This is a genomic window from Kribbella sp. NPDC023855, assembly GCF_040639475.1.
Taxonomy (GTDB): domain Bacteria; phylum Actinomycetota; class Actinomycetes; order Propionibacteriales; family Kribbellaceae; genus Kribbella.
In genome coordinates this window covers 56,967-114,637 of the sequence record NZ_JBFAAA010000008.1, presented here as the reverse complement: position 1 = coordinate 114,637, position 57,671 = coordinate 56,967, and the positions used below count along the sequence as shown (strand labels likewise).

Sequence of the window (57,671 nt, the reverse complement as noted above, 5' to 3'; positions counted from 1 at the left end):
GAACGCCGACTTCCGGCACCCGGAGCACGCGGCGTTCGCCGACACCTCCGCCGAGGACCCGCTGGAGGCCGCGGCCAAGGCCAAGGGCCTGAACTACGTGAAGCTCGACGGTTCCGTCGGCATCATCGGCAACGGTGCGGGCCTGGTCATGTCCACGCTCGACGTGGTCGCGTACGCCGGTGAGGAGTTCGGTGGGGTCAAGCCCGCCAACTTCCTCGACATCGGTGGTGGCGCCTCGGCCGAGGTGATGGCCAACGGGCTGGAGATCATCATCTCCGACGCGCAGGTGGAGAGCGTCTTCGTCAACGTGTTCGGCGGGATCACCGCCTGTGACGCGGTCGCGAACGGCATCGTGCAGGCGTTCGAGCTGCTGGCGAGCCGGAACGAGCACGTCGACAAGCCGCTGGTCGTCCGGCTGGACGGCAACAACGCCGAGGAGGGCCGCCGGATCCTCGACGAGGCGAACCTGCCCGGACTCGAGCGGGTCGACACGATGGACGGCGCCGCCAAGCGGGCCGCCGAGCTGGCTGCGAAGTAAGGGATCGCTGAAATGTCTATCTTCCTGACCAAGGACAGCAAGGTCGTCGTCCAGGGCATGACCGGCTCGGAAGGCACCAAGCACACCACCCGGATGCTTGCCTCCGGCACCAACATCGTCGGCGGCGTGAACCCGCGCAAGGCCGGCCAGTCGGTCGACTTCGACGGTAAGGCCGTCGCGGTCTTCGGTACTGTCGCGGACGCGATCAAGGAGACCGGGGCCGACGTCTCGGTCATCTTCGTGCCGCCGAAGTTCACCAAGGACGCGGTGCTCGAGGCGATCGAGGCCGGCATGCCGCTGGTCGTGGTGATCACCGAGGGCGTGCCGGTGCACGACACCGCCGCGTTCTTCGCCGCCGCGCAGGCCTCCGGCACGACCCGGATCATCGGCCCGAACTGCCCGGGCATCATCACGCCGGGCGAGTCCAACGCCGGCATCATCCCGGCGAACATCGCCGGCGCCGGCCGGATCGGCCTGGTGTCGAAGTCGGGCACGCTGACCTACCAGATGATGTACGAGCTGAGCGACTTCGGCTTCTCCACCGCGATCGGCATCGGCGGCGACCCGATCGTGGGCACCACCCACATCGACGCGCTGCGGGCGTTCCAGGACGACCCGGACACCGACGCGATCGTGATGATCGGCGAGATCGGCGGCGACGCCGAGGAGCGGGCGGCGGCGTTCATCAAGGACAACGTCACCAAGCCGGTGGTCGGCTACGTGGCCGGCTTCACTGCGCCCGAGGGCAAGACGATGGGCCACGCCGGCGCCATCGTCTCCGGCTCGTCGGGCACCGCGGCCGCGAAGAAGGAGGCCCTCGAGGCCGTCGGCGTGAAGGTCGGCAAGACGCCGACCGAGACCGCCAACCTGATGCGCGAGATCATGCAGGGCCTGACCAAGTAGTCAGCAGCAGCACAAGAACGGCCCCCGGTGCTCCGGGGGCCGTTCTGCGTGGTCCTGGTTACTTGTAGGTGGCGGCGCGCTCGGCGGCGCGGATCAGTACTTCGTTGAAGGCCGCGTTGGAGATGTCGAGATCCTCCAGCACCGGGAAGAGCGCGTACACCGCGCGCGTGCCGTTCACCGCGACCCCGATCCGGTAGGTGAACTTGTTGTCCTTGCCGGTGTCGTACGACGCCTCCCAGCTCTCGCCGCGGATGCTGCCGTACTCCACCTCGCCGGTCTGCTTCACGGTCGCGTTGGAGATGGTCTTCTTGCAGCCGTCGACGTTCTTGCGCAGCTGGCTCACCCAGCTCGCGGCCGCCGCCGAGCTCGGGAACGCGGCCACCATCGTGTCCAGCCCGAACTCGGCCGGCACCGTCGCCTCCGGTACGACGTACGTCTGCGCCTTGTTCGAGGTGGACTTGGCCTTCTTGAGGTCGATCTTGCCCTCGCAGCCGGTGCCCTTCGGGGTAGTGCTCGAGGTGCTGACCCAGGGCTTGTTGATGGTCGGCAGGACCGGCAGGTCGATCGGTGCCATGAAACCGGCCGGCTCGGTGGTCGGCAGCAGGGCCGGCTTCATCGTCGGCGTCCCGGTCGTGCACTTCGCTTCGGCGCAGAGCCGCTTCAGTCCGGTGCCGGCCGTGGCGACCAGGGCGTCCGGTTTGGGCGCTGCCTTGCCGACCGTGTCGTGCTCCACCACCATCGTGGTCTGGCCGGCCGTACTCACGCTGATCGTGCGGTACTTGGTGGTCTTGGCACCCGGCTGGGCGAAGACGGCGACCACACCCTTGCTGCCGAGGCCCTCGGTCCGGTAGCTGGAGATCAGCCGGACCTGCGGGGTGTTGCACGTGCTGAGCCAGCCGGTGATCGTCGTGTACGCCTTGCCGGCGGCCGCCGCGTCGTTGGAGACCTCGACGTACTGGACCGCGGTGTCCTTGGTCGACGGGTTGCTGAAGGTGCGGATCCAGGTCCGCATTCCGGCCGGGTCGGCGAACCGTTGCGCCTGGCAGACGAAGGACCGGTCGGGGGCGTTGCTGCCGTCGTCGGTGCTCGCGACGGCCCAGGCTCCGGCCGCCGGGGCGAGCTGCTTGGCCGAAGTGCCGTCGAGCAGCACCTTGGCGTCGCTCAGCAGACCCGAGTCGCTGCCGCTGAGCCGGTCGTCCGGGCTGCCGGACTTGGCGTCGCTGGGGGAGTCGTCGCCGCCGAACGCGTTCAGGGCCACGACGCCGCCGCCACCGACGAGCAGCAGGACGGCGGCTCCCGCGCCGATCAACTGGTTCCGCCGGCGTACTTGCTGACGGCGAGCCTCCCGGGCGGCGGCGCGGCCGCCGGCTCGTGAGGCGCGGTGGGAACCGGTCACTAGTTCTTGACCTCCAGACTGATTCCACCCGACGGTACCTGGTGGCCCGTCACCTACCGCACCGAGCACCTGCTCGCGACTGCAGGGAGTTGACCAACACCCCCAAGCAGGGCCGAAGTCTTCCATATCCGGCGTGTCACAACGAGCAGTCCCCCGGCAGCGAGTGACGATGGACGGAGATGACCGACATGCTGAGCCGTCCGGGCGCCCGTGACGGCGGATCTCACCAGGCGCCCGGGCCCGCCCAGCCCGACGCCATCGCACCGACCAAGCCAGTGATCGTCTCGGCGGTGATAGGAGCAGGTGCCTGTCTGCTGACCGGACTACTGGCCTGTGCTGCCGTCGCAGTGGTCGGCTGGCTGGCCGCATCCTTCGGTGGCGCGTCCGGTGCGGTCCGTGCCGGTGCCTCTGTGTGGCTGGTCGCTCACAAGGCCAGTGCCACCGTCTCTGACGCCAAGGTCTCCATCGCACCGCTCGGGCTGACCCTGTTCCTCGCCTGGTGCCTGTATCGCGGTGGCCGGTTCACTGCTCGCGTGAGTGGGGCAGACACGACCAAAGACCTCGCTACGGCCTCCGGAGTACTAGCCGTCGCCTACGGTCTCGGTGCGCTGGTCATCGCGCTCCTGACCTCTGACGGCGCCGTGAAGGTCTCCCCGGCGGCAGCGTTCTTCGGAGCGGCCACACTCGCGATCATCGCGGGCACTGCCGGAGTACTGGTCGAGTCCGGAGCTGCTGAGGACATTGCCGACGCGACTCCACAGGGCCTGCGAGACGTGATCCCTGCCGCTGCGGCCGCAGTACTCGCGATATTCGCTGTCGCGAGCCTCCTGTACGCCGTACTGCTGGCAGTCCACTTCTCCCGCGTCACCTCGATGCTGGAGCTGCTGGACGCCGGCGTGGTCGGCTCGGTGGTGCTATTCGCGATCTGTCTGATGCTGCTACCCAACATGATCCTGTACACGGTGGCGTTCATCGCCGGCCCAGGTTTCCAGCTGGGAGTCGGTACGACGATCGCCCCGACCGGGGTGGATGTCGGCAACCTGCCTGCACTGCCGCTGCTGGCCGCAGTACCGGCTGATGGCGCCACACCGACGTACCTGCTGGTGCTGACGGCTCTGGTGCCGCTGGGAGCTGGGGTACTGGCCGGCTTCGTGGTTGCCCGGCGTGGGCTCGCTGCGGAGGACTCCGATGCGCTCGGTTGGGATGCCTTCGCTCTCCGTGGCGGTATCGCGGCCCTGTTGGCTGGGACGGTCCTGATGGTGCTGATGGTGCTCTCGGGTGGCGCTGCTGGGCCGGGCCGGATGGCTGCGGTCGGCGTACCGGGTGCTGTGCCTGCGGCCGGCGTGCTCCTTGCCGCGATGGCGATCGGCGCCTCGATCACCGCGGCCGTCATCGCCGCACGGCGACCGGCTGAGAGCGGGACCGACCCCGAGCGATAGGGTTTGCCGCGTGACAGACCCGGTTGCGCCCACGCCCGAGCCCGCGCGCCTCGTCGTGCTCATCTCGGGTTCCGGCTCGAACCTGCAGGCCCTGCTCGACGCGTGCGCCGATCCGGCGTACGGCGCCCAGGTGGTGGCCGTCGGCGCTGACCGCGAAGGCATCGCCGGGCTGGACCGGGCCGTGGCGGCCGGAGTACCGACCTTCGTGCACAAGGTCAAGGACTATCCCGAGCGGGCCGACTGGGATCGCGCGCTGACCGCGTCCGTCGCGCAGTACCGGCCCGATCTGGTCATCTCGGCCGGATTCCTCAAGCTGGTCGGTGACGACTTCCTGGCCAGCTTCGGGGATCGCTACATCAACACCCACAACGCGCTGCTGCCAGCGTTCCCCGGCATCCACGGACCGCGTGACGCGCTCGAGTACGGCGTCAAGGTGGCCGGCGCAACCCTGTTCTTCGTCGACGGCGGGGTGGACACCGGGCCGATCATCGCCCAGGTCGTCGTACCGGTCGAGGACGACGACACCGAAGACACCCTGACGGAGCGGATCAAGGAGGTCGAGCGCCGCCAGCTGGTGGAGTGGGTCGGCCGGCTGGTCCGCGACGGCTGGACCATCACCGGACGAAAGGTCACCACGAAGTGAGCACCGACCGCAGGCCGATCCGCCGGGCGCTGATCAGCGTCTACGACAAGACCGGTCTGGAGGAGCTCGCCAAGGCGCTGTCCGAGGCCGGCGTCCAGATCGTGTCCACTGGTTCGACCGCGGGCCGAATCGCTGCCGCGGGCGTGCCGGTGACCAAGGTCGAGGAGCTGACCGGGTTCCCCGAGTGCCTCGACGGGCGGGTCAAGACGCTGCACCCGAAGGTGCACGCCGGGCTGCTCGCCGACGTCCGCAAGCCCGACCACGTCGAGCAGCTCGCCGAGATGCGGGTGGAGCCGTTCGACCTGCTGGTCAGCAACCTGTACCCGTTCAGCGAGACCGTCGCGTCCGGTGCGTCCGTCGACGAGTGTGTCGAGCAGATCGACATCGGTGGACCGTCGATGGTCCGCGGCGCGGCCAAGAACCACGCGAACGTTGCCGTCGTGACCTCTCCTGACCAGTACGCCGATGTCTACGCCGTGCTGGACGAGGGCGGTTTCTCACTGGAGCAGCGGCAGAAGCTCGCGGCAGCGGCCTTCGTGCACACCGCGGAGTACGACGTGGCCGTTGCGTCCTGGATGGGCAACGTGCTCACCGACAGCAGCGAGGGCACGGGCTTCCCGGCCTGGGTTGGTGCCGGCTGGGAGAAGAAGGCCGTACTGCGGTACGGCGAGAACCCGCATCAGCCGGCTGCGCTCTACAGCAACGGCCGCTCGGGATTGGCTTCTGCCGAGCAGTTGCACGGCAAGGAGATGTCGTACAACAACTACGTCGACGCGGACGCGGCCCGGCGTACGGCGTACGACTTCAGTGAGCCCGCGGTCGCGATCATCAAGCACGCGAACCCGTGTGGCATCGCGGTCGGCAAGGACATCGCGGAGGCGCACCGGCGAGCGCACGAGTGCGACCCGGTCTCGGCGTACGGCGGCGTGATCGCCACCAACCGGCCGGTCACGGTCGAGCTGGCCAAGCAGGTCGCGGAGATCTTCACCGAGGTGCTGGTCGCACCGGCGTACGAGGACGGCGCGGTCGAGATCCTGCAGGCCAAGAAGAACATCCGCGTGCTGGTCTGCCCGCCGGGTGAGGACGGCCCGCCGGTCGAGATCCGTGCGGTCAGCGGCGGTCTGTTGATGCAGCAGCGCGACGTGTTCCAGGCCGAAGGCGACGACCCGTCGAAGTGGACCCTCGCCGCGGGCGAAGCCGCCTCCGACGAGGTGCTGGCCGACCTCGCGTTCGCCTGGAAGGCGTGCCGCGCGGTCAAGTCCAACGCGATCCTGCTCGCCGCGGACGGCGCCTCGGTCGGCGTCGGCATGGGCCAGGTCAACCGCGTCGACTCCTGCCGCCTGGCAGTCTCCCGCGCGGGTGACCGGGCGGCCGGTTCAGTAGCCGCCTCCGACGCCTTCTTCCCCTTCCCGGACGGCCTCGAGGTCCTCCTCGAAGCCGGTGTCAAGGCGGTAGTCCAGCCCGGCGGCTCCATCCGCGACGACCTGGCCATCGAAGCCGCCACCAAGGCCGGCGTCACCATGTACTTCACCGGCACCCGCCACTTCTTCCACTAGTACTACGACAGCCCCCTGCCTCCGGTTTCGGAAGGCAGGGGGCTGTTGCGTTGGTTCAGCAGCCGGAGCGCCACTTGTGGGAGTCGTAGTCGTTGTCCGACATGTCCCAGTCGCGCCAGTCGCCCTGCGGCAGGCAGAACGCCATCGTCCGGTAGTTCACGTCGAAGTAGAGCACCACGTCGTCATAGGTGCCGGGGTGTCCGTTGTTGTAGATGGTCTCGGCGTCGTCGTGCATACCGTCGTCGCCCCACCAGCTGTCGTCGCCCTCCCACTTGGCCATCCGGCCCTCGGCGTTGTCGTCGGACCAGGCGCAGAAGAAGCCCCGGGGGCAGGCGCCGATGTCGGGGTCCGCGGTGGTCGCGGCGTTGGCGGACACGGTGGTGGTACTGCCGGCCAGGAAAACGATGGCCAGGAACGCGCTGACTCTCATGGCGGTTGATCGCAAGGCGGTCTTCTCTTTCGTCGTAGTGGTCACGAATGCCCCAGGACGGATTTGGCCTGGGGCAGTGCGGCCCGTTCCAGTCGCTCCAGCTGCTGGAACTCCCGCCGGTTCTCGGCGGTGGTCTTGGTGAGGTGTTCCGCGTGCAGGTCGCGGACGGTGGCGGCCAGCGAGGTGCTGGTCGCGCAGCCGGCCTCGGTCACCGCGCCGGCGATCTCCGCTGCCCGGATCGCCTGGCGTGACTGGCCTTTGCTGCGCTGCTTCACGACCTCCATCAGCCGGCCCGGGGTCTCCGCGGCATAGCCGCGGCCGCGCACGCAGGTGGCCCACTCGGCCATGGCGGCGACGTACCGCGGGTCGTGCTGAACCTTCGAGTAGACGATGTAGACCAGCCCGTCGGAGGTCCGGCGAGCGCGGAACCACAACGGCAGGTCGCCGTACAGGGCGCGGCGCGCGGTGGCCAGGCAGCCCTTGTCGCTGGTGGAGATCCGGCTGCCGTCGCCGAGCTCGAAGGAGATCTGCTTGCCGTCACCGATCAGCGTGCGTTCCCAGCGCCGGGCCTCAGCGGCGGAGAGGCTCTGGGCGTAGGCGCTGTTGGGATTCGTACTGCGGGGCGCGGGGTTGGGGTCGTCGTAGCCGTGCACCTTGGCCCAGGCGACGTCGTCGATGATGTAGGCGAACCGCCGCTCGGTGCGGGGCGGCGGGACCGGGCGTTCGGCGTACCGGAAGCCAGCCGCTGTCATGCACTGCTTGATCAGCCGCTGCTCGGCCTGGTGAAGCAGTGCTTGGTCGGCAGTGCTGATCGGCGCCGCGGCGGCGCTGGCGTCGGTCGAGCCGCCTGACCTGGTCAGTGCGACGGTGCCGAGGGCAGCGGCGGCGATGAGGACAACAGCGGCGGCCGTCCGGACGAGGCGCGTGGTCGACATGGGCTGGACTTTAAGCACGCGTGGTTACGCAGGGCGTTCACTTAGATACAGATAGAAGTGATGCTTCTCATGTCTTATTCGTTAGGAAGGTTGCTTATTTAACTGCTAGCGACCTATCGTGAGCGACATCTGTCCCTCAAACCGCCCGTTGGGGAGAAGCATGTCGGTGAAACGTCGGAGTTTTGCGTTGCTGGTGGCAGCCGCGGTGGTGGTCCCGGTCGGACTGACCGCGGTACCGGCCGAGGCGCACAGTCAGAAGCGTGTTGTCGGTTACTACACCCAGTGGAGCGGCTACGACCGCAACTTCCTGGTGAGTGACCTGGTCAAGAACGGAACGGCCGCCAAGCTCACCCACCTGAACTACGCGTTCGGCTTCCTGGACGAGCAGGGCAAGTGCGTCAGCAGCGACCCGTGGGCCGACTACCAGCGGCCGTTCACCGCCGAGCAGAGCGTCAGCGGCAAGGCCGACGAGGCCGGGCAGCCGCTCTCCGGCAATCTCAACCAACTCAAGCAGCTGAAGCAGAAGTTCCCGAAGCTGCGGATCAGCATCTCGCTCGGCGGCTGGACCGGTTCGAAGGACTTCTCCGATGCCGCCCTCCCGGCCAACCGGGCCGCGCACGTGAAGTCGTGCCTGGACATGTGGATCAAGGGCAACCTTCCGGGCGCACCGGCCGGAGCCGCGAAGGGTGTCTTCGACGGCATCGACCTCGACTGGGAATGGCCGGCCAGCGAGGGCAACCCTGGCAACGTGATCCGGCCGGAGGATCGGGAGAACTTCACCGGGCTCGTGCGTGAGTACCGCAAGCAGCTCGACCAGGCCTCCTGGCCGTTCCGCGGCCGCTACAACCTGACCGCGTTCCTGCCCGCCGACCCGGTCCAGATCGACCGCGGTTTCCAGGTCAAGCAGCTCTTCCGTGACCTGACCTTCGCCACTACGCAGGGGTACGACTATCACGGCGCGTGGGACCCGGTGACGAACCAGCAGTCCGCGATCGACGGACCGGCGGGTGACCCGTCGACGGCGGAGTTCAGCTCCCAGGTGACGATCGACGCCTACCTCCAGCGAGGCGCGCCGCGGCACAAGCTCGTGATGGGCGTGCCGTTCTACAGCCGCGGCTGGACCGGCGTGACCAACCAGAACAACGGCCTCTTCCAGCCCGCGACCGGCCCCGCACCAGCGACGTACGAGGAAGGCTACGAGGACTACCGCATCCTGAAAACGAAGGCGAACACCTTCACCGTCCACCGCGACGAGAAGGCCGGCTTCGCCTGGCTGTTCGACGGTACGACGTTCTGGACCTGGGACGACCCCACCGAGATGAAGCGCAAGGCCCGCTACATCTCCGACCGCAACCTAGGCGGCGCCATGATCTGGTCCCTGGACGGCGACACCGCAAACGGCGAGCTGATCTCAGCGCTGCACCGTAATCTGCGGTAGGTGAGCAACGATTTCCTGCTGGCCCGGTTCGGCGCGAACACCGCCGAACCGGTCCATGTCGGCCACTCCGACGCGACGGTGACCCGCCTGCGTCGTGGCCGCGAAACCCTTTTCCACAAGGCCGGACGCGGTGTGGACGAGGAAGCCGCGCGCCTTGCCTGGCTCAACTCCACGGGGTTTCCGTGTCCGCGCGTTCTCGACCGTGGTGACGACTGGATGCTCACGTCAGGACTTCCTGGACGTGACGCGTCCCAGGCCTGGCCGGCTGGCGACAGGGATGCGGTACTGCGGGCTGTTGCTGAGGGGCTTCGGGAGCTTCATGGGCTGACGGACTGCCCTTTTGTGTCGCCGTTTCCTGGCGAGCGCGCAGTCGTCACCCATGGCGATTATGCGGCGCCGAATGTCTTCATCGATCCGGAAACCCTGCGATTCAACGGGATTCTCGATCTCAGTCGGCTTGGTCTCGGGGATCCGTACGTCGATGTCGCGTTGATGGTGAAGAGTCTCTCGGGCGGTCTCAATCCGCAGTACGGCGGGTCGCCGGCGGCTCGGCGGTTTGCTGAGTACTACGGAGCCGATGCCGACGACCCGCGGATCGAGCTCTACATCGACCTCGACAACAGCGGCGACTATTTGCCGTGAGGGTCAGTTGGACTCGTGCAGGTTGGTGCCGAGGCCGTGGACGGCGGGGATCGAACCGAGCTTGCCGGCCTGGAAGTCCTCGAAAGCCTGGATGACCTCTTCGCGGGTGTTCATCACGAACGGGCCGGCCATCGCGATCGGTTCGCGGATCGGGCGGCCGCCGAGGACGAGGACCTCGAGGTTGGGTTCGGCGGAGGGCTGGGAGAGGGCTGCCGCCGTACGGATTGTGTCGCCGGGGCCGAAGAGGGCGAGCTGGCCCTTGCGGATCGGCCGGTGCTCGGCGCCGACCGTGCCCTGGCCGGCGAGCACGTAGACGAGCGCGTTGTAGTCCGGCTGCCACGGCAGCACCATCTCGGCGCCGGGGCTGACGGTCGCGTGCACCAGCGTGATCGGGGTGTTCGTCGAGCCGGGACCCTGGTGGCCGTCGACCGAGCCGGCGATCACGCGGATCAAGGCGCCGCCGTCCGGCGTGGACAGCAGAGCCGAGTCACCACCGCGGATGTCCTGGTACTTCGGTGTTGCCCACTTCTGCGCTCGCGGCAGGTTCACCCAGAGCTGGATGCCGTGGAAGAGTCCGCCGCTGAGGACGAGGTGCTCCGGTGGAGTCTCGATGTGCAGCAGGCCGCTACCGGCGGTCATCCATTGGGTGTCGCCGTTCGAGATGACGCCGCCGCCACCCTGGGAGTCCTGGTGCTCCATGATCCCGTCGAGCATGTAGGTGACGGTCTCGAAGCCGCGATGCGGGTGCCACGGGGTGCCCTTCGGCTCGCCCGGTGCGTACTCGACCTCACCCATCTGGTCCATGTGGATGAACGGGTCGAGGTCCCGCATGTCGACGCCCGCGAAGGCGCGGCGTACCGGGAATCCCTCGCCCTCGTAGCCGCTCGGCGCCGACGTCACCGACCGGACGGCCCGCTCGCTGGCGACGGCCGGGTCGGGCTGGTGGACGCGCGGCAAAACGGTGATGTCGCTGACGGTGACGGCAGGCATGTCAGACTCCTCGCTGATCGATAGTTCAAGAATAAACTATCCCGCATAACTCCAGCAAGACCTGCCGCATTCCGGAGGCAAACCACGTCGAGTCCCGCACCCTGGCGGGCGCGGGACTCGACGGAAGAGAAAGCGGTCAGTCGACGGGGACGAGTTCTTTCTCCGTGGGTTTCTGGGTGCGGAGGGAGTCGCCTTCGATGTCTACCTTCGGGGTGATTCGGTCGAGCCAGTTCGGGAAGGACCAGGCTCGGTCGCCCAGGAGGGAGAGGACTGCTGGTACTACGGCCATCCGGACCACGAAGGCGTCGATCAGGACGCCGATGGTGAGGCCGAAGCCGATCGTCTTGATGATCGGGTCCTCGACCAGGATGAAGCCGGCGAAGACCGCGGCCATGATCAGTGCGGCCGCCGTCACCACCCGGGCGCCGTGGCCGACGCCTTGGATGGTCGCCTCGGTGGCGTGCTTGCCGTGCACGAACTCCTCCCGCACCCGGGACACGATGAACACCTCGTAGTCCATCGCCAGCCCGAACAGGATGCCCATCATGATGATCGGCAGGAAGCTGACCAGCGGCCCGGGGGAGTCGACGCCGAGCAGCGATGCGCCCCAGCCCTTCTGGAAGACGCCGACGGTGATGCCGAAGGTCGCGCCGATCGTCAGCAGGAAGCCGAGCGTCGCCTTCAGCGGCACCAGGATCGACCGGAACGCCAGCAGCAACAGCAGGAACGACAGCCCGATCACGACAAGCAAGTAGATCGGCAGTGCGGCCGTCAGCTTGTTCGACACATCCACGCCCACCGCCGTGTTACCAGTGATCGAGATCGACGCGTCACCCGACGCCAGTGGCTTCACCGCATTCCGCAGATCCTTCACCAGGTCAGCGGTCTCCTCCGAAGCCGGCCCACTCTTCGGGATCACACTGACCAGCCGGGTCGACCCGTCAGCACTAGCCGGCCCAGGCTGTACTGCGACCACATCCTGCAGCCCCTTAGCCTTCCCCATAACCTGCTCGACCAGTACGCCGGAAGCCGCCGCGCTGCCGGTCTTCACCACGACGACCAGCGGCCCGTTCGAGCCGGGGCCGAAGGCGGCCGCCGCCAAGTCGTAAGCAACCCGCTGATTGGTACCAGCCGCAGCCGAAGCCCCATCCGGCAGCGCCAGCCGCATGTCCTGCGTCGGCAGCGCCAGTACGCCGAGCCCAATGATGCCTACGGCAACAACCGGGACGCGGAACCGCGTCATCAACCGCGCCCACCGGAAGCCGAACCCCTCAACGGCCGGAGTCACAGCAGTCTTGCGGATCTTCCGCGGCAGCACCTTCCGGCCGATGAACCCGAGCAACGCCGGCAGCAGAGTCAACGCAACCAGTACTGCGGTCAGTACCGTCGCCGCCGCGGCAAGCCCCATCGCCGTCAGGAACGGCACCCCGACCACACTCAACCCGGCCAGCGCGATCACCACGGTCGCGCCCGCGAACGTCACGGCCGAGCCGGCCGTCGCGGTCGCGCGGGCGATCGACTCCTCGATGTCCATCCCCGCCGCGAGCTGCGTGCGATGCCGCGAGCTGATGAACAACGAGTAGTCGATCCCGACCGCGAGGCCGAGCATCAGCGCCAGGATCGGAGCACTGGACGAGACGTCGACGAACGAGGTGACGATGAACAACCCGGCCATCCCGGCCAGTACGCCGAGCAGCGCGGTCAGCAACGTCATGCCGGCCGCGACCAGCGACCCGAAGGTGACGACCAGGACCAGGGCCGCGATCGCGACGCCGATCGCCTCGGTGGACCCGATCTCCGGCGGTCCGCCGACGATCTGACCACCCGGCACCACCTGCAGATCGCCGGTGCTCAACGCGGACAGGTGGTCGTACGCCTCGGTGCTGTCCTTCGACAGCTCATCGGCCGGCTTGTCGAACTGGACGCTGATCAGTCCGGTCCGTCCGTCCGGGCTGATCGCCTTGCTGGTGAAGGGATCGATCGCGGCGACCACCTCGGGCACGGCCGCGACCTTGGCCACGGTCGCGCCGACGGCGGCCTTCACGGCCGGATCCATCAGCGTCTTGCCCTCAGGTGCCTTCACGACCACCGACGACGAGGCGCCGCTCGCGGCCGGCAGGTCCTTCTGCAGTGCGTCGAGCGCCCGCTGCGACTCGGTCCCGGGGATCGAGAACGTGTTCGAGGTCTGGCCGCCGAGCGTCAGCGCGCCGATCCCGAGCAGGACCAGGACGAACGTCCAGATCGCCGCGACGAGCTTGCGCCGCTGGTAGGAGAACCGGCCGAGCCGGTAGAGGAGGTTGGCCATCAGGAAGCGTCCGTTCGGTCAGTGCGGGCGGGCAGGAGAGAGTCAGGCAGGTGGCTGGAGCAGCCGGCGCAGCGCGGTGTCGCAGAGGGTGCGGAGTTCGTCGTCGGTCTGCTCGCCCGGACGCCGGCACTCGTTGAGCAGCCCGCCGATGGCGAAGTTGGCGATGGCGTTCTCGAGCGGGTCCGGACTGCCGGCCAGGTACGCCGTCAGGCGCATACCGGCCGCGATCAGGTCGGTGAACTCGGGCATCTCCTCGATCGACTGCAGGACGTCCTGCAGCACGTTGATGATGCCGCGCTTCTCGACTGCGAGCTCGACGAAACGGCTGATGGCCAGCTCCTGAGCAGCGGCCGGGGAGAGTACTTCGAGCTCGGCCAGTACGCCGTCCAGCGCGGCGGCGGAGGGCTCGAGGACCGCGGCCAGGACGGCGGCCTTGCCGTTGAAGTGGTAGAGCACGGTCGCCTTCGAGCAGCCGGCCGCGGTGGCGATGTCCTGCAGCGAGGTGGCGTTGTACCCGTTCGTCTGGAACAACTCCATCGCGCGCTGGACGATCTCGCGCCGGGTCCGTTCGCGGACCGGAGTACTGGATGCCATGGTGCCGACCATAACTGACCGATCGGTCAGTTACCAACCGATCGGTCAGGATTGTGTGCCAGTTCACGCTCCCGTGGGCGGCCCTGGCAGACTCCGGTGTTGTGACAGCGGAGATTCTGGACGGAAAAGCGACCGCGGCGGCGATCAAGAGTGAGCTCGCGGTCCGGGTGGCGAAACTGGCCGAGCAGGGCATCGTGCCCGGCCTCGGCACGATCCTGGTCGGCGACGACCCGGGCAGTCATGCCTACGTGGCCGGCAAGCACCGGGACTGCGCGGCGGTCGGGATCGCGTCGATCCAGGTCGAGCTGCCGGCGACCGCGACCCAGGACGAGATCGCGGCCAAGGTGATCGAGCTGAACGAGAACCCGGACTGCACCGGTTTCATCGTCCAGCTCCCGCTGCCCAAGCACGTCGACACCAACACGATCCTCGGCCTGATCGACCCGGACAAGGACGCCGACGGGCTGCACCCGATGAGCCTCGGCAAGCTCGTCCTCGGCCAGGACGGCCCGCTGCCGTGCACCCCGAAGGGCTGCGTCGAGATCCTCCGCCGGTACGACGTACCGATCGCCGGCGCGCATGTGGTTGTCGTCGGCCGTGGTGTCACCGCGGGCCGGCCGATGGGTCTGCTGTTCACTCGTCGCTCGGAGAACGCGACCGTCACCCAGTGCCACACCGGCACCAAGGACCTGGCCGCTGTCGTCAAGACGGGTGACATCGTGATCGCCGCCGCCGGCTCGGCCGGGCTGATCACCGCCGACATGGTCAAGCCGGGCGCGGTCCTGCTCGACGTCGGCACCAGCCGCAACGCCGAAGGCAAGATCGTCGGCGACATCGACCCGGCGGCCCGCGAGGTGGCGAGCTGGATCGCGCCGATGCCCGGCGGGATCGGTCCGATGACGCGCGCGATGCTGCTCACCAACGTCGTCGAGGCGGCCGAAGCGGCCCAGTCGGTCGCGGCGGGCTTATGACAGGCAAGGCCGAGCGGCGCAGCGAGTGGCCGCTGGTGCTGTCCGGGCTGGTGGCGTTGACCGGCCTGGTCACGCTCACCTTCTACGACTGGCGCAACGGCGTCCTGATCTTCGCCGGCGGCGTCCTGCTCGCCGCCCTCCTAAGACTCAGCCTCAGCGACGCGGCCGCCGGCCTACTGCGCGTCCGCGGCCGAATGTTCGACATCGCCCTCCTAGCCGGCGTCGGCGCCGCAATAGGCCTACTCGGCCTGATCGTCCCCAACTGACTGCGGTTGTTCTCCCCACGCAGCCTCCGCCCCTCGCTCCTACGTCGCTCACTGCGTCGACCGCTCCCACCCACCCCGCCCGCGGGCTCCTCCGTCGCCCGCTCAGTTGAAGACCTGACGCCCAGCCCAGCCCGACCGCAATGAACCGCCGCTTGCGGCCCGCGGATGGCGGTTCTCCCCGATGGGTCGCGGCCTGCGCGTCAGGTGGTCACTCGAGCGGGCGACGGAGGAGCCCGCGTACCCGGGTGGGTGGGAGCGGTCGACGCGGTGAGCGACGTAGGAGCGAACGGCGGAGGCTGCGTGGGCTACAGCTGGCTGGGCTTAAAGAAAATGATTGTCATGTGCTAGCTTACGGCTCGACCCGTCCGTCACCTCTGGAAGAGCCCCTGTGCGCGTTTCTGTTGTCCCCGTTGCTGTTTTGCTGTCCTCGTCTTTGTTGCTGACTGGCTGTTTCGCCGGGGCTGGCGCGGAGACCACCACGACGGCGGAGGGGAGTGGCCGGATCAAGGTGGCGATGATGTTGCCGCCGCGGTCGGCGTTGTCGCCGTTCAGTGACGACGCGTTCAAGCTGTCCCGCTGGAGTACGGCCGAGACGCTGATCAAGCTGGACGAGCTCGGCGACGCCCAGCCAGCGCTCGCCACGTCCTGGAAGCGCAGCTCGCCGCTGACCTGGGAGTTCACCATCCGCTCCGGCGTCACGTTCCACGACGGCACGGTCCTGACCGCGCAGGACGCCGCGTTCGCGCTGACGCGGGCCACCACCGCGTCGCCGAAGCCGCGCATCCTGGACGGCGTGAAGCTCACAGCGGTTGCCAAGGGCAACACTGTGCTGGTCAGCACTGCCGACCCCGATCCGCTTGTACCGCAACGCCTTTCCTCGCCGCAGCTGTCGATCCTCGCCAAGGCGGCGTACTTCGGGAAGCGGGTCAGCCCCATCGGCACGGGCAGCGGCCCGTTCAAGCTCGTCGAGGTTCGCGGTACCAGCGGCGCCCGGCTCGACCGGTACGACGGGTACTGGGGTGAGAAGGCCCACGCAGCAGGGATCGACGTTTCGTTCGTGCCGGACGGTGCGGCCCGGGCCGCCGCGATCCGGAGCGGCTCGGCCCACCTGGTCGAAGGGATCCCGGTCTCCCAGGCGGCTCTGCTCGAGCCCAAGACCATTACCGAAGTCCCGATGCCCCGGACCAACACCCTCTACCTCAACACCAAGACAGGTCCGTTGAAGGACCCCGCGCTGCGGGCCGCAATCCGCGCCGCCGTCGACCGCGAAGCCCTGGTGAAGGGCGTCTACGAAGGCCGGGCAGACCTGGCCGCCGGCCTGCTCGGCCCGGCCCTACCCTGGGCCGCCAAGGGCCGAACCGCACTGACCGACCGGATCGCTCCCAAGTCTCCGGCCGGTACGACGATCACGCTGGCGACCTTCACCGATCGAGCCGAACTCCCCGAGGTGGCCTCGGTCCTGCAGCAGCAACTGCAAAGGGCCGGCTTCGTCGTCAAGCAGGTCGTCCGCGAGTACGCCCACATCGAAGAGGACGCGCTGGCCGGCGAGTTCGACGCGTTCATCCTGTCCCGGGCCACCGTGCTCGACTCGGGTGACCCGGTGGCCTACATGTACAGTGATTTCGCCTGCGCCGGATCGTTCAACATCGCCCAGTTGTGCAACCCCGCGGTCGACGCGGCCCTGACCAAGGCGGCGGGGATCCCGGCCGGCGATGAGCGGCGGGCCGCGATCCTGCAGGCCGAGGCCGCGATTCTGCGGACCGACGCGGCCGTTCCGTTGCTGCACGAGCGGGTCATCCAAGGTGACGCGCCCGAGCTGCTGAACTCCGCCAAGGACTCGCGGGAGCGGATGCTCGTCACGGCGGAGACCCAGCTGCGGTGAGGAACGCCGCCACGGCCCTGACCACGCGCGTCGTCGCGACCGCCCTCGTCGTCATCGTCATCGGTCTGCTGCCCTGGCTGTCCGGCCGCGATCCCGCCCTGTCGGTACTGCGCGCGAGGTCGGCCGAGCAGGAGCCGACGCCGGAGGCGATCGGTGCGATCCGGTCCGAACTCGGGCTCGACCAAAGCCCGCTGCAGCTCTTCGGACGCTGGTTCGGCGGAGTACTACGGGGCGACTTCGGCCAGTCCTGGACCAGTGGCGACGAGGTCCTGCCGTCGATCCTGTCCGCAGCCGGTGTCTCCCTGACTCTGATGCTGGCCGCCCTGCTGATCGCCGTCGTCCTCGCGGTCGCCCTTTGCCTGCCCACGCTGATCCGCGGCGCTCGCGGCACGCTCCGGACCGGGCCGACCGGAGTCACCGCGAGCACTTTGGCCGCAGTACCGGAGTTTCTCCTGGCCACGCTGCTGATGCTGGGCTTCGCGGTCTGGCTGCGGTGGCTCCCGCCGTACGGGTGGGAAGGAGGACAGCACCTGATCCTTCCGGCACTGGCGTTGGGCCTGCCGGCCGGTGGGTTTCTCGGGCGGCTGGTCGACGACACGTTGCCGGCGGTGTTCGCGGAGCGTTGGGTGGGCCTCTGGCGTTCCGCTGGTTGCACGCCAGCTCGGATCGCAGCAGCCGCAGTACGCCGGGCCGTGCCGGCTGTCGTACCCCTGTTCGGGCTAGTGGCGGTCGGCCTCACTGGAGGCGCAGTCGCGGTGGAGGCCGTGTTCGCAGTACCAGGAATCGGCCGTACTGCGCTGGATGCGGCCGAGTCGCAGGACCTGCCCTTGTTGCAAGGTTCCGTGTTGATCCTGGTGCTGCTCGGAGTGGTGGCGGGACTGCTGGCCCAAGTCGCGAGGCGTCGCCTGCTGGGACCGGGCTTGCGGGACGAGGCACTCACCTTGACGATGCCGGTGACAACAGTTGGGCCCCTGCAGCGCGTGGTGCCTGTCGTCTGCACAGTCCTGCTGGCTGTGGTGATCGGCTGGGGGCTGTTCCTCGAGCCACTGGAACTCGACACGACTGCTCGTCTAGCCGCGCCGACCTGGGCGCATCCGCTCGGGACGGACTCCCTCGGTCGTGACGTTCTCGCCCGGGTCGGGCACGGCGCTGCGGCGACGGCCGGCGTGGCCGTTCTTGTTTGCCTTGCGTCGTACGTCGTGGCGATGGTCGCGGGGTTCCTGCCCAGCGTGACGACCGGCGCTGCCGAGACGGCGAACGCCGTACCGCCGGTGATCGCAGGCATCGTGGTCGCGGCCGTGCTCGGCCCGGGCACTATCGGTGCGTCGATCGCCGTCGCGCTCGTCTCCTGGCCCTCGCTCGCCGCGCATGCTGCCGCCCTGGTGCAGGAGACTCGTGCCGCCGGCTATCTGACCGCGCAGCGGGCGATCGGGTCGAGCCCGAGCTGGATCCTCACCCGGCACGTCCTTCCGGCGGTGGCCGGTCCGGTGGCGCGCCACGCTGTGATCCGGTTGCCCGCGATCGCGTTGGCCCTTGCTTCGTTGGGATTCCTCGGTCTCGGCTCACAACCGCCGGCTCCCGAATGGGGAGCGAGCCTGGCCGAGTCGTTGCCCTACGTGGAGCGCGCTCCGTGGGCGGCACTCGCACCGGTGGCCATGCTCCTGCTCCTTGCAGCGCTGGCCGTTTCGCTGTCCACACTGCCGGCTCCGCGCAGAACCCCTGTTGTAGAAGCGATTCGGGGATGACAGCGCTGCTCGCAGTACGGGATCTCGAGGTGACCGTGCGCGGCCGGGGTGGTCCCGTGACCGCAGTACGAGGGGTGTCGTTCGACGTTGCGCCCAAGGAGATCCTGGCCATCGTCGGTGAGTCAGGTGCCGGCAAGTCGCTGACTGTCCAGGCTGTACTGGGTTTGCTCGGGCCTAGCGCCGAGGTGCGGGGCAGCGTTCGATTTGCTGGCCGAGAGCTGGCCGGTGCTGCTCAGAGCTCGTACCGCGATCTTCGGGGGCGACGACTGGGTTTCGTTCCGCAGGATGCGTTGTCGGTGCTCAGTCCGGTGCATCCGGTCGGAGAGCAGTTGGCGATCGCGATTCGCTCGGTCCAGGGTGGTGGGCGGAAGGCGGCTCTGGAGGGCGCGATCCGGCCCTGGAGCGCGTTGGCATTCCGGAGGCGGGCCGGCGAGCGCAGGCGTATCCGCACGAGTTCTCGGGCGGGATGCGGCAGCGGGCCGTGATCGCGATGGCGATGGTCAACGACCCCGACCTGATCTTCGCCGACGAGCCGACCACGGCACTCGATCCGCGGATCCAGGCGCAGATCCTCGAGCTGCTCAACCGCGTTCGCGACGAGTCCGGCGCGGCGGTGGTGCTGGTGACCCACGACCTGGCCGCCGTTGCCGGGTTCGCTGATCGCGTGCTGATCATGGCGGACGGCCGCGAAGCCGAGTCCGGGCCGGTCGATCAGGTGCTGACCGCTCCGCGCTCGCCGTACACCGCCGACCTGATCGCCTCGCTCGAGGAGCTCTACCGATGACGCCGCTACTCGAAGTACGCGACCTCACGGTCCGGTACGCCGGAAGGCGGCCGACGGTCGCCGTCGACCGGGTTTCGTTCGAAGTCCAGGCGGGCGAAACCCTCGCTCTGGTAGGCGAATCGGGCTGCGGAAAGTCCAGTACTGCGGCCGCCGTCCTGCGATTGCGCCGTCCCGACGGTGGCCAGGTCCGGTTCGAGGGAGTCGATCTGGCGACTCTCGACAAGGCGGCGCTGCGTGGTTTGCGGCCGGCCCTGCAGCCTGTCTTCCAAGACCCCTATGGCTCGCTCAGCCCGCGGTTGCGGGTCCGCGACGCCATCGCCGAGCCACTCCGCGTCCAGGGTCGCTGGGACCCGGTTGCCGGGCCGGCCAGAGTCGACGAACTGCTGGAGCTGGTCAAACTCGACCGGTCCCTGGCAGGGCGACTGCCTCGCGAGCTGTCCGGCGGCCAGTGCCAGCGGGTCGGCATCGCCCGGGCGCTGGCCAGCAACCCGAGGCTCCTCGTCCTCGACGAACCGGTCTCCGCGCTCGATCCGTCGATCCGGGCCGGCGTGATCAAGCTGCTCATCGAACTGCAGAAAGAGCTCGGCCTCGGCTACCTGTTCATCTGCCACGACCTGCGGCTGGTCCGGCACGTCGCGGACCGGATCGCCGTGATGCAGCAAGGCCGGATCGTCGAGTCCGGCCCCAGCGCCGAGCTCTACGCCAACCCGTCGTCGGACTACACCCGCACCCTGCTGGCCGCCGTACCGTCGTTTCCGGCCTGAGGATCCGGCTGCTGTCAAGGGGGCCGGCGTCATTTGCCGGAACCTGCAAATGACGCCGGCCGAGCAACGGTCTGGACCAGTCCCGCGTCTCACTGTGTGTGCCGCCCCGGATCCGCACTGTGAGGGCCTCGGGTCGGTGCCTGATGAGGACAACCGACTGGGAGGGACTCACCGTGAAATCCAGAACCAGAGCGAGACGACTCGGACTGACCGCTGTCGCCTCACTGGCCGTGCTGAGCCTGGGGTTCAGCGCCGCCGGGCAAGCACAGGCAGGTCCACCGGCGCCGGACGGCAAGCGGAACGCCAAGGCAGGCAAGGCCGTTGCCGCGCAGGACAAGACCGTCACACTGGTGACGGGCGACCAGGTCACCTTGCGGGGTGGTGATCCAGCGAAGGCCTCGGTCCGGCCGGCGCCGGGCCGCGAGGGCGTGAAGTTCCGGACGCACCGGCAGAAGGACCGGATGCTGGTGATCCCGTCCGATGTGAGCGCAGCCGTGACGGCCGGCCGGCTCGACAGCCGGTTGTTCGACGTCGCCGGGCTGATCAAGGCCGGGTACGACGACGGCGCGACCAAGGTGATCCCCGTCCTAGTCACCTACCAGGGCAAGGCGAAACGGTCGGCCCTGGCCGGCGCCACCGTCAGCCGGAATCTGCCGGTGATCAACGGGGCAGCACTCAAGGTGGACAAGAAGAAGGCAGCGGCCTTCCTCAACGGGGTAAGTCCTGCCGCCCGGTCGGCCAACGGGATCGACAAGATCTGGCTGGACGGCAAGCGGCACATCTCGCTCGATCAGTCCGTCCCGCAGATCGGTGCGCCGGCGGCCTGGCAGGCGGGCTTCACGGGCAAGGGCATCCCGGTCGCCGTACTCGACACCGGGATCGACGCCACCCATCCGGACCTGGCCACCCAGGTCGCCGGCGCGAAGAACTTCACCGAGGAGGCGGCCGGCGACAAGACCGGGCACGGTACCCACGTCGCCTCGACGATCGCCGGTACGGCGGCGGCGTCGGGCGGCAGGTACAAGGGTGTGGCACCGGCCGCGAAACTCTACGACGGCAAGGTCTGCTCGGCCGACGGCTGCCCCGACTCGGCGATCCTGGCCGGGATGGAGTGGGCCGCCACCGAGGTGAAGGCGAGGGTCGTCAACATCAGCCTCGGCGGTCAGGACACTCCTGAGCTCGACCCGATCGAGGAAGCGGTGAACCGGCTGACCGCCCAGACCGGCACGCTGTTCGTGGTCGCGGCCGGCAACAGCGGCCCGGGCGAGGGATCGGTCGAGTCGCCGGGCAGCGCGGACGCGGCGCTGACCGTCGGCGCGGTCGACAAGCAGGACCAGCTGGCGTACTTCTCCAGCCGCGGCCCGCGGACCGGTGACGGCGCGCTCAAGCCCGACGTGACCGCACCCGGCGTCGACATCGTCGCCGCCCGGTCCAAGGACGGGGTGATCGGCGAGCCGGTCAGCGACAAGTACGTGATGATGTCCGGTACGTCGATGGCGACACCGCACACGGTCGGCGCGGCCGCGATCCTGGCTCAGCAGCACCCGGGCTGGAAGGCGGCCGAGCTCAAGGGCGCGCTGATGGCGTCGGCCAAGGTCGCCGCCGGTCAGACCACGTTCGACCAGGGCGCGGGCCGGATCGACGTCGCGAAGGCGATCGGGCAGTCCGTCATCGCCGAGCCGGGTGGGGTCTCCTTCGGGACCGCCCAGTGGCCGCACGCCGACGACACCCCGGTGACCAAGACGATCACCTATCGCAACCTCGGCGACAAAGCAGTCACGCTCGCTCTGACCGGTTCGCTCGTGGACTCGACCGGAGCACCGGCGCCGGCCGGCTCGCTCGCCCTGAGCGCGGCGTCAGTGACTGTGCCGGCGGGTGGGACCGCAACGGTCCAGGCCACCTCGAACACCAAGCACAGCGGTCCGGACGGCCTGTACTCCGGGCGGATCACCGCCACCGCGGCCGGCGTCGCGTTGACCACTCCGGCCGGGGTGGTCAAGGAGGTCGAGAGCTACACGCTGACGATCGACCAGATCGGCCCTGACGGCAAGCCGGCCGTTGAGGGCAGCAGCCTCGTGTTCGGCCTCACCCAGCGGTGGTTCAACTTCTACAGCCACCCGAGCGGCACGGTGAAGGTCCGGCTGCCCAAGGGTGACTACGTGCTGGACGGCCTCCAGCACGTGCAGCGGCCCGGCACGGAAACCTGGGACAGCTACATGATCGTCCAGCCGCTGGTGCGGCTGACCAGCGACCAGAAGGTCGTGGTCGATGCCCGAACCGCGAAGCCGGTGACCACCACCGTCCCGAACCAGAGCGCGACAGCAATCCTCGCCGACGTCGGGTACGACCGGTCCAGCCCGGACCCGGACATCGGCGGTCTCAGCTCGAGCTTGCTGAGTTTCGACTTCCAGGGGATACACGCCGGCAAGCTGGGCGGGCCGGCACCGGACGGTCAGATGTTCTCCCACGTGAGCTCGTTCTGGGGCCGGCCGAACGCCGAGGGCCGGTTCACGAACACCCCGTTCCTGTACGGGTTGCTGAACATGCAGCCGAGGACCTTCTTCGACGGCTTCGCACGCACCGTGCGGGCCAAGGACCTGGCCACCGTGACCCAGACAATCAACGCGACCGCTGATCGCCAGGCCGAGCGCGTCGTCTTCCCGGCCGCACCCGGCCTGGGTGGGGTCTGGGTCCCGGTGGTCAACTTCGACCTGCCGGCCAAGTCCACCCTGCTGGTCGATTCGGCGCCGGTCAGCTGGGAGACCTCGGTCCGCGAGGTGATCCCGAGTCCCGATCCGGAGGACCCGTTCCCGATCGCCGTGACCGAGCTCAGCTCGCCGGCGACGAAGTACCGGGCCGGTCAGTCGTATCGGGAGCGCTACAACGCGGCGACGTTCGCGCCGACGCCGTTCTTCCTGCAGCGCCTGGGCAACACGCTGGAGCTGGGAGTCTTCTCGACCACGGATGCGGACGGGCACACCGGCGCGACGGTCGCGGACAGCCAGAGCAGCAAGCTCTACCGCGACGGGAAGCTGATCGGCCAGTCCGAATGGTTCGGTGACCTGGTGGCCGAAGACCTGCCGGCGGCGAAGGCGAAGTACACGTTCGTCAGCTCGCTGGATCGGTCGTCGCTGACGAAGCTGTCGCGCAAGATCGACCTGGCCTTCACGTTCAGCTCCGCCAAGGCCGCTTCCGAACAGATCATCCCGGTGCGGACGGTCGGCTACCGACCGGCCGTGGACAGCCGCAACACGGCGAAACGGCTGCCGGTGACCGTGTTGCCGATCACCCTGACGGCCCAGCCGGGCGCGGTGGTGCCGGCCGTGAAGAAGCTGGAGCTGAAGGTCTCCGGTGACGACGGCAAGACCTGGAAGCCGGCGTCCGTCGTACGGGTCGGTGCCGGTTACAAAGCGATCTTCGCTACGCCGAAGGGTGGGGCGATCTCGCTGAAGGCGCACCTGGTCGACGCGGCCGGCAACACGACCGACCAGACCGTCATCGGGGCCTACCTGCTCCGCTGATCGACTGGACACCGCAACAGGTTCCGGGTTTCCCGGAACCTGTTGTGCGTTCCGGACACCAACCGCGTGCAACCCCGGAGTGCCCTTCATCCGTCTTCAGGGCTGCGAAGTGAGGACAGGGGTCTCACCGAAGGCGACGGTCGTCGATGGGGTCGGCTGACACCTTCATGCAACCTCTGCCGCGTGGGCGGACACCAGAGGTAACGCCTGAATCGAATGAGCGAGAGGGAGTCATCGTGGTGTTCAGACCAAGCTCGAGAGCGAGGCGGATCGGCGTGGCAGTCACCGCCTCGCTCGCGGTTGCGACAACCGGTATCACCGGAGCGTCCCAAGGAGCAGTAGCCGCCCAGTCGGCTCCGACCAGTCCAGCGGCGAAGCCCGCGGCCCAAGCACTGGACAAGCACGTCACTCTGCTCACCGGTGACCGGGTCACCCTGGTGGGCGGCGATCCGGCGAAGGCCTCGGTCCAGCCGGCGCCCGGCCGCAAGCACATGACGTTCCGCACGCAGCAGGTGAAGGATCAGCTGTTCGTGATTCCTTCCGACCTGAGTGGGGCGGTGGCGTCCGGCCGGCTGGACCGCCGGCTGTTCGACGTCCAGGGTCTGATCAAGGCCGGGTACGACGACCGGGCCAGCAAGGTGATCCCGCTTGTTGTCACGTACCAGGCCAGGGCGAAACGCAGTACGTTGCCAGGGGCAACTATCAGCCGGGCGCTGCCGGCGGTCAACGGATCCGCGGTCAAGGTCCAGAAGAAAGATACGGCCGCATTCCTCGGCGGTCTGGGGTTCGGCTCGCCGGCGGCGCTGGCGTCCAACGGGATCGCCAAGGTCTGGCTGGACGGCAAGCGGAAGATCTCGCTCGACCAGTCCGTTCCGCAGATCGGCGGTCCCGCGGCCTGGCAGGCCGGCTACACCGGCAAGGGCGTCACCGTCGCGGTCCTGGACACCGGTATCGATTCCACCCACCCCGACCTGGCGCCGCAACTGGCGGGCGCCGCGAACTTCACCGAGGAAGCGCCGGGCGACCTGGTCGGCCACGGAACCCACGTCGCGTCGACCATCGCCGGTACCGCCGCCGCGTCGGCCGGCAAGTACAGGGGCGTCGCGCCGGACGCGAAGCTCTACGACGGCAAGGTCTGCGAGGAGTTCGGTTGCGCGGAGTCCGCGATCCTGGCTGGGATGGAGTGGGCGGCGACCGAGGTGAAGGCGAACATCGTGAACCTCAGCCTCGGTGGCTCCGACAGCCCGGAGATCGATCCGCTCGAGGAGGCCGTCAACCGGCTGACCGAACAGACCGGCACGCTGTTCGTGATCGCCGCCGGAAACAGCGGACCCCGTGAGTCATCGGTGGAGTCGCCAGGGAGCGCGGAAGCGGCGCTGACCGTGGGCGCCGTCGACAAGCAGGACCAGCTGGCCGAGTTCTCCAGCCGGGGTCCGCGAGTCGGCGACGGTGGAGTGAAACCGGATGTCACGGCGCCTGGCGTGGACATCGTGGCGGCCAAGTCGAAGGACTCCACGATCGGCACGCCGGTCGGCGACCAGTACCTGAACCTCTCTGGTACGTCGATGGCCACGCCGCACACCGCCGGCGCCGCGGCGCTGTTGCTCCAGCAACACCCGTCCTGGAAGGCTGGTGAGCTCAAAGGCGCCTTGATGGCGTCGGCGAAGAGCGCGCCGGACCAGGGCATCTTCGAGCAGGGTGCGGGCCGGATCGACCTGACCAAGGCGATCAAGCAGACCCTGATCAGCGAACCGGCCGGCCTTGGCTTCGGTACGGCGCTGTGGCCGCACACCGACGACGCTCCGGTGACCAAGGAGGTCACCTATCGCAACCTCGGCGACCAGCCGGTGACGCTGAACCTCTCGGCAGAGCTGGCCGGGCCCGACGGTGCCCCGGCGCCGGCCGGTGCGCTCAAGCTCAGTGCTGACACGGTGACCGTCCCGGCGGGCGGGACGGCAATGGTCACGGCGACCTCGAACACCAACCACAGTGGAGCGGACGGCAACTACCTCGGCCGGATCACCGCGAAGTCAGCTGACACCACGGTGGTGACGCCGGTAGTGCTGACGAAGGAGGTCGAGAGCCACACCCTGACACTCACCATGATCGGCCCCGACGGTCAGCCCGCACAGGACGGCCACTTCACGATCTTCGGGCTGGGCGACTTCCTGTTCGAGTACCCCGAGGCACCGAATGGCACGGCGCGGATGCGGCTGCCGAAGGCGGAGTACAACGTGGAGGGCGGGCTGTGGGCGCAGCGACCTGGGAGAGAGGACTACAACAACTTCCATCTGGTCCAACCGATCGTCCAGCTCGACGCCGACACGACGATCGTGATGGATGTCCGCACCACCAAGCCGGTGAACACCACGGTGCCGCGAGCGGACGCGAAAGTCATGCGCACCAGCGTCGGCTACACCCGCTGGAACCACGCCCGCACCAGCAGCCTGAACTCGTCCCTCGTCTCCGACTACATGGGTCAGGCGTACACCGCCCAACTGGGCCCAGCGGCACCCGCCGAGCAGCTCATCGGGTACGTCTCGTCGTTCTGGGGGCTGCCCGGGCCGAACGAGGACTTCAGGAACACGCCCTTCCAGTACGGCTTGCTGACCCCGATGCCGGGCCGGTTCCCCACCGGGTTCGAGCGGACGGTGAAGGCGGCCGACCTGGCCGTGGTGGACCAGACCGTCAACGCGACCGGTGACCGGTCGGGTCAGCGGCTGCTCAGCGGGAGGGCAGGCTGGGTCGGCGGGTCCTCGCTGAACACCGTCCATGACCTGCCCGCCACCATCCGGCTGTATCTCGACGCGGCCCCGGTCGAGTGGAGCACCCGCGTCGCCGAGCTGGCACCAGGGCCGCGACCTAGCGAGGTGACCGAGGTCATTTCCAATGGGCAGCAGTACCAGGCAGGACGGACGTACCGGCAGCGGCTCAACGCGGCCGTCTTCGGACCCACGCCAGACCGTGTCAGTAGGCAGGGGAACTACTTGCTCGTCCTCCTTTTCGCTACCACGGATGCGGCCGGCGGCAGTGGTCGCACCCGGGCGGACACGGAGGTCAGCAAGCTCTACCGCAACGGCCGGCAGATCGCGGAGTTCCCGTACTTCGGTGCGGCCGAGGCCTTCGACGTCCCGGCGGAGAGGGCGCAGTACAAGCTGGTCACGACGCTGACGCGGCCGTCGTACTCGAGCTTCTCGACCCGGATCGACCTCACCTCGACCTTCAGCTCGGCCGGCACGGCGAACGAGACCTCGTTGCCGCTGCGGACGGTCCGGTACCAGCCGGCCGTCGACCAGCGGAACACCGTACTGCGAACGGCGGTGACCGAACTGCCGGTCGTGCTGGACGGGATGCCTGGTGCGGTGCTGCCCGCGGTGTCGAAGCTCCAGGTCCAGGTCTCGGGTGACGAGGGCAAGACCTGGAAGGCCGCGGCCGTCGTCCGGTCCGGGGACGGTTACAAGGCGATCTTCGGGACGCCGAAGGGCGGATCGGTCTCGCTCAAGGCGTACGTCGCCGATACCGCCGGCAACACGACCGAGCAGACCGTCATCGGTGCCTACCTGCTCCGCTGATCACTACGCACGGTCTTGCAACCCCGACGGCGCGTCATCGCGTCAAGGGCTATCAGTGAGGACAATTCCACAACTGGGGAGGAGCCCCTCGTGGCTTTCCGTTCGAGATCAAGACGCTTCGGCCTGCCCGCCGTCGCCTCGCTGGCGATCGTGGGCATCGGGCTGGCCGGCGTCGGCAGTCCTGCAGTAGCAGCGCAGACAGCATCGCCAGAACCGGCTGCCGGTACTACGAAGCACGCACCCGTCACCGGGCCGGAGGTGCGCGTCACGTTGATCACCGGTGACCGGGTCACCGTCCGTGGTGACGACCTGTCCAGGGCAACCGTCGAACCCGGACCTGGCCGGGACAAGATCGGTTTCAACACCTACCGGGTCAAGCAGGCGTCGTACGTGATCCCGTCCGACGTCGAGCAGCAGCTCGCGACCGGTCAGCTGGATCGCCGCCTGTTCGACGTCGCCGGACTGATCAAGGCCGGGTACGACGACAAGTCGAGCGGCTCGATCCCGCTGCTGGTCACCTACCAGGGCAAGGGAAAGCGGTCGGCTCCTGCCGGTGGGACCGTGACCCGGCAGCTGCCCGCGATCGACGGCGCGGCCGTGCGGGTGGAGAAGAAGAACGCGGCCAAGTTCCTGACCGGCGCAGCCGGCGCCCGCTCGGCGAGTGGTGTCGACAAGATCTGGCTGGACGGCAAGCGCAAGGTCCTGCTCGACGAGTCGGTGCCGCAGATCGGCGCCCCGGCGGCCTGGCAGGCGGGCTTCACCGGCAAGGGCGTCACCGTCGCGGTGCTGGACACCGGCATCGATGGCACCCATCCGGATCTGGCCACCCAGATTGCCGGTGCGAAGAACTTCACCGAGGAGTCAGCTGACGACGTGGTCGGCCACGGCACCCACGTGGCGTCGACGATCGCGGGCACCGGTGCCGCGTCGGGCGGCAAGTACAAGGGCGTCGCGCCGGACGCGAAGGTGTACGACGCCAAGATCTGCGAGGTCTGGGGATGCCTGGACTCCGCGACCGTGGCCGCGATGGAATGGGCCGCGAACGAGGTCAAGGCCACCGTGGTCAACCTCAGCATCGGCGGCCCGGACTCCCCGGAGATCGACCCGGTGGAAGAGGCGGTGAACCGGCTGACCGCCACCACCGGCACACTCTTTGTCATTGCCGCAGGCAACGATGGCCCGGGCGACAGCACCGTCACCTCGCCGGGCAGCGCGGACGCGGCGCTGACGGTCGGCGCGGTGGACAAGCAGGACGAGCTGGCCTTCTTCTCCGGCCGTGGCCCGCGGGTCGGTGACGGTGCGATCAAACCCGACGTCACCGCGCCCGGCGTGAGCATCGTGGCGGCGAAGGCGAAGGACTCCTCGATCGGCGAGCCGGTCGGCGACAAGTACCTGCGGCTCGACGGTACGTCGATGGCGACTCCGCACACCGCGGGTGCCGCTGCGCTCCTCGCCCAGCAACACCCGTCCTGGAAGGCGGCTGAGCTCAAGGGCACCCTGACCGCCTCGGCCAAGGTCGCCGCCGGCCAGACCTCGTTCCAGCAAGGAGCGGGCCGGGTCGACCTGGCCAAGGCGATCAAGCAGACGGTGATCGCCGAGCCGGGGGCGGTGTCTTTCGGCATCGCCGGTTACCCGCACACGGACGACGAGCCCGTGACCAAGGACGTCACCTACCGCAACCTCGGCGACCAGCCGGTCACGCTGGCGTTGACCGCCTCGATGACCACCGCGGCCGGCACCGCGGCGCCGGCCGGCGCGTTGACGCTGAGCGCCGACAGCGTGACGGTTCCGGCCGGTGGCACCGCGTCGGTCCAGGCAACTTCGAACACCAAGCACACCGGCCCGGACGGCCTGTACTCCGGCCGGATCATCGCGATCGCCGAGGGCACCTCGGTCGTCGTACCGCTGGGAGTGACCAAGGAGGTCGAGACCTACACCCTGACGGTCCAACTGGTCCGCGCCGACGGAACTCCTGACGACCAGGGGCCGGTGCTGCTCGTCGGCGTCGGGAACGACACCTTCAAGCAACTCTACGATCCCAGCGGCACGATCCAGGTCAGGTTGCCGAAGGGCGAGTACCTGCTCGACCACTTCCAGGAGTTCGCCGTCACCGAGGAGGACTACCAGTTCTACAAGCTGGTTGCCCCGAGCGTGCAGCTCACCTCGGACCAGACGGTGGTGCTGGACGCACGCAAAGCGAAGCCGGTCACCACGACGGTTCCGGACCCGGCGGCCACGATGGTCCTCCAGGACGTCGGCTTCGACAGGTATTCGCCGGAGGGCGAGCAGGCGTTGAGCTCCGCAATGCTCGGCTTCGACAGCAAGCTCTTCACCCTCAGCACCGGTCCGGTGTTGCCGGCCGCGCAACTGACGGGGCATGTCGCTTCTCAGTGGGCTGTTCGGGGCGCGGACGGTAGCTTCACGAATACGCCGTTCGTGTACGGGATCGCGGACTCGCAGCCGGGCGAACTGCCCACCGGGTTCCACCGGGCGGTGAAGACCGAGGACCTGGCAGTGGTCGACCAGACGGCGAACGCGACGAACACCTCCCAGATGAGGCGGACCATCTTCCCCCGGATGCCCGGTGTCGACGGGGTCTTCGCGGCTGTGATCGGGGCCGACGTACCGGGGACGCTCCGGTACTACCTGACGGAGGTACCGGGAGGCTGGTCCGCTGAGCTGACCGAACCGGGCCGGGACTACCCGCGCGGAGTGTCCACCCTGGTCGGCGAGCCGGTGAAGTACCGGGCCGGGCGGACGTACCACGAGCGGTGGAACGCTGCTGCCTTCGGGCCGAGGGCCAGGCAGCTGAGCCGGACCGGCGCGGAGATGTACCTCGGGGTCGGGCGGCACGGCGATGCAGACGGACATGTCGGCATCGAGTTGACCGACACCGCGAGCAGCGTGCTCTACCGCAATGGCGAGGAAGTCGCCTCGGAGCCTTACTTCGGGTTCGTGAGCGTCCAGGGGCTGCCGGCCGGGAAGGCGCAGTACAGGTTCGTCACGACGGGGACGCGCACCGATACGGCGTTCTCGAGCCGGACGGATCTCACCCTGACGTTCAGCTCGGCCGCGACCGGGCAGTTGACCGCGTTGCCGGCTCGCACCGTCCGGTACCAGCCGGACGTGGACAGCCGGAACACGGTGAAGCGGACGCCCCTGACCGTGCTGCCGTTGGTACTGGACGGAACGCCCGGCGCCACTCTGCCGGCGGTCAAGAAGGTGACGATCCAGGTCTCGGGTGACGACGGCACAACGTGGAAGGCGGCGACCGTCGTACAGTCCGGGGCCGGCTACAAGGCCCTCTTCGCAACGCCGGCCGGTGCCACGGTCTCGCTCAAGGCGCAGGTGGTCGATGCCGCCGGCAACACGACCGACCAGACGGTGATCGGCGCCTACCCGCTGCGCTGACCACCCCGTAACGACGAAACCCCCGGGATGTCCCCCGGGGGTTTCGTTCGTGCCGAAAGGTGATCAGCCGAGCAGGCCGAGGGCCTGGACGGCGTCGCGCTCCTCGCCGAGCTCCTTGGTGCTGGCGTCGATCCGGGCGCGGGAGAAGTCGTTGATCTCCAGGCCCTGGACGATCTCGTAGTCGCCGTCCTTGGTGGTCACCGGGAAGGAGGAGATCAGGCCCTCCGGGACGCCGTACGAGCCGTCGGAGACGACGGCCATCGACAGCCAGTCGCCCTCGGGGGTGCCGCGCAGCCAGTCGCGGGCGTGGTCGACGGTGGCCGCCGCGGCCGAGGCGGCCGAGGAGGCGCCGCGGGCCTCGATGATCGCCGCGCCGCGCTTCTGCACGGTCGGGATGAAGTCGTTCTCCAGCCAGTTCTGGTCGTTGACCACCTCGGCCGCGTTCTTGCCGGCCACCTCGGCGTGGAAGATGTCCGGGTACTGCGTGGCGCTGTGGTTGCCCCAGATGGTCAGCTTCTTCAGGTCGGTCACGTGCGTGCCGGTCTTCTTGGCCAGCTGGGCCAGCGCGCGGTTGTGGTCCAGCCGGGTCAGCGCGGAGAACCGCTCGGCCGGGATGTCCGGCGCGTTGCTGCGCGCGATCAGCGCGTTCGTGTTGGCCGGGTTGCCGGTCACGGTGATCCGGATGTCGTCGGCGGCGTGCTCGTTCAGCGCCTTGCCCTGGACGGTGAAGATCGCGCCGTTGGCCTCCAGCAGGTCACCGCGCTCCATCCCCTTGGTCCGCGGCCGGGCGCCGACCAGCAGGGCCACGTTCGCGCCGTCGAAGATGGTGTTGGCGTCGTCGCCGATCTGCACCCCGGCCAGGGTCGGGAACGCGCAGTCGTCGAGCTCCATCACGACACCCTCGAGCGCCTTCAGCGCCGGGGTGATCTCCAGCAGCCGCAGCTCCACCGGCGTGTCCGGCCCGAGCAGCGCACCGCTCGCGATCCGGAACAGCAGGCTGTATCCGATCTGACCGGCAGCACCGGTGACGGCCACCTTGACGGGTGATTTGCTCACGACACGCTCCTCAAAGGATTCAATGACAGACCCTTCGGACGCTAGCAAGTCCGCCCCGGGTAGGCGACGGTGGGTCAGGTGATCCACACCACCCGTTCACCAGCCGGACGCCGCCCCGCCTTCTGCTGACCCGAGGGTGTGCACAGTCCCTGACTTGTAAGGAGAAATATCGATGAGAACGGTGCTGTCCCGCCGGAACGTCTCGGTGACCGCCTCCGCAGTAGCCGTCGTCGCCGCGGTCCTGGTCCCGCAGGTGTCCGACACGTCCAAGCAGGCCGCCCCCACCGCCCCTTCCGCCACCACGGTCGCCGCCTCCGCCCAGCACAGTTCCGTCCAGCACGACGACTTCGTCGTGGTCGGGCATCGCGGTGCTTCCGGGTACCGGCCCGAGCACACGCTGGCGGCGTACGAGCTGGCCGCCCGGATGGGCGCCGACTTCATCGAGCCGGACCTGGTGACCACCAAGGACCGCGTCCTGGTGGCGCGGCACGAGCCGGAGATCGGCGGGACGACGGATGTCGCCGCGCACCCGGAGTTCGCCGCCCGGAAGAAGACCAAGATCCTCGACGGCGCCGCGCTGACCGGCTGGTTCACCGAGGACTTCACGCTGAAGGAGCTGAAGACGCTGCGCGCCAAGGAGCGGATCCCGGCGCTCCGGCAGCAGAACACGGTCTTCGACGGCAAGTACCAGGTCCCGACCCTGCAGGAGGTCATCGACCTGACCAAGCGGCTGTCGCGCGAGCTCGACCGGCCGATCGGGATCTACCCGGAGACCAAGCACCCGACCTACTTCCAGCAGCAGGGCCTCGCGCTCGAGCCGGCCCTGGTCAGCACGCTGAACCGCAACGGCCTCAACCGTCCGAACGCGAAGGTGTTCGTCCAGTCCTTCGAGGTCGCCAACCTGAAGGCGCTCGACAAGCAGTTGCGGGTCCCGCTGGTCCAGCTGACCAGCGCAACGGGCGCGCCGTACGACTTCGTGGTGAGCGGTGACAAGCGCACGTACGCCGATGTCGTCTCGGCCAAGGGCCTGCAGGAGGTCGCGACGTACGCCGACGGCGTCGGCCCGGCCAAGGACCAGGTGATCCCGGTCGACAGCACCGGCAAGCTCGGTACGCCGACCCCGCTGGTCCGTGACGCCCACCGCGCGGGCCTCGTCGTGCACCCGTACACGTTCCGGGTCGAGAACAACTTCCTCCCGCCGACGCTGCGCAGCTCCACCGTGCTCGCCGACTCGGGCAACCTGTTCGCCGAGATCGCGGCGTTCCGCAAGGCCGGTATCGACGGGCTCTTCTCCGACAACGCCGACATCGCCCTGGCCGCCGAGGCCGAGTCCAAGTCCGGGTCGAAGTAGTAACTGCTGACAAGATGACGGGGTGGAACGCAAGGTAGCCAGTGGTACGGCGACCGTCGAGGCCGAGGCGGACGGGACGTTCGTCCTCCGCGTCGACGGGTCGCTGCAGTCGCAAGTCGATCTTGCCGACCCCACCCATCTCGGGTTCGAGTACGTCCGCCGGATCGGGGACGTACTCGACCTGGTCGCACCGCGCCGGCAGCCGATCTCCGCGGTGCACATCGGCGGTGCGGGCCTGACGCTGGCCCGGTACGTCACCGTCACCCGGCCGCGCTCGCGGCAGATCGTGCTGGAGCCGGACGAGGATCTCACCGAGTTCGTCCGCGAGACGCTGCCGCTGCCGAAGCGCTCGGGCATCAAGGTCCGCGGCGTGACCGGCCGCGAGGGCATCACCGGCCTGTACGACGACTCGGCCGACGTGGTGATCGTCGACGCCTTCGTCCGCGAGGCCGTGCCGGCGAACCTGGTCACCGCCGAGTTCGTCGCCCAGTGCGCCCGGATCCTCCGGCCGTCGGGGTCGCTCGTGTTCAACCTGATCGACGGGACCGCCGGACTGGGGTTCGTCCGCCGGGTCGCCGCGACGCTGCGGGCCGGGCTGGGCGACGGCCTGGTGCTGGCCGAACGCAAGGTGCTGCGTGGCAAGGGTTTCGGCAACGTCGTCCTGGTCAGCTCCCGTACGCCGGTCGCCGAGCCGGCCGGGTCGCGGGCGCAGCCGCCGTACGAGGTGCTGCCGCTGGCTGAGCTCGCCGGCAAGGCGGCGCCGCTGACGGATGCCGAGGGCTTCACGTCGCCGGCCGCGCCGGCCGGAACTTTTGGCCGCTGATCCGGGCCGAACTGGACAATCCGCGGTCAGGTTCAGTCAGCACGGGCGGTGCGCGCGCCTGGCGGCAGGTATTTTGGCTCGGTGTCTGATGCCAAGGTCGCCGCGTTGACTTACTACCCCGTCAAGGGTCTCGCCGGGGTGTCCGTCGAGCGTGCCGAGCTGACGGTCACCGGGCTGCGGCACGACCGGACCTTCATGCTGGTCGACCCGGAGGGGGTCTTCCTCAGTCAGCGCACGGTGCCGGCGATGGCGCCGCTGCGCGTCGAAGTACTGGCTGATGGTGACGCCCTCAGGTTGTCCGCCGAGGGCGCCGACGACCTCGAAGTACCGGTCGCGTACGACGGGAAGCGGCGGGACGTCAGCCTGTTCGGGAAGTGGTTCGGGGCCGGGGTGGCTCAGGATGCCGCGGCCGACGAGTGGTTCTCCGAGCGGCTCGGCCGGCCTGTCGCGCTGGTCCGGGTCACGCCGGAGCACGAGCGGCCGGGCTGGGGTGTGCACCAGGGCCTGACCGGTTTCGGTGACGCGCACGCGCTGCTGATCACCTCGCTGTCATCGCTCGACGGGCTCAACGAGCGCATCGTGGCGGCCGGTGGCGAGGCGATCCCGATGAACCGCTTCCGCCCGAACATCGTCGTCGCGGGCTGGCCCGAGGCACACACCGAAGATCGCGTACTGCGTGCGTCGGTGGGCGAGGCGGAGTTCGGTTACGCCGCCCGCTCGATCCGCTGCGCCGTACCGACCGTCGACCAGGCCACGGGGGAGAAGCGTGGTCCCGAGCCGACCCGCACGCTGGCGAAGTACCGGCGCCAGCCCGACTACGGCGGCGGAGTCAGCTTCGGCATGAAAGCGTCCGTCCTGACGCCGGGCACCGTCGCCGTAGGTGATGAGATCCTGGTCCACGACTGGCTACCCGAAGGCGAGGATCCCGCCCCCGCGACCCGCTAGCCGTCCGGTCACCCCCCCGCGCCCTGCGCCACTCGCTCCTCCGTCGCTCGCTGCTCCGTTCGCTCCCACCCACCCTTCTGCGACTGCGCGCAGGCTCCTCCGTCGCCTGCTTGGTAAAGGCGAATGGTGGAGGCGCAATCGCTGCGCGACCGTTTTGGGGTGCTGGGTGCGCGAGCCTTCGTCGTCCTGCTGGCTGAAGCCGGGTGCGCCAGCCGGTCCGCGTTGGCCCCACGCACCCCTGACGGTCGAGTCGACTCTGCCGGGTGAGCTGACTGCGCTAGCGTCGGGACTTCACGAACCTGGGGAGTCGCCGTGCGCCGTTTCGTTGTCCTCCTGCTCGCCTGCGTCCTGCTCACCACGACGGTGCCCAGTGCAGCCGCATCGGTTGCTCAAGGCAAGGAAACTGTCCAGCGCGGGCCGGGCAAGCCGCAGTACGACGTGCGGTTGACCAGTGATGCCCCCGGGCGAGCCTGGACGGGGCGCGAGCGGATCGTCTTCACGAACACCACCGGGAAGCCGTTGCGGGAGATCTACCTGAGGATCTGGGGCAACACCTGGGACGGGTGCAAGTCGCCGGTGAAGCTGAGCCGGTTCGAGGGTGGGACGCCCGGCACGCCGAGCGTGAACTGCACCACCCTGCAGGTGAAACTCGGCAAAGTGCTTGCTCCCGGCAAGCAGCTGGAGCTCGGGTTCGATCTGGCGATCACGGCGCCGAGGCGGCTCGAACGGTTCGGGCAAGCCGGCGCCTACAGCTTCTTCGGCAACGCGTTGCCGGTGCTCGCGGTCCACGACCAGGCGGGCTGGCATCTCGAGCCGGATCTCGGCATGGGGGAGAGCTACTACACGCTCGCCGCCGACTTCGCAGTACGGCTGGAACACCCCGCCTCGTTGCAGGTGCCGGCGACCGGGGTCACCTCGACGGCACAGCGGGGCAAGACGGTCACCACGACCAGTATCGCCAAGCAGGTCAGGGATTTCGCCTTCTCGGCCGGGCCGTTCAAGCAGTCCGTGGTGACGTCGCCCGGCGGGGTGAAGGTGCGCACCTGGTGGACCGGCACGGTGACGGCCGGCGCAGTCGCCGACGCGCGGACGAAGGGCGTGGCCGCGATCGACGACTTCAGCCGGCGCTTCGGCAAGTACCCGTACGGCGAGGTCGACCTGGTGCTGAACGACACCTGGGTTGGCTTCAGCGGAATGGAGTACCCGGGCTTCGTGCTGCTCATCGCGCCGCCCAACGAGGCAGGGCCGGTGGTGCACGAACTCGCTCACCAGTGGTGGTACGGGATCGTCGGCAACAACGAGTACGCCGACCCGTGGCTGGACGAGTCGTTCGCGACCTACTCGTCGTACCTGCACTCGGGTGACAGTCAGCCCGACTGCTGGCCGGGTCAGCTCGAGGCGCGGATCACCAACGACATGGGCTTCTGGAAGAAGTACGGCGCCGGCTGGAGCCTCTACGTCTACTCGTACGGCTCCTGCATGCTGGCCGACCTGCAGCGCTACATCGGCACTCCCGCGATGGAAAAGCTGATGAAGGACTACGCCAGGTCCCACTGGTACGGGGTGGCGACCCCCGGCGACTTCAAGTCAGCCGCCGAGGCTGCCACCACGAAGGACTTGGCGCCCTTCTGGGCTTCACACCAGATGTACTAGCAGGCGACCCGGGTGCGGCCGGCCATCGCCGTGTAGCTGCACCAATCGAAGGTCACGCCCGCCGGGGTCTGGAAGCGGGCGGTGTCGCCGGTGTTGTTCCAGATGTAGTTGTACTGGTTCCAGTACAGCGTGGTTGCCGTGTTGCGGTTACGGCCGGTCCGGATGATCGCGGTCGTCCGGCCGGCGAGCACGTAGCCGGCCGGGAAGACAAAGGTGTGGTTCGCGACGTCCTTGACCCGGAAACCGGACAGGTTGCGCGGCCGGGTGCTCAGGTTGCGGATGGTGAAGAACTCCTGGTTCAGGTGCGCGTTGGTCCGGGTGTCCGTCCCGGCCGGGTCGTACTGGATCCCGGACAGCACGATCGTGCTGGCAGCCATCGCCGGCAACGGCACGGTGGCCAGGCCGACGACGGCGGCGACAGCGCTGGCGACAGCGGCGGCGGGCAGGCTGAAGCGACGTACGAACATGGAATTCCTTCCGGCTGTGGGCCGATTCCCCCCGGCCCGGTGATGTCCTTCTGCCGGATTCCCCCCGGCGCGTTGAACGATAAAGTCACCCTCCGTATCCGTCAAGGGCTGGAGGTACTCAGAGTGACAACGCTTCTCCGATCGGGGGAAGCTGCAGCGGCAGGCCGGCGTCGGCGAAGGCTTTGGCCAGGACGTCGGGGCCTTCGGAGAAGTGCGCCCAGCCCTCCGTGTGGACCGGAACGATGACTGCGGGCGCGAGCAGCCGAGCGGCTTCCACGGCAGCTTCGGACGTGAGCGTCAGCGGCGCCCCGTCGAACAGCGGAGTGCGCGCGGCACCAGCGAACAGTACTGCGATGTCGACCGTCCGGGCGGTGACGCCCGGGATGCTGCCGGCCGCCAGTCGGGTGGTGAGCTCGCCGACCAGGTCGACCGAGGCGTTGTCGCCGGACACATAGACCGTCGGCAGGCCGGAGCCGCTCAGCAGGAAGCCGGTGACGTAGCCGGTGAGCGGCTCGCAGCCCTCGGGGCCATGGCGCGCGGGAAGCCCGGTGACGATCAGAGTGCCGCCGTCGGGCCGGTCCAGCTCGACGGATTCCCAGTTCTCCAGACCGCGGACACCGGGGATCCGGTCCGCCGCGCCCGGAGTCGACAGCACCACCGGGACCGAGGAGAGCAACTCCCGGCCCGAGTCATCCAGGTTGTCCTTGTGCTCGTCGTGCGAAAGCAGCACCGCGTCGATCGGGCCGAGTTCGTCGGGCTGCAGCGCGGGCCCGGTGAGTTTCGTCAGCTTGCGGCCGCCCAACGGGTATTCGCGCGGTTCGTCGAAGGCGGGATCGGTCAGCAGGGTGAGGCCGCCGATGCTGAGCACTGCGGTCGGTCCTCCGATGTGGGTGAGCTTCATGGCTCCATCCTTCGGGTTTGACGGGCGCTGAGCCATTGGCCTGGAGGACACTCTTCCTTAAGATCGGGCCATGCGATCGGTAGCGGTTCTGGCCTACGACGGGATGAGCCCGTTCCACCTCTCCGTGCCCTGCCTGGTGCTCGGCGACCGGGCCGGCGGCGAGCGTCAGTACGACGTACAGGTGTGTGCCGAGCGGCCTGGGCGGTTGGACACCAATGCCGGGTTCGGTCTGCACGTCGAGCGAGGGCTGGACGTGATGGCCGAGGCCGACCTGGTGATCCTGCCGAGCTGGGATCCTCGGCTGGAGCCGTCCGGGGAGCTCGTCGAGGTGATCCGGGCCGCTCATGCTCGCGGCGCGACCGTGGTCGGGCTGTGTATCGGCGCGTTCCTGGTGGCCGCGAGTGGCATCGCCGACGACCGGGAGGTGGTCACGCACTGGCGCTGGGCCGAGCGCCTTGCGACGCAGTACCCGAAGATCCACGTCCGGGCGGACGTCCTCTGGTCGGACCTCGGCGACCTGGTCACCTCAGCCGGTACTGCGGCCTCGCTCGACTGCTGTCTGCATCTGGTCCGGACCCATCATGGCGTCGAGCTGGCGGAGCGGCTGGCCCGGATGATCGTGGTGGCGCCACACCGGAGTGGGTCGCAGGCGCAGTACATCCCGGTCCCGGTGCCGCCGGATCCGTCGGACGACGTGATCGAACGGGCGATGGTGTGGGCCCGGTCCCGGCTGGACCAGCCGATCTCGCTGGACGAGTGGGCCGCGGCGGTCGCGCTGTCCCGGCGGACGTTCACCCGGCAGTTCCGGGCCCGCACCGGCAGCAGTGGCCAGGCCTGGTTGCTCCGGCAACGACTGGACCGGGCCAGATTGTTGCTGGAGACAACGGATCATCCCATCGAGCGGGTCGCGGTGGAGAGCGGATTCGGTAGCAGCGCGGCGTTGCGGCATCACTTCCACCTCGTCCTCGGCACGACTCCGCAGCGGCACCGGCACGAGTTCGGCCGGCAAACTGTCTTGACGTCAAGATAAAACCCCATCTATCTTGACGTCAAGATAACCGCATCCCGAGGGGCACCCATGGCCAAGATCACCGTGACCAATCCCGTCGTCGAGCTCGACGGCGACGAGATGACCAGGATCATCTGGCAGTTCATCAAGGACCGCCTGATCCACCCCTACCTCGACATCGATCTCCGGTACTACGACCTCGGCATCGAGCACCGTGACGCGACCGGCGACCAGGTCACCGTGGATGCCGCGCTGGCGATCAAGCAGCACGGGGTGGGCGTCAAGTGCGCCACCATCACGCCGGACGCCGAGCGGGTCGAGGAGTTCGGCCTGCAGCAGATGTGGGCCTCGCCGAACGGGACGATCCGCAACCTGCTCGGCGGGGTGATCTTCCGCGAGCCGATCGTCATCTCGAACATCCCGCGGCTGGTGCCGGGCTGGACCAAGCCGATCATCGTCGGCCGGCACGCGCACGGCGACCAGTACAAGGCGGCGAACTTCACCGTGCCGGGGGCCGGTGAACTGACCATCACCTTCACCCCGGCCGACGGCTCCGAGCCGATCCAGCACGTGGTCGCCAACTACGGCGACGACGGCGGGGTGGCACTGGGCATGTTCAACTTCACCCGGTCCATCGAGGACTTCGCGCGAGCATCCTTCGCTTATGGGCTTCAGCGCAACTATCCGGTCTACCTGTCCACCAAGAACACGGTGCTGAAGGCCTACGACGGTGCCTTCAAGGACATCTTCGAGCGGATCTTCGTCGAGGAGTTCAAGGAGTCGTTCGACCAGTTGGGGCTGACCTACGAGCACCGGCTGATCGACGACATGGTGGCCTCGGCGCTGAAGTGGGAGGGCGGCTACGTCTGGGCCTGCAAGAACTACGACGGCGACGTCCAGTCCGACACTGTTGCCCAGGGCTTCGGTTCGCTCGGCCTGATGACGTCGGTACTGATGAGCCCGGACGGCCGGACCGTCGAGACCGAGGCGGCGCACGGCACGGTCACCCGGCACTACCGGCAGCACCAGCAGGGCAAGCCGACCTCGACCAACCCGATCGCGTCGATCTTCGCCTGGACCGGCGGCCTCAAGCACCGCGGCAAGCTGGACAACACCCCGGAGGTGACCGGCTTCGCGACCATGCTCGAACAGGTCTGCGTCGAGACCGTCGAACAGGGCCAGATGACCAAGGACCTGGCCCGGCTCGTCGGCAAGGACCAGGAATGGCTCACCACCGAGGAGTTCCTGGCCGCGCTTGAAGAGAACCTGCAGAAGAAGTCCGCGGCGCGCTAGAGCAGCAGGAGCAGGGTGTAGATCGCCGGTGCCCCGAAGGTGACGAGCAGGATCCAGGCCATCATCTTGTGCCCGGGTTTGGCCCGGTCGAGGTGGGCGACGAAGTGCACGACCGCGCCCTCCTCGGTGTGCCGGCTCAACCCCATGCGCTTGGCCTCCTCCGGCCGGCGGTCCGGGCGCTCGTCGGCGATCGCGTCCGGCGGGATGCCGTACAACGCGGGCCGGGCCGGATCGAGATCGTCGCGCTCGCCGTACATCCGGCCTCCCGCAGCTCGGTGGAGGCTCAAGCTAACCCCGCCCCGCCGGTCGACTCAAGCACCTTCGGCCATCATCCCACCGAGCGACCAGAACGGCGGCTCACAGTCCGCGAGCCGCCGTTCTGAGTGATCACCGGACTACTTGAAGTCGACCACCCAGGCGTCGCGCGTCGCGGTGCTGAGGCAGAGCACCAGCCTGGTCTTGCAGTAGTCCGCGTCGTCCTGGCCGACGCCCAGCTCGCGCAGTCCGCAGTTGAACAACGTGCCCGAGCTCGTGCTCTTCAGCTTGTCGAAAGCAGCCTTCGCGGTGACGTCGTCGCCACCGGTGGCCGCCATGGACGAACCGGTGGCGGAAACGTTGCCGCTCTGAGCCCGCTCCTTCGCCTCGGCGCCCGCGCTTCCGCTCAGGTCGCTGTTGCGTCGCAGCGGCGCGCAGCCGCGATCGATCCGGGCGTTGTCGACCAGCCTGAACAGCTCCACCTCGGCCCCCGACATGTTGCCGTCGTCGGCGGGCGGCGGCGGGGGCGTGCTGGTGGTCGTGGTCGGCGTGCTGGAAGGAGTGTCGTCGTCGCCCGGCGTCGGCGTCGGCTGCGTTTCCTGGCTGCGTGGGTCCTGCGGGGTGGAGCGGGTGGTCGGGATCTCGGTCGGCCCCGACGTCGGCCCCTCGGTCGGAGCCGTCGGCCCGCCGGTCGGCTCCGTCGTCGGGCCGTCCGTGGGAGTCGGGGTCTCACCCGGGACACTCGGGGTCTCGGTCGGCTTCGGCGTACCGGGTGTCGGTACCGGAGTCGGCGTATCGGCCGGCGTCGTGGCCGGCGGAGTCGCCGCGGCCGGCTTGGCCGAGGTCTTGATGTAGGTGTCGTCGGTCCGGGTGACGTAGGGGACCGCGGCATCGGCCTGTTCCACCTGTGGCTGGTGCAGCAGGATCCAGGAGATCGGCGTGATCACCAGGGTGACCGTGCCGATCGCCACGGCGATCCTCCGGCCGCGGGACGGCGGCCGGGCCGCCGCTCTCTTGCTGCGCCGCCGTCCGGCAGCTGAACGCTGTGACATTACCTGCGTGTTCCCTTCACGGTCGCGCCCCCAAGACGTGCCTCATTCGTCTCACCGTGGCGCCGTGAGGGGCGCCCGATGGCATAGCAAGGACGGATCTACCCGCGGTGCTCGGCGGTCAACCGGTGAACCGTTGTCGGTTCGCCACAGTGCCTGCGGCGAACCCGGTGCCCGGCGGACAATGCCGACCGCGGTCCTGCACAAAATCGGTGCTGCACAGTCGGTGCTGCGAACAACGGTCCTTCGGTCAGTCGCGACCGAAGTCCTGCACCCAGCTGCCCGGTCCCCAGTCGGACTTGACCTGGCCCGGGTCGAACCCGATGCCGATCTTGGTGAACTTGCAGTTCAGGATGTTCGCCCGGTGGCCGTCGCTGTTCATCCAGGCCTTGAACACGCGCTGCGGGCTGTCGTAGCCGGCGGCAATGTTCTCGCCCCAGCCCGAGCCCTGCCAGCCCGCCTTGGCCATCCGGTCGCCCGGACCCTGGCCGTCGGGGTTGGTGTGGTCCAGGTAGTGCCGGCGAACCATGTCGGACGCGTGTGAGCCGGCTGCCTCGACCAGGCTGTCGTCCAGCTTCAGCGGACGGCAGCCCTGGTTGCTCCGGGCCCGGTTGGTGAGGTCGAGCACCTCACGCTCCTGCGCGTTCGTGCCGCCACCCCCCGGCGGCGGTGGCGGGTCGTCCGGCGTCGGCGTGGTGGTCGGCGTCCTGGTCGGTCGCTCGCTCGGGGTCTTCGTCGGCTTGTGCGACTGGCTCGGTTTGCCCGACGGTGTCGACGGCCGTGGCTTCTGCCTGCCGTGCCCGTTGGTCGTGCGCGGCGGCGCCGGGGTGATCGTGACCGTCTCCACCCCACCGGCCGGCGCGGTGGTGATCACCGTCGTCGGTACGCCGGACGGGACCGGGGTGTCCGGGGTGTCCAGGGTCGACTGGGCCGACCCCAGGGCCGGCGTACCGGTCGGGGTGATTGTGGTGGTCAGGCCGTTCGGCAGCGTCGCGGTGACGGTGACCTTGGCCTTGCCGGGACCGGAGTTCGCGCCGTCGACCGCGGCCGGGCCGGAGTTGTCCTCGGCCACGTTCAGCACCTTGGTGGCGTCGTTCTCGGCGACAGCGGAACCGTCGCGAGCCGTCATCACCCAGACCACGGGTCCGATGGCGAGTAGCACCGACAGCGAGCTGACGACGGGGCCGATCAGGCCGCGGCGTCGTGGGGCCTTCCTGCTGCGGTGCCGCCCAGGGGTAGGCGAGTCCGTCATGGGTGGGCGAGTCCTCTTCAGTTCGTCGTACTACCGGAAGTCCGTCGTTCCCCGTGGTGCGTTGTCCCCCCGGCGGTGCCAGGCCCCCCTGGTTGCCGATCAGTGACCTTAACCGAATCGCGAGGTCACCGTTACGGGCGTTTGAAGCGTCTTAACGAATCCCTGAGATTCGGGGCATTTCGGCGGGTCAGCCGCCGAAGTTCTGCACCCAGCTGCCGTTGCCCCAGTCGGGCTTCACCTGGCCGGCGTCGTAGCCGATGCCGATCATCGTGTAGTCGCAGTTCAGGATGTTCTTGCGGTGGCCCTCGCTGTTCATCCAGCCCTCCACCACGGCGGCCGCGCTCTTGTAGCCGACGGCGATGTTCTCGGCCATCGCGCCGCCCGTGAAGCCGGCGGCCTTCATCCGGTCGAACGGCGACCGGCCGTCCAGGCTGGTGTGGTCGAAGTAGTGCTGCGCGACCATGTCCGACGCGTGCAGGTCGGCGGCGCGGGTCAGCGCGCTGTTGGTGCGCAGCGGACCACAGCCGGCCTTGCTGCGCTCGTTGTTGGTCAACTGCAGGACCTGCGCCTCAGCTCCACCACTGGGTGCCGGCGGCTTCGTCGACTTCTTCGGGGTCGGCGTCGGGGTGGTGGTGCGAGTCGGGCTTGGTGTCGGCTTCTTCGACGGCGTCGGAGCAGGCGAGCGGGTGCCGTTGCGGCTCGGCGCGGTTGTCGACCGCGTCGGCGTCGGGGTCGCCTTGGGCTTCTTCGACGGCGTCTTGGACGGCGTGGCCGACGGCGTCTTGGCCGGCTTCGGGGTCGGTGTGACCAACGGTGTGGCGTCGTCCTGCGGAGTGACCGGATCGGTCGTCTCCACGGTCGTCAGCGGCTTGTCCTGGCTCGTCGTCTTCGTGTCGTCGCGGCTGATGTACCAGCCGGCGCCGGCCAGTAGGGCGAGCACCGTCAACGCGCCGAGGATGGGGCCGGCCACGCCACCGCGCTGCTTCCTGCGGCGGCCGTGGGACCGGGGTGGTACTGGTTCGTACTGCTGGAAGGGATCCTGTGGTGCGTCGTTCATGGAGCTTGCGAGCCTCTCGTCGTCATCCGTCGATCCCCGTGATCCCCAGTGACTTGCCCGACGGACGCTAGCGGATCTCGCCCCCGCCCACGACCCTTCGCGACAAACCTCACCCCCGCTTTGACAAACCTCTTACCACCCGCCACCGGGAACGTGCGGGTGACGGGTCAGCGGGGGCGGCGGGTCAGGTGCGGGCGATGACGATGTCGGCGACGACCTTCCAGCCGAGGCTGCGGTAGAGGCGGAGGCCGTCGATCGAGGCGATCAGGATGCCGCGTTTGGCGCCCTGGGCCGCGGCCGTCTCGACCAGCGACGCCATCACCGCGCTGCCCAGCCCGCGCCGCCGGTGGGCCGGGTCGGTCTCGATCCGGTCGGCGACGGCGTCCTCGCCGACCACCGCCATCCGGCCGCTGGAGACCACCCCGCCGTGCAGCGTCGCCCGGGTGACGATCAGGTCGGACTCGAGCTCGGTGTGCAGCGCGTACCGCTCGTTCAGCTTCAGGGCAGGCTGCTCGGACAGCTGGATCGTCATCAGCCAGTCCTGGTCGCGCTGCACCTCCAGCCCGAGATCCTCGAGCTGGTCGATCCGCGCCTCCCGGTCGTCGGTCGCGAGCGTGACCCAGCCGGACCCCCGGCCGCCACCCGCGGCCCTGGCCAGCTCGGCCGCGCGCTCGACGCGCTCGGGTTTGTCGTCCGCGTCCAGCACGACGTACTCCATCGCGCGGTTCTCCTCACCCGCGCGGACGGTCAGGATCCCGTCGTTGTCATCCTCGACTGTGGTCCAGCCCCGCGATACAGACCACCCGGCCTGCCAACGGCGGACGAGTTCCTCACGATCTCTCACTCGTTGATTCAACCAGTCAGAACGTTCCACGGCGAGAGGAAGAAGTGTCGGCTGTCATCAACAAGCCGCCGATTCGTCCCTCCGGACGGCTTTTCAGGGCGTTCGCGGTGACTTTCCCGGTGACATCGGCGGCCGCTGGTCGGTGGCCAGCAGGTCGAAGCAGTGCAGGTCGCGGAACTCGCCGTCCCGCCCGGGGCTGGCGGCGCGCTGGCGCCCGGTCCGGGTGAATCCGTTGACCTCGGCAACCCGCTGGGAGGCGGTGTTGCCCTCGGCAGCGAAGAGCACCAGCCGGCGCCGGCCCAGCCCGCCGTCCTCGACCGGTGTGAACGCGTGGCCGATCGCGCTCCGCACGGCCGCCGACATCACCCCACGGCCGCGCGCCTCGGGGTGCGCCCAGTAGCCGACCTCGGCCATCGTCTTGTCGATCCGGTTCTTCAGGTCGAACACGCTCACGTTGCCGAGCAGCTCGTCGGTCTCGGGGTCGGCGATCGCCCAGGACACCGCCTCACCGCTCGCCAGCAGCTCCAGCCGACCCTCGATGAAGCCCTCCGCATCCTCCAGCTGGTAGGGATTCGGGAGACCGGCCAGCCACTTCTGGGTCCGTTCGTCGCTGCAGGCCTCGGCGACCCGCTTGGCATCGGTACCGCGCAACGGCCGCAACCGCACCCGATCGGTCTCGATCACCGGCACCTTCCACCAGTTGCCCTGCGGCTCCGGTTCGTCGTCACGGGCAATCGAGGCGACCCACTCGTCCTTGCGGACACCCCGGGCGACGCCGCCGGCTGGAATCGTGACCAGATTCCGGAAGCCGCACTTCCAGGCGACCCGGCGGGAGCCCCAGTTGCCGACGTACGCGCGCCAGGTCACTCGGTCCCAGCCCTGCTCGAAGGCGTACTTCACGGCCAGGCGCAGCGCTCGCGTCATCACCCCGTTGCCCCGGGCCCACGGTGCCACCGCGAAGCCGACCTCGCCCACGTTGCCCTCCTGCGGACGCAGGTCGATGGTGCCCGCGTAGCGCCCGTCGTACTCGATCGCCCAGGCCCAGGAGTTGCCCTCGCGCCAGCCGGCCGGGATGAACTCGGTCAGGTACTGCTCCGCGTGCTGCCACTCGTAGGGCACCGGGACCGTCGTCCAGCGCTGCATCTCGGGGTCCTGGCAGACGTCGTACGCCGGCTGGATGTCCGCAGCCGTGTGCGCACGCAGCGTGACGACGCTGTCGGTCAGGGTGGGGACGTCCTCGGGGAATCGCATGGCGCCAGCCTGACAAGGCGGACCCCGCGGCGGCAACGCCATTTCGGCCGCTCGCGCGTCGCGGCACACCCGCCGCCGCAATCCCGCCGCGATCGGGCGGCCCAGACCTTAGGCTGTCGCTGTGAACGCAGCCGGACCCACCGAACCGTCCCGTGGCCGGGGCGGTCAGCTCGCCGCCCAGCGCCAGGCCACGATCGTTGCCGAGGTCAACAGCCGGGGTGCGATCACGGTGGCCGAGCTGGTCGAGCGCTTCGGCGTGTCCGACATGACGATCCGGCGCGACCTGGACGCGCTGGACTCCAGCGGGCTGCTGCACAAGGTGCACGGCGGCGCGACCTCGGTCGGGCTGCGCAGCGCGCACGAGCCGGGGTTCGACGCCAAGCTCACCCAGGAGTCGGCTGCCAAGCAGGCGATCGCGATCGAGGCGGCCCGCCGGGTCCAGCCGGACAGCGCGATCGGCATCGGCGCCGGTACGACGACGTACGCGCTCGCCCGGCAACTGCTCCGGGTGGAGAACCTCACCGTGGTGACGAACTCGGCCCGGATCGCGGACGTGTTCCACGGCAACGGCCGGTCCGACCGCACCGTCGTACTGATCGGCGGTATCCGGACCCCGTCCGACGCGCTGGTCGGGCCGATCGCGACCGCCGCCCTGCAGTCACTGCACCTCGACACGCTGTTCCTGGGCGCGCACGGGGTGGACGCGGAGCACGGCCTCAGTACGCCGAACCTGATGGAAGCCGAAACCAACCGGTCCTTCATCGCCGCCAGCCGCGAGGTCATCCTGCTCGCCGATCACACCAAGTGGGGCACGGTCGGCCTCAGCACCTTCGCCACCTGGTCGGACCTGGACCTGGTCATCACCGATCCCGGCATCACCCCGCAAGCCAAGAAGGCGCTGCAGGAGACCGGCTGTGCTCTGACCATTGCTCAATGACCGTCGCCCAGTGACGATCACCCAGTGACCACCAGCGCTACTCGGCAGCCGGCGACGCCGCTGGGCCGGCAGTTCTGGGTGGTGTGGGTCGCGGGGGCGGTTTCGTTCGTCGGGAGCGGCATCACCTTCGGAGCACTCCCGTTGCTGGCCGCATCCTTCACCCGCGACCCGCGGATCATCTCGCTCAGTGAAGCGGTCGCCGGAGCCGGCTGGTTGCTGCTCGGACTCGTCTCCGGCGTGATGGTCGACCGCTGGCGACGCACTTCCACGATGTGGATCGTGGATTCCGTGCGCGCTGTCGTGGCGGGAGCGCTCGCAGTACTGATCCTGCTGGACCTGGCGAACATCCCGATCCTGCTGGTCGCCGGATTCGCCCTCGGTCTGCTCGCGCCGTTCTTCGACAATGCCTCGTCCGTCATCATCCCGGATCTCGTCGCCGGCGAATCCCTCGAACGGGCCAACAGCTACCAGCAGATCTCCCTGCTCGTGCTGGCCAATCTGATCGGCCCGCCGGTGGGCGCGGCGCTGTTCGTACTCGACCACGGCCTGCCGATCCTGATCGACGCCATCACCTTCGCCGTCGCCGCGATCCTGATCTTCTCGATCCGGCACGCCTCCCCACCCCGCGAACGCGCTACTGACCGCCACCTCGGCCGCGAGCTCAAGGAGGGCCTGACCTACCTCTGGCGGCACAAACTCCTGCGCTCGCTCTGCCTACTCCTGCTCGTTGTCAACGCGGTGGGCGCGGGCATCGTGGCGATCCTCGTCCTCTACGTCCTCGAGGTACTACGCCTCCCGGAAGCGGGCTTCGGCTGGCTGGTCGCGATCTACGCCATCGGCGGCGTACTGGGCGCGTTACTGGCTCCGCGCTTCTCGAAGCGACTCCCGATCTTCGCCAGCCTCCTCGCGTCGATGGTCATCTCCAGCCTGGCCATCGTCACCTTCGGCATCGTCAGCACTCTGGCCGTAGTCGCCATCGCCACCACCATCCTCGGCCTGGCCGGCACCTGGTGGAACGTCATCACCATCACCCTCCGCCAACGCCTGGTCCCACCCGCCCTGCTAGGCCGAGTCACCTCCGTCTACCGCATGGTCGCCTTCTGCGCAGCCCCACTAGGCGCAGTCTCCGCCGGCCTCCTGGCCCACCAAACCAACCTGAAAACCCCGTACGTCGTCATGGGCCTCCTCCAACTAACCGCCACGCTGGCCTTCGCCCCCACCATCCGCCGCGAACTGAAGGCCCAGCAGGACGTCTGAGGAGACCGGCCGCGCCGGCCTCCGGCTAGCTCAGGAGATACGGGAGGCGCCGGGGGAGGGGGTGGCGTCCAGGGCTGTAGGTGTGGAGAAGGAGTTTTCGGCAAAGGCCTTCTCGATGGCGGTGAGGACTGTGGTGGTGGTTGCGGCGTCGACGAGGGCGATGATGCAGCCGCCGAAGCCGCCGCCGGTCATGCGGGCGCCTAGGGCTCCTGCTGCCAGGGCGGTGTCGACGGCTACGTCCAGTTCGGGGACGGTGATCTCGAAGTCGTCGCGGAGGGAGGCGTGGGAGGCGGTGAAGAGAGGGCCTACGTCGCGGAGGCGGCCGGCGCGCATGAGGGCGACTGCTTCTTCCACCCGGCGGATCTCGGTGACGACGTGGCGGACGCGGCGGCGTACGACGTCGTCGGAGAGCGGGGACAACGCGTCGTCGAGATCCTCGAAGGCGATCGAACGCAGAGCCGGTACGCCGAGTTCGGCCGCGGCCTGTTCGCAGGACTGGCGCCGGGCCGCGTACTCGCCGTCGACGTGCCGATGGGGTGCCTTCACATCGACCACCAGCAAGGCCAAACCGTCGGCCGCCGGGTCGAAGGGGATCTGGTCGGTGGTCATCGCCCGGATGTCGAAGTACAGGGCGTGTCCGGCGGTGCAGCACATCGACGCCATCTGATCCATCAGGCCGACCGGCGCACCGACGTACTGGTTCTCGGCGCGTTGCACCAGGCGCGCCACCTCGGCCGGGTCGACCTCGATGTCGCGCAATCCCAACAGGGCAACGGCTGTTGCGCACAGCAACGCGGCCGACGAGGAGAGCCCGGCTCCGGACGGCAGGTCCGATTCGACCAGCAGGTTCGCGCCGCCGATCTCGTACTGCGCCTGGCGCAGCACCCACGCCGCACCCGCCGGGTACGCCGCCCAGTCGCCGACCGAGCCAGGGCTCAGCGAGTCGAGGTCGAACGAGATGATCCCGTCCTGGCCGGCCGTGGCCACCGCGATCACGCCGTCGGTGCGGGCCGAGCCGCTGATGGTGATCTGGTTCGGCAGCGCGATCGGCAGCACCAGGCCGTCGTTGTAGTCGGTGTGCTCGCCGATCAGGTTGACCCGGCCGGGTGCGCGCCAGACCCCGTCGGGTTCGGCGCCGAAGACCTCCACGAACTTGCTCACGAACCAACCTTCCGCAGTGTCTCGGCAACGAGCTCGGGCAGCGTGTCGGAGATGAAGGCGCCCATGCCGGACTCCGACCCCGCGAGGTACTTGATCTTGTCCTTGGCCCGCCGGATCGACAACAGCTCCAGGTGCAGGTAGCCGAGCTCCCGGTCGACCCGGACCGGCGCCGGGTGCCAGGCGGCGATGTAGGGCAGGTCGTCGTCGTACTGTCCGTCGAAGCGGTTCAGTACGTCGAGGTACAGCTCGGTGAAGTCGTCCCGTTCCTGGCCGGTCAGGTCGGAGATGCCGGCGACCTGGCGATGCGGGTAGAGGTGCACCTCGACCGGCCAGCGCGCGGCCTGGGGTACGAATGCGGTCCAGGTGTCGTTCTCCGCCACGATCCGGCGGCCGTCCTCGCGCTCGGCGGCCAGGGTGTCGGCGAAGAGGTTGCTCCCGGCAACTTCCTGGTACTCCCGGGCGCGCGCCATCAGCGTCTTGATCCGCGGCGGCAGGAACGGGTACGCGTAGATCTGGCCGTGCGGGTGGCTCAGCGTCACGCCGATCTCGCGACCACGGTTCTCGAACGCGAAGACGTACTCGACGTCCGGCCGGGCGCTCAGTTCCGCGGACCGGTCGGCCCAGGCCTCGACGACCAGCCGGGCCTGACCCTGGGAGAGTTCGGTGAAGGACTTGGTGTGGTCGCTGGTGAAGCAGACCACCTCGCAGCGTCCGGGTCCGGAGAAGGACGGGAACCGGTTCTCGAAGACGGCGACGTTGTAGTCGTGGTCCGGGATCTCGGTCGGCTTGCCCGGCTTGCTGGCGTCCAGGGGGCACTGGTCGGCCGGCGGCAGGTAGGTGCGGGTGTTGCGGTGGGTGGCGTAGGTGATCACGTCACCGGTCAGCGGGTCGGTCCGGAACTCGGCCTGCGGCTTGGGTGCGGGCAGGCCGCGGGTGTCTTCCAGCGGCACCCGGACCGGCGCGTCGGCCGGGTCGTAGTAGATCAGTTGCCGGCCGTCGGACAGGGTGGTGTCCGTCCGGCGGGCACCGCGAGGGGTGGCGTTCATCGTCCGACCTTCCGGGATAGCGCCGGGAATCGGCGCTCGTGAAACAGACCTAGCCAACAACCATCGTAAACCAACATATTCAAACATGCATCGGTGCACCACCCACCGGTAGGCTGGATCGATGGACGTCGCCCTACCATCGCGCCCTCCCCTGACCACACGGAGAGGGCGCTAGGAACTCCCCTGCCATGAACGAGACCCTGCTCAACATCGTCCTGATCTTCGTCTTCGTCCTGATCGGTGGCGTCTTCGCCGCGGCCGAGATGGCGCTGGTCTCCCTGCGGGACAGCCAGCTCAAGTCGATCTCCCAGCGCGGCAAGCGCGGCGAAACCGTCGCCCGGGTGGCCGCGAACCCGAACCGCTTCCTGTCCGCCGTGCAGATCGGCGTGACCCTGATGGGCTTCCTGTCCGCAGCCTTCGGTGGCGCGACACTCGCCGACGGGCTGGCGCCGCACCTGGAGGACCTCGGCCTGCCGGAGTCGGTCGCCAGCACGGCGGCCCTGGTGCTGATCACCATCGCCATCTCCTACGTCTCGATCGTGCTCGGCGAGCTCGCGGCCAAGCGGCTCGCCCTGCAGCGGGCCGAGCTGTTCGCGCTCGGCCTGGCCCCGCTGGTCGACCGGATCGCGTCGGTGGCCCGGCCGGTGATCTGGCTGCTGTCCAGGTCGACCGACCTGGTCGTCCGCGCGCTCGGTGGCGACCCGAACGCGAACCGTGAGGTGATGTCGGACGAGGAGCTGCGCGAGATCGTCTCCGCGCACGAGTCGCTCGGTGAGGAGGAACGCCGGATCGTCGACGACGTGTTCGAGGCCGGCGGCCGCCAGCTCCGCGAACTGATGCTGCCCCGCACCGAGGTGGACTTCGTCGACGCGGAGATGCCGGCGTACAAGGCGGTGAAGTTCGCCGCGGAGCGGCCGCACTCGCGCTACCCGGTGATGAACGGTTCGGCCGACGACATCGTCGGGTTCGTGCACGTCCGCGACCTCTTCGACCCGGCGGTCGCGACCCGGTCGGTCCGGGTCGGCGATCTCGCCCGCGACGTCCTGATGCTGCCGGACACGGCCAAGCTGCTGCCGACGCTGACCGAGATGCGCCGGCGGAGCACGCACCTGGCGATCGTGCTGGACGAGTACGGCGGTACGGCGGGCATCGTCACGCTCGAGGACCTGGTCGAGGAGCTGATCGGCGACATCAAGGACGAGTACGACGAGGAGTCGGCCGAGACCACCCGGTTGCGCAGTGGCGACATCGAGGTGGACGGCCTGCTCAACCTGGACGACTTCGCCGACGAGACCGGGGTCGAGTTGCCGGACGGCCCGTACGAGACAGTGGCCGGTTTCCTCGCCGCCCAGCTCGGCAGGGTCCCATCGGTCGGTGACGAAGGCGCGGTCGACGGCTACCAGATCACCGTCACCGAGATGGACGGCCGCCGCGTCTCCCGGGTCCGCGTCCACCTCGTCACCGCGGGCGAGCCGGCGCCGGCCGACTAGACCGCGACCTCGGACCGACTCGTGTCAGGGGTCAGGATGTCGAGGCGGCGAAGGACGACCAGGCCGCCGACGAAGAAGCCGAGCCCCTGGACCACCAGCACCGGGATGATTCCGACGACGTCGCCGAGCAGTCCCGCGGCGGCGATGCCGACCAGCAGGGCGGCCCCTTCGGCCGCGAACAGCGCGCCGAAGACCCGGCCGCGGGACGCGTCGTCGGTGAGCCGCTGGATCACGGTCATCAGCCCGGCGGTCAGGAACGCCCCGGGGATGCCGACCGCGATCATGCAGACGAAGGCCGGCGCCAAACCGTCCCAGAACAAGGGATACAGGAACATCACCAGGTCGATCAGCCCGAACGCGACCGCCCCGAACCCCCACAGTTTCGCCGCCGAGAACCGCGACCCGGCCGCCGCCGCGATCAGCCCGCCCGCGATCCCGCCGACCGCCTGCGACGAGGTGATCAGCCCGTACGCCGTACCGTCGCCGCCCAGTTCCGCGGACACGAACGGCGCGAACAAGGTGCTCATCGCACCTTCACCGACACCGGTCACCAACCCGAACACGAACACCAGCCGCATCGCCGGGCCACCCACGCAGATCCGGATCCCCTCGACCCACTCGTCCCGCAACCCCTGTACTGCGGCCCGCACACCGCGCACGCGTTCCACGATCACCCGCCCCGGCCGATGCCGTACGGCGAGCAGGAGCCCCATCGCCACGAGGTAAGTGGCAGCATCCGCCAACGCCAGCAGGGGAAGTCCACCCGCTGCCGCCAGCACTCCGCCAAGAGCGGCGCCGACCAGACGGGCGATGTCGTTGGTCTGGCTGTTCAGCGAGTTGGCGGTGACGAGTTGCCGCGGCTCGACCAGCAGCGGGACCAGCGACTGCTCGGCCGGCCGGAAAAATTGCTGAAGGCAACCTTGTACCAAGATGACCAGGTAGATCACCCAGAGCTGGTTCTCGTCGCGGACCAGCAACAGGGGCAGCAATCCCAAGGCGTGCAGGGCGTTCGTGATGATCATCGTCCGTCGCCGGTCCCAGCGGTCGACGAACACCCCGGCCAGCGAACCGAGCAGCACCAGCGGAAGGAACGACGCGAGCAGCAGCCCGCCGGACGCCAGGGTCGATCCGGTCATCAGATAGACCTGGAACGCCAGCCCGGTTCGCAGGATCCAGTCGCCGGTCAGCGACACCAGACCGGCGCTCAGCACCAGCCGGTAGTCGCGTTGCCGAGCGAGCACCTCCCACAGAGTCCTCATGGTTGAGCCTCCTCGGCGGGTGACACGGTGACGATGCGGGTGATGTCGACCAGCCGGCTTCCCGGCGGCCGGGTGGACTTGTCGTCGATCGGCCGCTCGTCGACGTACCGCATGAGCAGGGCGTCGATCTGTGCCTCGAGCTCGGCCAGCTCCTCGCCGGTCAGGTATATGCCGGTACGCGCGATGCCCGAGTTCTCCCGCCAGACGCGGTCCTCGCTGCTCCGTCGCTGCTGCCAGTCGGCAAGGTTGCCCAGCGCCCGCTCGGCCAACAGCTGCTCCAGTACGTCGGCTGCCGCGGCTGCTTCCGGATTCAGCTCGAGATCGCGCCACGACTGCGAGGTGGAGACCAGTCGCCAGGGCCGTTCCCGGTTGTCCTTGCCGGCCACGGCCTCCACGAAGTCGTACTTCGCCAGCTGCCGCAGGTGATGTGAGGCCAACGCCTGGCTGATCCCCAACCGCCGCGCCGCCTCTGCCGCAGTCAGCGGGCCTTCCTTGCCCAGCAGCGTCTGCAGCTCCAGCCGCACCGGATGCGCCATCGCCCGGATCGCCAACGGATCATCCAGCAACCGCCGCCGCCGCGCATCGTCCGAAGATTCCAAAGACATGCTTGGAATATGACCCGGCCAGAATCAGATGTCAAGCCTTTGCTTGGAATACTGGTGGTCTGAAGCGGAGCGGTCAGTCCTTGCGGCCGGACTTCTCCTGCTTGCCCTTGCCTTTGCCGTCCTTCTCCTGCTCCTGGGCCTTCTGTTCCTTCTGCTCCTTGGCCTTCTCCCCGGCCTTCTCATCGGGCTTGGCCAGGGCGCCGGCGTCCGCGGACTTGGCGCGGGTCGGGGTCGAGGTCGGCTTGGAGGTTTGGGGAGTCGTGCTGGCCTTCCGCGCCGGAGCCGGCGGCGGTGCCGAAGTGTTGGGGACCGATACCACCGGGGGTTTGAACTCAGTCGTGGCAGGCAGCTTGTCCGACCGCGCGTCGAGCACGACGCTCACGGTGGCGACCAGCGCAATCAGGAGGACAGCCGCCGCGGCGACGAGCCGGTTGCGCGAGGGGCGGTGACGGACCGGCAGGACCGGCAGGACCGGCAGGACCGGCAAGGGTTGGGTCCGGGCGATGGCCGGTGGGGTGGCGCCGGCCGTGACTTCCGCGGCCGTCGGGCGGTCGGCGGGATCCTTGGCCAGCATCCAGAACAGCAACGCCTCGAACTCTCCGGCGAGCTGAGGCCGCAGCTCGCTCGGTGGAGTCGGCATGGTCTCGACGTGCTGGTACATGATCGAGGCCGGATCGTCGGCCATGAACGGCGGATGGCCGGTCACCAACTGGTAGAGCACGCAGCCGAGGGCATACACGTCCGACGCCGCCCCGGCCGGTTCGCCGCGAGCGCGCTCGGGGGCGAGGTAGTGACTGGTTCCGACGATCTGCCCGGTCGCGGTCAGTGTCGTCGTCGTGTCGCCGAGGATCCGCACGATGCCGAAGTCGGCGATCTTCACCCGGTCGTCGGCGGTGAGCAGCAGGTTGCCCGGCTTGATGTCGCGATGGACCAGCCCGTGCCGATGCGCATCCGCCAGACCGGCCGCCACCTGCCGCACGATGCTGAGGGCACGCTCGGGCTCCATCGGCCCGTTGCTCCTCAGCTCCTCGCTGAGCGTCCGGCCCTCGACCAGCTCCATCGCGAGATAGAAGCCATCACCATGCTGGCCGAAGTCGTAGGTCGCCACGACCTGCGGATCGCAGAGCATGGCAGCCGCTCGAGCCTCCCGCTGGAACCGCTGGGTGGCCGCAAGACCCTCCCGGGTCGGCAGCAGCAGTTTGATCGCGACCTCACGACCCAGTACTTCGTCCGTGGCGCGATAGACCTCCCCCATTCCGCCGCGACCCAGGGGATCGCCCAGCCGATAACGCCCGGCCACCAGTTCGGTGGTATCTCCAGCTGGCCTCATCGCATGCGCGTACCCAGAAACCGGCACCCGCATGCGGTCAGAGTTTGCCGCGAAGCCACTCCAGTCCGTCGGCGGCGTGAGCCAGTACCGAGATGTGGCTGTCCTTGGCAAAGAGCCTCAGCTCGGCGGTCGGGCAGTGGTCCGCCAGCCAGAATCCGTGGGTGCTCGGAATGATCCGGTCCTGCTCGCCGTGCAGCAGCAGGACCGGCGCCGTGATGGTGCCCGGATCGCAGCCCCAGGGGGTCACGTAGGAGATGTCGTCGTCGATCAGCCCGTACGGCCCCGCTTCCAGCCCGCGCGACGCGACCGACCCGAGCCACGACCACGGGCCGTCGAACATCGCCAGGTCAGCCCGCGTGAACTCCGGGTCGTACTCGATCCCCGAGGCCTCGTGCGCCTCCTTGACCGCGCGACCGCCGAGCGCCGCCCGCAAGGACGTCACCCCCGACGGGAGCATCCCGCCGAACCAGTCCAGCCCGTCCACGTCGTACGGCGCGATCGCGGCCAGTGTGAGGACGGCCTGCACCCGATCGCCGAGGGTGGCGGCTCCGCCGAGCGCGTAGCACCCGCCGCCGGAGTACCCGACTGCTGTGAACCGGTCGATCCCGAGGGAGTTGGCGACCTGCGCGAGGTCGTGGGCCGTCGATGCCATCGTGCGACCGGGCGCCGGCGTCGATCCGCCGTACCCGGGCCGGTCGAACGAGAACCAGCGCAGCCCCAGCCGTTCCGAGGTCTCGAGCAGCGGCTCGGGTGGTGCGCCGAGATTGGGGGTGCCGTGCGACCACCAGACAGGAAGGTCGCCGCGGCCGGTGTCGTAGACGTGCAGCGTGCGTCCGTCGGCCAGCAGCAACTCGGTCTCGTTCATGACGATCACTGTAGGAAGGTCGGCGCCCACTCCGGAAAACGGCGAAATGTCGAGCGGACCGGCGGCCCTCCGACCTCTGCTGCGAAGATCCCTTCGACGGAGAGGAACGACCATGAAGTACCTGCTCTTGATCCACAGCAACCCGGTGACCTGGGGACATCCGTCCTTCCTGCACACCGAGGAGGGCAGGAAACTGCCCAAGTCGGCCCGGGAGATGCTGGCGGCGCAGCTGGACAAGTTGCTCACGGAGCTGGCCGAGCGCGGCGAGCTGGTGGCGGCCGAACCGCTGGCCGCGCCGCACCAGACCAAGGTGGTCCGCGTCCGCGACGGCGTCCGGGCCACCACCGACGGCCCGTACTCCGAAGCGAAGGAGCAGCTGGCCGGCGTCTTCATCGTCGACGTCGACAGCCCCGAGCGAGCCGAGGAGATCGCCGCCCGGATCCCCGAAGCCCAGTACTACGCCGTAGAACTCCGCCCGGTCGCGACCTAGCAGACCGCCCCCACTCACAAACCGGGCGCTTTCCCGGGGGAGCAGGCCGGCCCACAGCTGGCCGAGTGCCGATCAGTGAAGCTTTGTGAGTGGGGGCGGTCCGGTCACGTTCGGTGATGGTCAGCTGACCAGGCGGGCGTGGTTGGAGCGGGTGGCGAGCGCCGGGTCGAGGACGCCCAGTGCCAGCCAGGTCGCTCCGCCCACGCCGTCCCGGGCGGTCAGGACCTCGCCGTCGAAGTGCTCGTGAATGCTTTGCCGCAGCAGTTTGCCGACCGGCGAGGATTCACCCGCAACACTGCCGGCGAGCACCATCGGGCCGTTGTCCGACGTTGTCCTGAGCCGGCTGACCGTCTCTGTGAGCAGTTCGGCTGCGCGTTTCACCAAGGCATGGGCGGTCTTGTCATTCTGGTCGTACGCCGCCACGACCACCCGGGCCAACTCGGCCAGCAGGACCGGCGGACGCGCGTTCACGGTCCGGATCAGGTCGTCACGGAGCCGGTCATAGCCTTCACGCTGCGCGACAGCCCCCGGATCACGGTCCGGTAGTACTGCCTGTACTACGGCCTCGCCGAGGAGCCCGATCGGCTCGCCGAGATCGAGAGCGCGCAGCAGGCTGCGCATTGCCTCCCGGCCGAGCCAGAAGCCGGAGCCGTCGTCCCCGAGCAGCCAGCCGTGCCCGTCGGCGGTCCGGGTCAGCCGGTGGTCGCGGACCAGCCCCGCGGCCGATCCGGTGCCCGCGATCAGCACGGTGCCGTCGGCTTCCGGCGTACCGGAGGCGAAGGCGACCTCGAGATCGCCGATGTAGTCGGCCTCGCAGACCAGGCCGGCGCCGCTCCAGGCCGCGTCGAACTGGGCCCGGACGCCCGGGTTGGACAGCGCCGATCCGCCCGCCGCGCCGATCACCGCGGTTCTCACCAGCGCGGGATCGAGACCTTGCAGCGCCTGGTGAATAGCCTGTCCGAAGTTGGCCGCGGCGCTGGCCGGGTGGCTGGTCGGATTTCCGCCCGCCGCGGCGCCGCGACCGATTACGTTGCCCTCATGGTCCGCGATCACGATCCGGGTGGAGGTGCCGCCGAGGTCGCCGCCCAGGACCAGTGTGGATGCTGGCATCAAGACCACTGATTCCTTTGGTTGCGCGAGTGGGCGTTCGACCGACATAAGCAATGCTCCAAACTGCTCGAAAGGGTCTAGTCGTGAACAATAATGGACAAGGTCACGCAACGGTCCCGATCTGGGAAGAAGAGTGAGATGAGCCTTGACTTTAGCTGTCAGGTGAGAAAAGTTCTGTCCAGCAAACCGC

General features: G+C 68.8%; 49 protein-coding genes (1 of these 49 only partly in view). 27 read left to right on the top strand and 22 right to left on the bottom strand.

Annotation, left to right across the window (positions count from 1 at the left end; genetic code table 11):
- Both sucC and sucD read left to right on the top strand, forming a co-directional pair.
- On the top strand, nucleotides 1–538 hold the final stretch of the coding sequence (gene sucC / locus AB0F51_RS26125) for an ADP-forming succinate--CoA ligase subunit beta (protein ID WP_360284214.1). Its footprint begins 635 nt before the window's first position; the window shows 538 of its 1,173 coding nt (coding positions 636–1,173); its start codon lies beyond the left edge, outside the window; the stop codon is at nucleotides 536–538.
- Nucleotides 539–550: 12 nt separating this feature from the next.
- Complete coding sequence (gene sucD / locus AB0F51_RS26120; protein ID WP_360284213.1) at nucleotides 551–1,441, top strand: succinate--CoA ligase subunit alpha; 891 nt, start codon at nucleotides 551–553, stop codon at nucleotides 1,439–1,441.
- A 58-nt stretch (nucleotides 1,442–1,499) separates the two neighbouring features.
- Here the strand turns inward: sucD and AB0F51_RS26115 are convergent, their stop codons facing one another.
- Entirely contained in the window at nucleotides 1,500–2,837 is a 1,338-nt protein-coding gene (locus AB0F51_RS26115) for a hypothetical protein (RefSeq protein WP_360284212.1), read from the bottom strand.
- A gap of 179 nt (nucleotides 2,838–3,016) precedes the next feature.
- Between AB0F51_RS26115 and AB0F51_RS26110 the strand changes: the two genes are divergently transcribed.
- Genes AB0F51_RS26110 through purH form a run of 3 tightly spaced genes read left to right on the top strand, consistent with a single transcriptional unit; the run spans nucleotide 3,017 to nucleotide 6,475 of the window.
- Entirely contained in the window at nucleotides 3,017–4,276 is a 1,260-nt protein-coding gene (locus AB0F51_RS26110) for a DUF6350 family protein (RefSeq protein WP_360284211.1), read from the top strand.
- A gap of 10 nt (nucleotides 4,277–4,286) precedes the next feature.
- Entirely contained in the window at nucleotides 4,287–4,919 is a 633-nt protein-coding gene (gene purN / locus AB0F51_RS26105) for a phosphoribosylglycinamide formyltransferase (protein WP_360284210.1), read from the top strand.
- Nucleotides 4,916–6,475 (top strand): bifunctional phosphoribosylaminoimidazolecarboxamide formyltransferase/IMP cyclohydrolase, encoded by a 1,560-nt coding sequence (purH, locus tag AB0F51_RS26100; protein ID WP_360284209.1) that lies wholly within the window; start codon nucleotides 4,916–4,918, stop codon nucleotides 6,473–6,475. Before purN ends, purH begins: the two co-directional genes overlap by 4 nt.
- A gap of 55 nt (nucleotides 6,476–6,530) precedes the next feature.
- On the opposite strand, the gene AB0F51_RS26095 is transcribed toward purH, so the two are convergent.
- Nucleotides 6,531–6,905 (bottom strand): peptidase inhibitor family I36 protein, encoded by a 375-nt coding sequence (locus AB0F51_RS26095; protein ID WP_360284208.1) that lies wholly within the window; start codon nucleotides 6,903–6,905, stop codon nucleotides 6,531–6,533.
- A 41-nt stretch (nucleotides 6,906–6,946) separates the two neighbouring features.
- On the bottom strand, nucleotides 6,947–7,840 hold the full coding sequence (locus AB0F51_RS26090) for a hypothetical protein (protein WP_360284207.1): 894 nt from the start codon (nucleotides 7,838–7,840) through the stop codon (nucleotides 6,947–6,949).
- A gap of 160 nt (nucleotides 7,841–8,000) precedes the next feature.
- Here AB0F51_RS26090 and AB0F51_RS26085 point away from each other — a divergent pair, with 160 nt between their 5' ends.
- Together AB0F51_RS26085 and AB0F51_RS26080 are read left to right on the top strand one after the other, a co-directional pair.
- Nucleotides 8,001–9,278 carry a glycoside hydrolase family 18 protein gene (locus AB0F51_RS26085; protein WP_360284206.1) on the top strand — a complete coding sequence of 426 codons (1,278 nt, stop codon included), beginning with the start codon at nucleotides 8,001–8,003 and terminating at the stop codon, nucleotides 9,276–9,278.
- Complete coding sequence (locus AB0F51_RS26080; RefSeq protein ID WP_360284205.1) at nucleotides 9,279–9,920, top strand: phosphotransferase; 642 nt, start codon at nucleotides 9,279–9,281, stop codon at nucleotides 9,918–9,920.
- 3 nt (nucleotides 9,921–9,923) lie between these two features.
- Here the strand turns inward: AB0F51_RS26080 and AB0F51_RS26075 are convergent, their stop codons facing one another.
- The 3 genes from AB0F51_RS26075 to AB0F51_RS26065 form a co-directional block, all read right to left on the bottom strand.
- Nucleotides 9,924–10,910 carry a pirin family protein gene (locus tag AB0F51_RS26075; RefSeq protein WP_360284204.1) on the bottom strand — a complete coding sequence of 329 codons (987 nt, stop codon included), beginning with the start codon at nucleotides 10,908–10,910 and terminating at the stop codon, nucleotides 9,924–9,926.
- 136 nt (nucleotides 10,911–11,046) lie between these two features.
- Nucleotides 11,047–13,215 (bottom strand): MMPL family transporter, encoded by a 2,169-nt coding sequence (locus tag AB0F51_RS26070; protein ID WP_360284203.1) that lies wholly within the window; start codon nucleotides 13,213–13,215, stop codon nucleotides 11,047–11,049.
- A 42-nt stretch (nucleotides 13,216–13,257) separates the two neighbouring features.
- Entirely contained in the window at nucleotides 13,258–13,809 is a 552-nt protein-coding gene (locus tag AB0F51_RS26065; protein ID WP_360284202.1) for a TetR family transcriptional regulator, read from the bottom strand.
- Between the two features lie 101 nt (nucleotides 13,810–13,910).
- On the opposite strand from AB0F51_RS26065, the gene AB0F51_RS26060 reads away from it, so the two are divergent.
- The 10 genes from AB0F51_RS26060 (at nucleotide 13,911) to AB0F51_RS26015 (ending at nucleotide 30,725) form a co-directional block, all read left to right on the top strand.
- Nucleotides 13,911–14,780, top strand: a complete 870-nt coding sequence (locus tag AB0F51_RS26060) for a bifunctional methylenetetrahydrofolate dehydrogenase/methenyltetrahydrofolate cyclohydrolase (protein ID WP_360284201.1) — start codon at nucleotides 13,911–13,913, stop codon at nucleotides 14,778–14,780.
- Nucleotides 14,777–15,046 (top strand): DUF3017 domain-containing protein, encoded by a 270-nt coding sequence (locus tag AB0F51_RS26055; RefSeq protein WP_360284200.1) that lies wholly within the window; start codon nucleotides 14,777–14,779, stop codon nucleotides 15,044–15,046. Before AB0F51_RS26060 ends, AB0F51_RS26055 begins: the two co-directional genes overlap by 4 nt.
- A 388-nt stretch (nucleotides 15,047–15,434) precedes the next feature.
- Nucleotides 15,435–16,928: an ABC transporter substrate-binding protein gene (locus AB0F51_RS26050; protein WP_360284199.1), complete on the top strand. Its 1,494-nt coding sequence runs from the start codon at nucleotides 15,435–15,437 to the stop codon at nucleotides 16,926–16,928.
- Complete coding sequence (locus AB0F51_RS26045) at nucleotides 16,925–18,673, top strand: ABC transporter permease subunit (protein ID WP_360284198.1); 1,749 nt, start codon at nucleotides 16,925–16,927, stop codon at nucleotides 18,671–18,673. Before AB0F51_RS26050 ends, AB0F51_RS26045 begins: the two co-directional genes overlap by 4 nt.
- Nucleotides 18,670–19,158, top strand: a complete 489-nt coding sequence (locus tag AB0F51_RS26040) for an ATP-binding cassette domain-containing protein (RefSeq protein WP_360284197.1) — start codon at nucleotides 18,670–18,672, stop codon at nucleotides 19,156–19,158. Before AB0F51_RS26045 ends, AB0F51_RS26040 begins: the two co-directional genes overlap by 4 nt.
- A complete protein-coding gene (locus AB0F51_RS26035) occupies nucleotides 19,071–19,457 on the top strand; it encodes an ATP-binding cassette domain-containing protein (protein WP_360284455.1) in 387 nt (128 codons plus the stop codon). Before AB0F51_RS26040 ends, AB0F51_RS26035 begins: the two co-directional genes overlap by 88 nt.
- A complete protein-coding gene (locus AB0F51_RS26030) occupies nucleotides 19,454–20,221 on the top strand; it encodes an ATP-binding cassette domain-containing protein (RefSeq protein WP_360284196.1) in 768 nt (255 codons plus the stop codon). The genes AB0F51_RS26035 and AB0F51_RS26030 overlap by 4 nt, the downstream gene beginning before the upstream one ends.
- Before the next feature lie 173 nt (nucleotides 20,222–20,394).
- On the top strand, nucleotides 20,395–23,742 hold the full coding sequence (locus AB0F51_RS26025; RefSeq protein WP_360284195.1) for a S8 family serine peptidase: 3,348 nt from the start codon (nucleotides 20,395–20,397) through the stop codon (nucleotides 23,740–23,742).
- Nucleotides 23,743–24,017: 275 nt separating this feature from the next.
- Nucleotides 24,018–27,314 (top strand): S8 family serine peptidase, encoded by a 3,297-nt coding sequence (locus AB0F51_RS26020; RefSeq protein WP_360284194.1) that lies wholly within the window; start codon nucleotides 24,018–24,020, stop codon nucleotides 27,312–27,314.
- Between the two features lie 90 nt (nucleotides 27,315–27,404).
- A complete protein-coding gene (locus AB0F51_RS26015; RefSeq protein WP_360284193.1) occupies nucleotides 27,405–30,725 on the top strand; it encodes a S8 family serine peptidase in 3,321 nt (1,106 codons plus the stop codon).
- Nucleotides 30,726–30,788: 63 nt separating this feature from the next.
- On the opposite strand, the gene AB0F51_RS26010 is transcribed toward AB0F51_RS26015, so the two are convergent.
- Nucleotides 30,789–31,781, bottom strand: a complete 993-nt coding sequence (locus AB0F51_RS26010; protein WP_360284192.1) for a malate dehydrogenase — start codon at nucleotides 31,779–31,781, stop codon at nucleotides 30,789–30,791.
- 172 nt (nucleotides 31,782–31,953) lie between these two features.
- Here AB0F51_RS26010 and AB0F51_RS26005 point away from each other — a divergent pair, with 172 nt between their 5' ends.
- From AB0F51_RS26005 to AB0F51_RS25990, 4 genes are all read left to right on the top strand, one after another.
- Nucleotides 31,954–33,132: a glycerophosphodiester phosphodiesterase gene (locus tag AB0F51_RS26005; RefSeq protein ID WP_360284191.1), complete on the top strand. Its 1,179-nt coding sequence runs from the start codon at nucleotides 31,954–31,956 to the stop codon at nucleotides 33,130–33,132.
- Between the two features lie 22 nt (nucleotides 33,133–33,154).
- A complete protein-coding gene (locus AB0F51_RS26000) occupies nucleotides 33,155–33,955 on the top strand; it encodes a fused MFS/spermidine synthase (protein WP_360284190.1) in 801 nt (266 codons plus the stop codon).
- Nucleotides 33,956–34,036: 81 nt separating this feature from the next.
- On the top strand, nucleotides 34,037–34,900 hold the full coding sequence (locus AB0F51_RS25995) for an MOSC N-terminal beta barrel domain-containing protein (protein WP_360284189.1): 864 nt from the start codon (nucleotides 34,037–34,039) through the stop codon (nucleotides 34,898–34,900).
- 312 nt (nucleotides 34,901–35,212) lie between these two features.
- Nucleotides 35,213–36,553 carry a M1 family metallopeptidase gene (locus AB0F51_RS25990; protein WP_360284188.1) on the top strand — a complete coding sequence of 447 codons (1,341 nt, stop codon included), beginning with the start codon at nucleotides 35,213–35,215 and terminating at the stop codon, nucleotides 36,551–36,553.
- On the opposite strand, the gene AB0F51_RS25985 is transcribed toward AB0F51_RS25990, so the two are convergent.
- Both AB0F51_RS25985 and AB0F51_RS25980 read right to left on the bottom strand, forming a co-directional pair.
- The gene (locus AB0F51_RS25985) at nucleotides 36,550–37,020 is read right to left on the bottom strand and encodes a lamin tail domain-containing protein (RefSeq protein ID WP_360284187.1); all 471 of its coding nucleotides are present in this window, start codon (nucleotides 37,018–37,020) and stop codon (nucleotides 36,550–36,552) included. The genes AB0F51_RS25990 and AB0F51_RS25985 overlap by 4 nt on opposite strands.
- Nucleotides 37,021–37,138: 118 nt before the next feature.
- Complete coding sequence (locus AB0F51_RS25980) at nucleotides 37,139–37,921, bottom strand: MBL fold metallo-hydrolase (protein WP_360284186.1); 783 nt, start codon at nucleotides 37,919–37,921, stop codon at nucleotides 37,139–37,141.
- A 70-nt stretch (nucleotides 37,922–37,991) separates the two neighbouring features.
- Between AB0F51_RS25980 and AB0F51_RS25975 the strand changes: the two genes are divergently transcribed.
- The gene (locus AB0F51_RS25975; RefSeq protein WP_360284185.1) at nucleotides 37,992–38,951 is read left to right on the top strand and encodes a helix-turn-helix domain-containing protein; all 960 of its coding nucleotides are present in this window, start codon (nucleotides 37,992–37,994) and stop codon (nucleotides 38,949–38,951) included.
- 48 nt (nucleotides 38,952–38,999) lie between these two features.
- Nucleotides 39,000–40,223 (top strand): NADP-dependent isocitrate dehydrogenase, encoded by a 1,224-nt coding sequence (locus AB0F51_RS25970; protein ID WP_360284184.1) that lies wholly within the window; start codon nucleotides 39,000–39,002, stop codon nucleotides 40,221–40,223.
- Here AB0F51_RS25970 and AB0F51_RS25965 read toward each other — a convergent pair.
- From AB0F51_RS25965 to AB0F51_RS25940, 6 genes are all read right to left on the bottom strand, one after another.
- On the bottom strand, nucleotides 40,220–40,480 hold the full coding sequence (locus AB0F51_RS25965; protein WP_360284183.1) for a hypothetical protein: 261 nt from the start codon (nucleotides 40,478–40,480) through the stop codon (nucleotides 40,220–40,222). The two genes, AB0F51_RS25970 and AB0F51_RS25965, sit on opposite strands and share 4 nt — an antisense overlap.
- 138 nt (nucleotides 40,481–40,618) lie before the next feature.
- On the bottom strand, nucleotides 40,619–41,449 hold the full coding sequence (locus AB0F51_RS25960) for a hypothetical protein (RefSeq protein WP_360284182.1): 831 nt from the start codon (nucleotides 41,447–41,449) through the stop codon (nucleotides 40,619–40,621).
- A gap of 328 nt (nucleotides 41,450–41,777) precedes the next feature.
- Entirely contained in the window at nucleotides 41,778–42,779 is a 1,002-nt protein-coding gene (locus AB0F51_RS25955) for a CAP domain-containing protein (RefSeq protein WP_360284181.1), read from the bottom strand.
- 187 nt (nucleotides 42,780–42,966) lie between these two features.
- The gene (locus AB0F51_RS25950; protein WP_360284180.1) at nucleotides 42,967–43,836 is read right to left on the bottom strand and encodes a CAP domain-containing protein; all 870 of its coding nucleotides are present in this window, start codon (nucleotides 43,834–43,836) and stop codon (nucleotides 42,967–42,969) included.
- Between the two features lie 184 nt (nucleotides 43,837–44,020).
- Nucleotides 44,021–44,680 (bottom strand): GNAT family N-acetyltransferase, encoded by a 660-nt coding sequence (locus tag AB0F51_RS25945; RefSeq protein ID WP_360284179.1) that lies wholly within the window; start codon nucleotides 44,678–44,680, stop codon nucleotides 44,021–44,023.
- 93 nt (nucleotides 44,681–44,773) lie between these two features.
- The gene (locus AB0F51_RS25940; RefSeq protein ID WP_360284178.1) at nucleotides 44,774–45,931 is read right to left on the bottom strand and encodes a GNAT family N-acetyltransferase; all 1,158 of its coding nucleotides are present in this window, start codon (nucleotides 45,929–45,931) and stop codon (nucleotides 44,774–44,776) included.
- 121 nt (nucleotides 45,932–46,052) lie between these two features.
- Here AB0F51_RS25940 and AB0F51_RS25935 point away from each other — a divergent pair, with 121 nt between their 5' ends.
- Nucleotides 46,053–46,868 (top strand): DeoR/GlpR family DNA-binding transcription regulator, encoded by an 816-nt coding sequence (locus AB0F51_RS25935; protein ID WP_360284177.1) that lies wholly within the window; start codon nucleotides 46,053–46,055, stop codon nucleotides 46,866–46,868.
- A 24-nt stretch (nucleotides 46,869–46,892) separates the two neighbouring features.
- The gene (locus AB0F51_RS25930) at nucleotides 46,893–48,125 is read left to right on the top strand and encodes an MFS transporter (RefSeq protein WP_360284176.1); all 1,233 of its coding nucleotides are present in this window, start codon (nucleotides 46,893–46,895) and stop codon (nucleotides 48,123–48,125) included.
- A gap of 30 nt (nucleotides 48,126–48,155) precedes the next feature.
- Here the strand turns inward: AB0F51_RS25930 and galK are convergent, their stop codons facing one another.
- The gene (gene galK, locus AB0F51_RS25925; protein WP_360284175.1) at nucleotides 48,156–49,286 is read right to left on the bottom strand and encodes a galactokinase; all 1,131 of its coding nucleotides are present in this window, start codon (nucleotides 49,284–49,286) and stop codon (nucleotides 48,156–48,158) included.
- The gene (galT, locus tag AB0F51_RS25920; RefSeq protein WP_360284174.1) at nucleotides 49,283–50,332 is read right to left on the bottom strand and encodes a galactose-1-phosphate uridylyltransferase; all 1,050 of its coding nucleotides are present in this window, start codon (nucleotides 50,330–50,332) and stop codon (nucleotides 49,283–49,285) included. The genes galK and galT overlap by 4 nt, the downstream gene beginning before the upstream one ends.
- Nucleotides 50,333–50,520: 188 nt before the next feature.
- Between galT and AB0F51_RS25915 the strand changes: the two genes are divergently transcribed.
- Nucleotides 50,521–51,822: a hemolysin family protein gene (locus AB0F51_RS25915; RefSeq protein WP_360284173.1), complete on the top strand. Its 1,302-nt coding sequence runs from the start codon at nucleotides 50,521–50,523 to the stop codon at nucleotides 51,820–51,822.
- On the opposite strand, the gene AB0F51_RS25910 is transcribed toward AB0F51_RS25915, so the two are convergent.
- From AB0F51_RS25910 to AB0F51_RS25895, 4 genes are all read right to left on the bottom strand, one after another.
- Complete coding sequence (locus AB0F51_RS25910; RefSeq protein WP_360284172.1) at nucleotides 51,819–53,081, bottom strand: MFS transporter; 1,263 nt, start codon at nucleotides 53,079–53,081, stop codon at nucleotides 51,819–51,821. The genes AB0F51_RS25915 and AB0F51_RS25910 overlap by 4 nt on opposite strands.
- Nucleotides 53,078–53,686, bottom strand: a complete 609-nt coding sequence (locus tag AB0F51_RS25905) for a helix-turn-helix domain-containing protein (RefSeq protein ID WP_360284171.1) — start codon at nucleotides 53,684–53,686, stop codon at nucleotides 53,078–53,080. The genes AB0F51_RS25910 and AB0F51_RS25905 overlap by 4 nt, the downstream gene beginning before the upstream one ends.
- A 73-nt stretch (nucleotides 53,687–53,759) precedes the next feature.
- Entirely contained in the window at nucleotides 53,760–54,986 is a 1,227-nt protein-coding gene (locus AB0F51_RS25900) for a serine/threonine-protein kinase (RefSeq protein WP_360284170.1), read from the bottom strand.
- Nucleotides 54,987–55,053: 67 nt separating this feature from the next.
- Nucleotides 55,054–55,881 carry an alpha/beta hydrolase gene (locus AB0F51_RS25895; RefSeq protein WP_360284169.1) on the bottom strand — a complete coding sequence of 276 codons (828 nt, stop codon included), beginning with the start codon at nucleotides 55,879–55,881 and terminating at the stop codon, nucleotides 55,054–55,056.
- 112 nt (nucleotides 55,882–55,993) lie between these two features.
- On the opposite strand from AB0F51_RS25895, the gene AB0F51_RS25890 reads away from it, so the two are divergent.
- The gene (locus tag AB0F51_RS25890) at nucleotides 55,994–56,371 is read left to right on the top strand and encodes a YciI family protein (RefSeq protein WP_360284168.1); all 378 of its coding nucleotides are present in this window, start codon (nucleotides 55,994–55,996) and stop codon (nucleotides 56,369–56,371) included.
- Nucleotides 56,372–56,491: 120 nt separating this feature from the next.
- Here AB0F51_RS25890 and AB0F51_RS25885 read toward each other — a convergent pair whose 3' ends face one another.
- Nucleotides 56,492–57,481, bottom strand: a complete 990-nt coding sequence (locus tag AB0F51_RS25885; RefSeq protein ID WP_360284167.1) for a BadF/BadG/BcrA/BcrD ATPase family protein — start codon at nucleotides 57,479–57,481, stop codon at nucleotides 56,492–56,494.
- Nucleotides 57,482–57,671: the final 190 nt, after the last annotated feature.

What these genes read in the sequence shown, in the direction of transcription:
- sucD (WP_360284213.1), top strand. Translation starts at nt 551, where the DNA reads ATGTCTATCTTCCTGACCAAGGACAGCAAGGTCGTCGTCCAGGGCATG.
- AB0F51_RS26110 (WP_360284211.1), top strand. Translation starts at nt 3,017, where the DNA reads ATGACCGACATGCTGAGCCGTCCGGGCGCCCGTGACGGCGGATCTCAC.
- AB0F51_RS26095 (WP_360284208.1), bottom strand. Translation starts at nt 6,905, where the DNA reads ATGAGAGTCAGCGCGTTCCTGGCCATCGTTTTCCTGGCCGGCAGTACC.
- AB0F51_RS26090 (WP_360284207.1), bottom strand. Translation starts at nt 7,840, where the DNA reads ATGTCGACCACGCGCCTCGTCCGGACGGCCGCCGCTGTTGTCCTCATC.
- AB0F51_RS26085 (WP_360284206.1), top strand. Translation starts at nt 8,001, where the DNA reads ATGTCGGTGAAACGTCGGAGTTTTGCGTTGCTGGTGGCAGCCGCGGTG.
- AB0F51_RS26075 (WP_360284204.1), bottom strand. Translation starts at nt 10,910, where the DNA reads ATGCCTGCCGTCACCGTCAGCGACATCACCGTTTTGCCGCGCGTCCAC.
- AB0F51_RS26070 (WP_360284203.1), bottom strand. Translation starts at nt 13,215, where the DNA reads ATGGCCAACCTCCTCTACCGGCTCGGCCGGTTCTCCTACCAGCGGCGC.
- AB0F51_RS26065 (WP_360284202.1), bottom strand. Translation starts at nt 13,809, where the DNA reads ATGGCATCCAGTACTCCGGTCCGCGAACGGACCCGGCGCGAGATCGTC.
- AB0F51_RS26055 (WP_360284200.1), top strand. Translation starts at nt 14,777, where the DNA reads ATGACAGGCAAGGCCGAGCGGCGCAGCGAGTGGCCGCTGGTGCTGTCC.
- AB0F51_RS26040 (WP_360284197.1), top strand. Translation starts at nt 18,670, where the DNA reads ATGACAGCGCTGCTCGCAGTACGGGATCTCGAGGTGACCGTGCGCGGC.
- AB0F51_RS26030 (WP_360284196.1), top strand. Translation starts at nt 19,454, where the DNA reads ATGACGCCGCTACTCGAAGTACGCGACCTCACGGTCCGGTACGCCGGA.
- AB0F51_RS26005 (WP_360284191.1), top strand. Translation starts at nt 31,954, where the DNA reads ATGAGAACGGTGCTGTCCCGCCGGAACGTCTCGGTGACCGCCTCCGCA.
- AB0F51_RS25985 (WP_360284187.1), bottom strand. Translation starts at nt 37,020, where the DNA reads ATGTTCGTACGTCGCTTCAGCCTGCCCGCCGCCGCTGTCGCCAGCGCT.
- AB0F51_RS25980 (WP_360284186.1), bottom strand. Translation starts at nt 37,921, where the DNA reads ATGAAGCTCACCCACATCGGAGGACCGACCGCAGTGCTCAGCATCGGC.
- AB0F51_RS25975 (WP_360284185.1), top strand. Translation starts at nt 37,992, where the DNA reads ATGCGATCGGTAGCGGTTCTGGCCTACGACGGGATGAGCCCGTTCCAC.
- AB0F51_RS25970 (WP_360284184.1), top strand. Translation starts at nt 39,000, where the DNA reads ATGGCCAAGATCACCGTGACCAATCCCGTCGTCGAGCTCGACGGCGAC.
- AB0F51_RS25965 (WP_360284183.1), bottom strand. Translation starts at nt 40,480, where the DNA reads ATGTACGGCGAGCGCGACGATCTCGATCCGGCCCGGCCCGCGTTGTAC.
- AB0F51_RS25955 (WP_360284181.1), bottom strand. Translation starts at nt 42,779, where the DNA reads ATGACGGACTCGCCTACCCCTGGGCGGCACCGCAGCAGGAAGGCCCCA.
- AB0F51_RS25950 (WP_360284180.1), bottom strand. Translation starts at nt 43,836, where the DNA reads ATGAACGACGCACCACAGGATCCCTTCCAGCAGTACGAACCAGTACCA.
- AB0F51_RS25940 (WP_360284178.1), bottom strand. Translation starts at nt 45,931, where the DNA reads ATGCGATTCCCCGAGGACGTCCCCACCCTGACCGACAGCGTCGTCACG.
- galT (WP_360284174.1), bottom strand. Translation starts at nt 50,332, where the DNA reads ATGAACGCCACCCCTCGCGGTGCCCGCCGGACGGACACCACCCTGTCC.
- AB0F51_RS25915 (WP_360284173.1), top strand. Translation starts at nt 50,521, where the DNA reads ATGAACGAGACCCTGCTCAACATCGTCCTGATCTTCGTCTTCGTCCTG.
- AB0F51_RS25910 (WP_360284172.1), bottom strand. Translation starts at nt 53,081, where the DNA reads ATGAGGACTCTGTGGGAGGTGCTCGCTCGGCAACGCGACTACCGGCTG.
- AB0F51_RS25905 (WP_360284171.1), bottom strand. Translation starts at nt 53,686, where the DNA reads ATGTCTTTGGAATCTTCGGACGATGCGCGGCGGCGGCGGTTGCTGGAT.
- AB0F51_RS25895 (WP_360284169.1), bottom strand. Translation starts at nt 55,881, where the DNA reads ATGAACGAGACCGAGTTGCTGCTGGCCGACGGACGCACGCTGCACGTC.
- AB0F51_RS25890 (WP_360284168.1), top strand. Translation starts at nt 55,994, where the DNA reads ATGAAGTACCTGCTCTTGATCCACAGCAACCCGGTGACCTGGGGACAT.
- AB0F51_RS25885 (WP_360284167.1), bottom strand. Translation starts at nt 57,481, where the DNA reads ATGCCAGCATCCACACTGGTCCTGGGCGGCGACCTCGGCGGCACCTCC.